Genomic DNA, 57,671 nt, shown 5'->3' with positions numbered 1-57,671 from the left:
ATAAAGATAGCCGAGTGCAGCATCCGTTAAGATGATATCACGCGCCAGCGGAGTCAGATCAGGCTGCGCCAGAGCGGTCAGCCAAAGTGCAAACTGCGGCTGAAAACCGGCAAGTGCGGCTTCTGCCAGTTGATTTTCCAGAGACCGGCGCGCTTTTTCATCTGTCCAGCGTGGCTGTAACTGATGCTCTGCATATAGTTGTGCCAGTGCGTCGCTATACACCAGTTTAGTTATCGCAGGTACTTCACTGCGGATTTTTCCGGAAACGTCACTCAATGGTAACGCCGTGATCCCGGTTCCGGTCGCCGGAGTCAGTGGCTGTGTCTCCTGTACAGAGTCAGACAGCAGCGTTTGCGTCTGCACTGCCGGTTCAGGTACGACTTTCTGTGCACCGGCGGTTGCCTGATGATTTACCGGTGCGGTTGTTGCCCACGAAATTTGCGTCAGTAACAGTGTTCCTATCATGGCGGAAATGGGAACAGCTTTTTTAACTCCCTTCACCATAACATCCCTCTCTCTCATTTTTTATTATGTTATTCTGACCAATTGTTAATACTTGTAGTCAGTATAGTAAAAACATCGTTTAAATTACTTCACAGATGATTTTACCCGTCAGAGAATAATTGGAAATAGGGTAACGAAAAAATCGTAGCAAAAAGGCGCAAAAGCGCCTTTTAAAGATGAATTAACTGCCTGGTTTACTTAGTATTCGGAATTAATAACCACTTCTTCGCCGAACTGACCGGCTTTCGGTAACGGCTGATAAGATGAGTTTGACGCACGAAGTACACGGATGCCGCGAATATTCAGCTCATGTGCCGCGGCGATATCCGCATCTGCATCGCCGTAATAAATTTTCAGTTTGTGGTCGCGCATCCAGCTGACTTTGTTATTCTGCCCTTCCTGGTCGCCTGCAAAAATAACCGGATTCATTTTATCCGCCGGAATATTCAGCCCTTCCTGCACATATTTGGTGACCGTTTCTGTTTTGGTTTTGCTGCGTCCGGTAATAAAATACACGGTATCGCCACGTTTCAGGTGCATCTGAACCAATTCAGTACCGGATTTTTTCGGCATACTGAATTTATCCCACTCATTATTCATTTTTTCCCAGAATTCCGGATTTTTCAGGTAACTGAAATCATTCGGGGAATAATCCTGCTTGCCACGGTAAAACCCCGGGCTGGAAAACAGAACGGTATCATCAATATCAAACCCGACAGCCATCGGCGGCTGACCTTTCAGGCTCTCTTCAATCTGCGCCACAGATACCCAGTGAACGGCGTGTTGCTCCGCCAGTTGTGCAACCGTCACACCTTCACTGGTTTTTTCCGGCATATAGACTTTGGCATTTGCCACGCCATTAAGGCTCAGTGCAAGTGCCAGCGCACTCAGGGTCAGAGTCAGTTTACGCATTGTGTTTCCTTAATTTTCTGTGTCGATCACATGAGCGGAAAATCTAACCACTCTCGTTTCATATTAATGTTATTCAAATCACACTATGAGGAATCTCTGCCGACTTATTCCCGCCAGAAACTGCCTTATTGTTCTGAATTCAGAACATTGTTTATCAATATCCGCACTACTCAGCCCTTCGCTTATGCATTAATTTTATTCCGTACAGCAGCGCGTTCTCGGAAAATGCACTGTTTAAACACAAATTACCACCTAATTATCATAGATAAGGGAATAAAAATGAGTAATCCTGCAAACTTTAATGGTCAGCGTCCTGTTATTAATCCTGATGATGCACTGATGTTATTAATCGATCATCAAAGCGGATTGTTCCAGACCGTTGGCGATATGCCAATGACTGAGTTACGTGCCAGAGCAGCAGTGCTGGCAAAAATGGCCACTCTGGCCGGTATTCCGGTGATCACCACTGCATCCGTGCCACAAGGCCCTAACGGTCCGCTTATCCCGGAAATTCACCAGAATGCCCCGCATGCACAATATATTGCCCGCAAAGGTGAGATTAATGCGTGGGATAACCCGGAATTTGTGGCTGCGGTCAAAGCCTCCGGTAAAAAACAACTTATTATTGCCGGAACGATTACCAGCGTATGTATGGCTTTCCCTGCTATCAGTGCTGTTGCCGACGGCTATCAGGTTTTCGCGGTGATTGACGCATCCGGTACCTATACCAAAATGGCACAGGAAATTACTCTCGCACGGGTTGTTCAGGCCGGTGTTGTTCCTGTGGATACTGCCGCTGTCGCTTCTGAGCTGCAAAAAACCTGGAATCGCCCGGATGCGGCTGAATGGGCACAAGCCTATACACAAATCTTCCCTGCATATCAGTTACTGATTGAAAGCTACAGCAAAGCGCAGGAAGTGATTATCAATAATGAAGTACCTGATTCACAGCGCTGATAAAAAAACGGATGTGCATACATTATGCGCATCCGTCTTTAGTAAAAAAATGATCAGAGAGGCTGGTTAATCCGGCACTTCCTCTTCATCATTCTCTTCATCAACCGATTCCGGTAATACAGCCGGTGCCGGTGTTTCATCCGGCTGACCAAAGCCGCGCAAACCGACAACATGCACATGTTCCTGATTATTGAAGACTTTACGCACCAGTTTGTATGTTGTCCCTTTTTCGGGGCTGATATTTTCCGGTGCTGCGATAATCAGCTGCATCTGGAGACGGTCACATAACTCAAACAGAGTGGCGATAGATTTTGCATCCAGGCGTGCTGCTTCATCGAGGAACAGCAAGCGGCACGGCACAATATCTTTGCTGCGCAGGCGGCGGGACTCTTCTTCCCAGCTCTGCACCACCATCACCAGAATCGACATCCCTGTACCAATTGCTTCACCTGTGGATAACGCGCCACTTTCCGCTTTAAGCCAGCCGTCTGAGCCACGGTTGACTTCCACATCCAGCTCCAGATAGTTGCGGTAATCCAGCAGCTCTTCACCAATGGTCTGCGGCAGTCGCTGCCCCATATCCACCTGCGGATTAAGGCGCTGATACAGTTTCGCCATCGCTTCAGAGAAGGTCAGACGCTGGCTGGCGAACAGATCCTGATGCTGTTCATGCTCTTCAGACAACACATCCAGTAAGGTGGCGTGGCTTTCGCGGATATTCACATTCAGCCGCACACCGTTCACCTGACCAAACGCCACGGCCTGAAGACCCTGGTTCAGCATACGAATGCGGTTTTGCTCGCGCTGAATGGTTTTGCGGATAATATTTGCCACGCTTTTTGAGCTGATCGCCAGTTTTTGCTCACGGGCGGTCAGTTCATCCGTCAGACGTGCCAGTTCGATTTCCATCTGTTCGATGGCATCAATCGGATCATCCGTTTTCATGATATCCTGGCGGATACGTTCACGCAGATGGCGATAGACTTCGATAAAGAACTGTACTTTACGCTCCGGCCGTTTCGGATCTTCCGACAAACGCAGCGCATCACGCAGGTGTTCATTATCCGCCACCGCCTGACGCAGAGCCCCGAGGGCTTTATCCGACATTGAACGCAGTGTGTCCGCATCTTCATACGCCAGTTCACGGCGGTGCAGACGGCGCTCAACACCGCTCTCTTTCACCATGCGCATCACCGCGCACCAACCTGCTTTCGCAGTGACAACCTGTTCGCGGATCTGCTGATAATCGCGCTCTGCTTTACGCAGGCGTTTTTGCAGATTGTCCATTTCCGACTCACCGATCCCCAGCTGTTTTTCCAGCTGATTGATACGTCCGCGGTTATGGCTGACCTGACTGTACAGCTCATCACGACGTTCACGGGCGCGCGCTTCCGCGTTGGCATCCGCCTGTACGCCGATATCCTTCATTTCGCACTCAAGTTCACGCAACATGTCGGATTTGGTTTCATACGAGCTGCGCAGAGACGCCAGTACCTGATTAAATTCAGCGCATTTCGCCTGCTGCTGACGCAGCATTTCACGGCTGCGGCTGCGGTCAGACTCTGCATGTTCCAGGCGCTGACGCAGCTTGTCATTGAGATCAGCATTTTCAGTCAGCATGCCGGCAGATTCACTGTAATTAAAGTGCTGACGACGCTGTGCGACTTCTTCCAGGGCAAATCCCTGCTGACGCGCCTGTTGCTGCGTCTGTTTTGCCTGTCCGTAATCCTGCTTCAGCGCTTCATGCAGCTCCGGGTCGCTCTGTAAAACAGAAACTATCGGCTCCAGTTTATTCAGGGCATTACCGAATTGTTGCAGATAGCGGGCAGACTCTTGTGCTTCTGATAACGAATCACGCACTTCTTCAACGCGATCCTGCAATGTTTCATCCAGCAGCAGCGCGACATTCGGGATAAGCCGGTTCAGAATACCGAGGTTCTCTTTTACCTGAACAAATTGCTGACGGGCAACTGCGGTCTGGTCTTCAAACTGTGTCAGACTCCGCTCCAGTTCATTACGGCGCTGACTCAGTGTGCGGATTTCCGCTTCCGGGTCATTTTCAAACGCAATCGAAATATTTTTCCCGACAAAGCGGCTGAATGCCTGGTGGGCACGCTGCATTTTCTGGACATCAAATGACAATGTTGCCAGACGCTCCGCCAGTTCATCACGTTCATGCTCCAGAACGGCAAGCTGATTTTCCCGCGCCGCGCGACCGAACAGCGGCACAGACGGAAAGCGGGAATAGCGCCACTGGCGATCGGTACTGCGCACCAGCACAGCACGTTCTAATTCTTCGGTGGTAAAGACGCTGTCATCAAACGACTGCGGATCCCCTTCAATCAGATAGATATCTTCCGGGCAATCTTCCAGCGCATCAAGATGCGGGCGCACCGCGTTCAGATCCGGCACCACAATCGCGTGGCGCGCAGGACCATATAATGCGGAGAAGTACGGCGCATCATCGATCGTGATATCGTCATAAATCTCGGATAACAGCATACCGCCGAAACGTTCCGCCAGCCCTAACATCCGGCTGTCATCGGCACCGCTCGGCTGGCTGAGGCGCTCAATATCTTTTTCGCGCTGCGCTTTTTTATGCGCGACATCATCACGCTCAACCGTCACTTCGCGCTCACGCTCCAGTAACTGCTGCATGTATTCCGTCACATCATTAGCGCTGCTGAATGTTTCATGTGACTGCTCGCACAGTTGAGTGAGCGCTTCCTGTGCTGCCAGCCAGGCCGGTGCTTTACCGGTCAGGGTCTGGATCTGCTGTTTCAGCTGTTCGGTCTGCTGACGCATTTCCATGCGCCGCTCACCGCTCTCGCTGACGCTGACACTAAGGGTTTCCTGCTGCGCCTCAAGGGTCATCAGCATCTCATCCAGCCCGTCAGCCTCAATCTGCTGACCAATACGTTTGCAGAAATCATCCAGCGCTTTCTGCGCATTATGCTGACTGTGCAGACGCTGTTCTAATTCAGATAACTGCTGACGCAGCGGCTGTACGCGTTCCGCCATCATCTGCTGTGACGGTAAATCACGCAGTAACTCACGCGCGGTCTGATAAGCATCACTGCGGCTGACTTCACCCACCACCGATTTTACCAGGTCGTATGCCTGCGAGAACTGACTGTGCGCGGCCTGCGACACACTCATTTTTTGTTCGAGCAGTAACAGCGCTTCTGTCGCTTCTTCTTCACGGGCGCGGAATGTTTCCAGCCATTCATCGAGTGAATCAATATCCAGTTGCGGCAACTGACATAATGTTTTAGCGCGCTCCAGTGCCTGCATCGCCTGCTGATACTGAATAGCGCGGGTCTGCTGAACATCCAGCGCCTGCTGATAATCAGCCAGTTGGCTTTTCAGCCCGTCAACTTCTTCTTCAGCGACCTGATTACGCTCTTCATACTCGCCGTGCAGCTCAGCGGCTTCTTCCGCCACTTCCGTCTGCTCTTCCAGCCGGAAGGTCAGTTCTTCCACATCAGACTGATAACGGTCGATTTTTTCCTGCTGACGCATCGCCGTCTGCACCAGTGTCAGATGATCACTGGCGGCCTGAAAATCAGTTTCCAGATCCGCAGAAGAGGCAGTTTGTTCCGCCAGTTCCCGGGACATTTCCACCTGGCGGAACTGCTCGCTAATCAGTTGTTTACGGCTGCCCAGCAGATCACGGCGTACGACCAGCGCCTGGTCAATATGTACGCGCCGTTCATTGGCGTGACGCATATAATCGGCGGAAACATATGCCGTTGATTCAGTGATCAGGTGCTTGAACAAGTCACGGTCAGATTGTGTTACACGGATAGCTTCAAGTGTGATCCGGTTTTCCCGCAGGGCGCCTTCCATATCCTGGAACGCTTTGCGCACGCCGCTGTTTTCAGGCAGTAAATAGTCACGCAGGGAACGGGTAATGGCACTGGAGATCCCGCCGTAAAGCGAGGCCTCAATCAGACGGTAGAACTTACTGCGATCACCGGCAGAACGCAGGCGTTTCGGAATCACACCCATGTCAAACAGGACAGAATGGTAGTCAATGATCGAGTTAAACTGTTTAAAATGCACGCCTTCAATATCATCAAGGCGGGCTTTCAGATCATGGAGCGGCAGAACCCGCACCTGGCGTTCGCCCAGTTGCTCACTGACAATTTGTGTCGGTGAATACTGGGTCGGTAAGCCCTGGATCATGAATGATTTGATATCAACTTTTTTATCGCGCCCGGCAATTTGTTGCAGACGCACCCCCACCAGCACACGTTGGTGACGGGAGTTCAGCACATCCAGCATGGCGTAACAGACGCCGGGACGCAGTTTTCCGTGCAACCCTTTATCGCGGGAGCCGGATGTCGCGCCCGCTTCCGTGGTGTTACGAAAGTGCAGCAGCGTCAGATCCGGGATCATGGCAGTGATAAACGCGGCCATAGTGGTGGATTTACCGGCACCGTTACCTCCGGACAGAGTTGTTACCAGCTCATCCAGATCAAAGGTGCGGGCAAAAAAGCCGTTCCAGTTGACTAACGTGAGTGAGCGGAATTTACCACGATCAATCATTCTTCATCCTCCGCTTCATCCGTCGCGTTATCATTTTCATGTTCATTATTATCATCCGGTTCTTCATCCGGGCTGTCGCCGCGCGGGGTATTTTCATCTTCGGCGAGCGATTGCGCTTCACCATCACGGATAAGACGCAACTGTGCATCACGCGGGTCATCACCGCTGCGCACATCGGCGCCGAAGCGGAAAACAGATTCTGAAATCACAAACTGGCTGTTGTCAGCCCCCACAAATGTGACCATTCCTAACCGGCGCAGGCGATAAAGCGCACCACGGGTTTTTTCCAGTAATTTTTGTTTATCGAGATCAGAGCCGGTAGAGCGGTTATTAATGACTTTCAGTAACTTCGTTTCATCCGCCAGAGAAAGCAGTTCTTCATACAGTTCGGCGGTTGAGAAAATGCCCTGATTTGCCAGACGCTCCGGGCTGAGATACAGGTAGCACAGCACTTTGCCTACCAGCATTTCCAGTTCAGACAGTACTGAGCGCGGGATAAGTGTGGTCGAACGCGGGCGCAGGTAGAAGAAACCTTCCGGGGCGCGGACTAATTCCACATTGTAGCGGGCGTAGAAACCTTCCAGTTCATCCTGAAAATCCATTAAGAACGCGTGATTATCCAGGTCATCCACACTGATATGGCGACCGGCGCGCAGTTGGCTGTCAAGCTCCGGAAAAAGGGTATTGGCAAGTGCCTGAGCCAGCTTTGCCGGCATAAATTGTTCAATATGTGTCAATGACATGTGCCTGTACCTTTGCTCCGTATTCATTAATCGCTGACCATTCTGCCGGGATGCCGGAGAAATCGGCATCGGCAATGCCGAGCCGGACAGCCTGATCCACAATAATTCTGGCCACATCAAATTGTCGCTGACGCGGGTATCTCATAAGGTAATCACGCAGAACCGCGCCCAGATCCAGTCGTTTGCCCTGCGCTTTATACACGGCCAGTGCGCTTTCCATCATAGCAGCCAGCTCTTCGTTGACCTCGCTGAACTCTTCATATTCCAGATCCGGCGGTAATTCGCCGGTGACTTCATCATCACGCAGACCCTGCTCTTCATCACGCATATCCAGCAAACGATCAGCGTTTGCCACATTAAGTGCCCACGGAGAGTCAAAATAGTGCTGAACAGAATGGCGCAGGCGTTGTGAGAAAATACGGTTTTTATCCATATCGATAGCGGTACGGATAAATTTATGGACGTGGCGGTCATAGCCAATCCACAGGTCGATAGATTGCTGACCCCAGCTGATAATGCGATCCAGCTTGGCCTGCAAATCAAAAATCAGTTTATCCACCAGTTCAGATCCGGTGGCGGTTGCCAAATTCGCATCCTGGATGCGCAGCAGATTAGCCTGTAATTTATCACCGGCGGCTTCCAGGGTATCCTGAAGCTCGCGCAGGGTCAGCGAGGTTTCTGACAATAACTGCTCACAGTTGGCAATCGCCGCCTGCCAGTCCTGATTCAGTAACTTGGCAATATCCTCTTTCACACCATTTTGCTGCTCATCCATAATGCGCTGTGACATATCAATGCTGTCAAAAATTTCCGCAACCGAATATTTCAGCGGCGCAAACACATTACGGTGCCAGTGAAACTCATCACCGCCCTCTTCCGCAGCATCACCCGCGCGGCTCAGTTCACCGGCAACAATAGAGAGCTGCATGGATAAACGCAGGGAGGAAAATTCACGCTGACGGATATAATAATCACTGATGCCGATCCCGAGCGGGGTCAGCCGGTAAATCGCATTACCCTCAAATATATCGCTGGTAAAGCGGTTAAATAATTTCTGGCGCACCATATCATTAATGGCATTGTTAGCACGTACCGCGACAGATTCCGTTGTCTGTTCAAAGCCTTTGCAAACCTCACGGAAAGCATCGACCAGTTCCCCCTCACTCATTTCGCCATCTATACGTTCACTGTTAAGCACAGCAACAGACAGTAAAAATGCCAGCCGTTCCGGCGGCAGTGAGATGGCGAAATCATTTTTTCGCGCCCATGCCACAAGCTCGGGGACTGTTTGGGTAAACTCACTCATTGTCCATCCTTCTGTTCGGGTTTCCGTGCCATAACATGAATATAGCGGCCTAAACTGATGTAAGGCTCCTCGCGGCAATAACGTTGCTCCAGCGCCAGCAGCGCCGGAAAATCACGGTTTTGTAACTGACGGCTTTGCAGATAATCATGAAAAACCCGCACGCCGGTTTTCGCCTCAATGGTGAAGCGGCAGTCATCCAGCCACTGATAAACCTGTTCAGGCATAAGGGGATTCTGCGGCGATAATGAACGCTTGCGGCGGCGCTGCATGTCCGGCGTTGCCAGATGAAAATTGCCTAATATCGCATTTCGCATGACAAGTCCGTTCGCATTGTAAAACATTAACGACAATACACCACCGCCCGTTATTATAGCGGTCAATGCTTCAATTGCACCTTTTTGATCAGTTATCCACTCCAGAACAGCATGAAACAAGACCAAATCAAACTCACCGTCAGTATGAAGTGCGATATCCTGAGCTGCGCAATGAATAAAGGACATATTTTCTGCCACGCCATCGTCCGTTGCGGCCTGCTGTGCGCGCAAAATCATCTCTTCAGACAGATCACATAAAACAACATGATGGCCCATTGCCGCAAGGCGGCGGGAAAAAAATCCGTCACCACCGCCGGCATCAAGAATACGCAGCGGCCCCGGGCGCAGGCGGGTCAGTAAGGCGGTCAGATCCTGCCAGACAACCGCTTCACGGATTTGCCCTTTTGTTGTGCCATATATATTGCGGGTGAATTTTTCCGCTATGTCGTCAAAATTACGATCAACCATGAAAACCTGTATTCAGTCCGGGAGTATTTTATCGGTAAGTTTCCGCCGGTTTCCCGCGCGGAGCGATGATATTCAATTGTATTGCAGAGCACAGCCGTGCACTATGCAGATATTGTGTCATAGCTTCGTTTAATGTCACCCGATTTGTGTAGTCAACTGTCATTAACCGGTGATAAATCAATCATATTTAAGGTGTGCTGATGCTGTTTGCCCTGAAAAAATACCTTGGTGGTTTTCTGATGCCGCTGCCGTTTCTGCTGCTGGTGATGCTTGCCGGTTTGCTGCTGCTGTGGTTTACCCCGCGGCAGAAAACCGGGAAAACCCTGATAAGCGTCAGCTGGCTGCTGCTGGTGCTGCTCAGTCTCCAGCCTGTTGCCGACTGGCTGCTGTTACCTGCTGAAAAACCGTATGACAAGCGCTATGAGATAATCACGCCTCAGGCTGTGCAGCAACAGGACATCCGCTACATCGTGGTTCTCGGCGGCGGCTTTACCTGGAATCCGGAGTGGTCACCTTCTGCCAACCTTATCAGTAACAGTTTGCCGCGTGTAGCAGAAGGTGTGCGCCTCGGGCTTGTCTATCCGAACGCCACCCTGATTTTTACCGGTGGGCCGGGTAAGAACAGTATCAGCAGTGCCGAAGTTGCGGCACAGGTCGCACAATCGCTGGGGATCGCACCTGAGCGTACATTACCGCTGATATTGCCGAAAGATACTGAAGAAGAAGCGGCAGAAGTGAAAAAAGTGGTCGGCGATGCGCCTTTCCTGCTGATCACATCTGCAAATCACATGACGCGCGCCAAAGCCTTTTTTGATGCAAAAGGATTGCACCCGATCCCAGCACCAGCTAATCAGCTGGCAGTAACCACGCCGCTGCATATCTGGGAGAAAACCATTCCGTCCGCCTATTATTTATCTCACAGTGAGCGGGTCTGGTATGAAGGACTCGGTCGTCTGTGGCAGGCGGTTAAAACCTCAGAAAAAGAGGAATAGCAGGCAATAAAAAACGCGGAAAATTCCGCGTTTTTTCTTTCTGTTCATTCCGGCTCAGCGCGACATAAATAATTTACGCACCGTATCCAGATCTTCCTGTGTATCCACACCGGTTCCCGGCGCCACCAGTGCTTGTGCCACATGGATTTTTTCGCCGTACCACAATACACGCAGTTGTTCGAGCATCTCGATTTTCTCAAGCGGGCTTGGCGCCCACTGAATATAGCGGCGGATAAATCCGGCACGGTAAGCGTATATTCCGATATGGCGCAGGAAATTATCCCCCGCCGTGTCGCGGCTTTGCATAAAGCGCTCGCGATCCCAGGGAATGGTTGCCCGGGAAAAATAGAGTGCGTAACCCTGTTTATCCATCACCACTTTAACTGCATTCGGATTAAAGGCTTCTTCCGCTGAGGTGATTTTTACCGCAAGTGTTGCCATACCCGCTTCACTGGCAGCCAGATTTTCAGCGACCTGCGCAATAATACTTTCAGGGATAAGGGGTTCATCCCCCTGCACATTCACAATAATTTCATCATCAGCAAACTGATAGTGATCAATTACTTCTGCCAGGCGTTCAGTCCCGGACTGATGATCAGCCCGCGTCATACACACTTCACCGCCTTCCGCTGTCACCGCATCAAACACAGCCTGTGTGTCGGTTGCCACAATAACCCGCGCAGCACCAGAGCGCTTTGCCTGCTCCATTACACGCACAACCATCGGTTTCCCATGGATATCTGCCAGCGGTTTTCCGGGCAGACGGGTGGATGCATAGCGCGCAGGAATGATAACTGTAAACATGGAGATTATCCTTCAGAGGCCGGTATTTCGCGGGCTTCATTCTCTAATAAGACAGGGATATCGTCGCGGATGGGATAGGCCAGACGGCAGCCTTTGCAGATGAGTTCAAGATTTTGTTTATCGTAGCTGAGTTTGCCGTGGCAAACCGGGCAGGCTACGATTTCGAGTAAACGGTGATCCATACGTCCCCCAATGAGATAAAAACGTTGGCTCAGAATAACATAAGCCTGGTCTCACCGTTAACTCTGTTGTTGCGATATCAGGGAGATAATCGCGTGTTGTACTACTTTTTGTTATTGCCTGTTTTTTGCTACAGACATTTTTGTGTTATGGACTGACCGCGCTTACAGTGCGATCACATCGTTGGCTGCAATACCGTAACTGCCGCGGGTCAGTGAAAATTCAACTTCCTGCCCTTCGCTCAGTAATTTATTACGGGAATTGGCGATCCCTTTGCGGGTAACCCAGATGTCATCACCGCCGTTTACCGGAGAGATGAAACCATAACCTTCTTTTGCATCAAACCATTTGACGCGGCCGAGCTGTAATTGTTTAGACATAGTTAACTCCTTTTATCACCGCAATGAATGATATTCACAGCGGCTATGTCCGCTCTTTTCTGAGCAGGACACTATTTTTTATTATTTTTTATATTGTTTGCGGCCACTTCCGGAAAGAAGTCAGACCACAAAACATACCGTTTTCCGCGGGATCCGGTCATCCACACCACAAGATTAGCAAGGTGGTGTGAAAAAATTATGACAGCGGAATCAAAAATAGAGTTACACGCGGATTGGTTGCACAGTGATATATGAAATACATCACAGAAATACAACTTAATGATTAAGCCACATTTACATAAAAAGCACAAGCCCCATTATTGTTTTTTTATGTGAAATATAACTTTATCCAGAATTTTATTGCCTGCTTCATCAGAGAATTTGGCGCTGACAGGTAAATACCACCAGTCAGTTTCACAAAAGGCAAAACATTTCACTGCATCCTTCTCCGTCATCAGCAGTGACTGGCCCGGTTTTACCAGTGCGGACAGCTGATCACGGCTGTACGACTGATGATCAGGAAAAGAAATACATTCAGCAGGCGTTATGCCGAGAGATGCCAGAGTACTGAAAAACCGTGGCGGATGACCGATACCCGCCATCGCCACACACTCACCAAGCTCACTGACCGGTTTGCGTGTGCCGTCAGCCAGATTGACTGCCTCGCCCGGTACCAAAAACATTGCAGCCTCACCCGTAAGGGCTGTGCCGCCGTTGGTTATCACTGCATCAACACTTTTCAGACGCCCGGCACGTTCACGCATGGGACCGGCCGGTAACCACCAGCCGTTACCAAAGCGGCGCTCACCATCAATCACCACGATTTCAACATCACGCTCCAGTGCATAATGCTGCAACCCGTCATCCGTGATAATGACATCCACCGGACTGTGCTGCAAAATCGCATCCACTGCATCTGCGCGCCGGGGTGCCACGGCAACCGGAACGCCGGTGCGCCGGGCAATCAGTACCGGTTCATCGCCTGCCTGCGCGGTTGTGGTGTCAGGCGTGATAAGCAGCGGATAGTTGTCTGACTTTCCCCCGTAACCACGGGATACCACACCGGGACGGTATCCGCGGGCAATAAGCTGTTCAGCCAGCCAGACAACCACCGGTGTTTTACCATTACCGCCTGCGGTCAGGTTTCCCACCACCACAACCGGTACCGGCATCCGCCGGGATTTTTTCAGCCCGAGACGAAATAACAGTCGCCGCAGACCGCTTACCGCACCATACAAAAAAGAGAGCGGCAAAAGCAGCAGATACAGTTTTGAGCGGCCGGACCATATTTTTTCAATCATTACTGACCAAACTGCATATTATAAAGCTGCGCATAGATACCCGGCTGTTTTACCAGTTCAGCATGTGAGCCGCGCTCCTGCACTTCGCCATCCTGCACCACCAGAATTTCATCTGCTTTCTCAATGGTTGATAAGCGGTGCGCTATCACCAGACAGGTGCGATCTTTTTGTAATTCATCAAGAGCCGCCTGAATAGCGCGCTCAGATTCAGTATCCAGCGCCGACGTTGCTTCATCCAGAATCAAAATTGGCGCGTCACGCAGCAATGCGCGGGCGATGGCAATACGCTGACGCTGTCCGCCGGAGAGCAGCACACCGTTCTCGCCGATTTCGGTATCCAGCCCTTTTTCCATTTTTTTGATAAAGTCCATGGCATATGCCATTTCTGCCGCTTTCTCTATCTGCTCGCGGCTGTATTTTCCTTCCGTTGCGTACGCAATATTATTCGCCACGGTATCATTGAACAGATGTACATTTTGCGATACCAGCGCCACCTGGCTGCGCAGGGAAGCCAGCGTATACTCACGGACATCATTACCATCAATCACAATATGCCCGCTGTCGATTTCATAGAAACGGGTAATAAGATTGGCAATTGTTGATTTTCCGGAGCCGGAACGTCCCACCAGTGCCACGGTTTTACCTTGAGGAATAGTGAATGACACGTTTTTCAGTGCGGGTTGTTCTCTTCCGGGATAGGTGAAAGTGACATCCTCAAATTTCACATCCCCTTTAACTTCTTTCAGTACTTTGGTACCGGTGTCTTTTTCCTGCTCAAGGTCCAGCAGCGCAAACAGGGTCTGACACGCAGCCATACCACGCTGGAACTGTGCGTTAACATTCGTCAGGGATTTTAACGGACGCATCAGCGCGACCATTGATGAGAACACAACTGTAATAGAACCCGCGCTCAGTGCATCTTTAATTTCAGGAAAACTGGCGGCAAACAACACAAATGCTAATGCAAAAGACGCAATTATCTGAATAATCGGATCCGCAATAGAAGATGCGGTAACCAGCTTCATTCCCTGGCGGCGCATGTCATTGCTGACTTTATCAAAGTGGTCGTTTTCGACTTTTTGCCCGCCGAAAATCAATACTTCTTTATGCCCTTTCAGCATCTGTTCCGCACTGGCACTCACCTGGCCCATTCCGCTCTGCATGGTTTTACTTATTTCACGGAAACGGACAGAGACTTTGCGGATGACCACCGCCACAATCGGGGCGATAACAATCAAAATAAGCGAAAGCTGCCAGCTGTTATAAAACATCAGTCCGAACAGCGCAATGATATAAGCACCTTCACGGACAACAGTGACCAGTGCGCCGGAAGAAGAAGAAGCAACCTGCTCAGAATCATAAGTAATACGGGATAACAGTGTCCCGGTGGATTGCTGGTCAAAGAAAGGAACCGGCATGCCCATCATATGACGGAACAGATTACGGCGCATGACCATAACCACTTTGCCTGACACCCAGGAAAGACAATATCCTGAAATAAAGCTCGATGCTCCGCGCACCAGCATCAGCGCAAGGATAATCAGGGGCATCACCCGGAGAAAATCATTGTCGGCTTTGCCGAAACCTTCATCAAGCAGCGGTTTGAGCAGCGACAGCATAAATGCATCGCCCCCCGCATTTATGACTAACGCAACAGCCGCTACGATGATACCTGATTTAAAAGGTGCAATTGTCGGCCATAACCGGCGGAATGTTTGCCGGGTTGAAATATCAATATCTTTCATTATTGCGTTTACCAATACTAAAAATTAGTTGCCTATATTACCCGTTTATCGGCTGATCACCAAACCATGCACTGAACCAGCGGGCAGACAGATGATGACGATATGTCACCAGCGTTATGTCATCATTAAGAAATTGCACAGAAATCTGACCGCTGTGCGCGGTATCGTACCAGTCCGTGCCGTGATGACGATAGCGGCGCTGTACTTTATCAGAGGGCAGACGCCATGGGCTATAGCGGGCCACAGAGACCAGTGCAAAACCGGGATTTACCGCACGAATAAAAGATTCTGTTGATGAAGTATTACTGCCGTGGTGCGGAACTTGCAATACGGTGGCTGACAGCCTCTTTTCTGACTTAACCAACTGTATTTCTGCTTGTTTTTCAATATCACCGGTCAGTAAAACCTGATGTTTTCCGTCACTGATGCGGATAACACACGAACCATCATTTTTACTTTTCTGATACTTCCCGTCCGGCCATAACACCTCGAAATATAACGACTGCCAGACCCAGCGCTCACCCCGCTCACACGGAGTATCCGCCCGCGGAATATTGCCTTTTACAGTTACAGCCGGATAATGGCGGCGCAATGTTGCCAGCCCACCGGTATGATCCTGATGGTCGTGGCTGATAATAATCCAATCCGGTATCAGGCGGTGATGCCGCAGATAAGGCAGGATCACCCGCTGAGCATCATCACTGTGCCCCATCCGGTTGCCGGTATCATACACAACCGCCCGGCCCTCTTTTTCGACAACCACCGCCAGCCCGTGCCCGATATCCAGCAAGGTCACCGACCAGTCCGGCACCGGTGTTTTCCGCAGATACAAACAGCAGCAGATAATCATTCCCGGCAGCAGTACCGGATGCTGACGCCGGAGATCCAGCCGGATAAAACAGACACTCCCCCACACAACAGCGGTCCAGAGCAGAGAGATATGTCCGGTTATCAGCCAGAACGAAGACAGAAACGGCAGCGGCCACAATGCCAGTCCGAGAGAAAAATCAACTGCCTGCCAGATAAACCCGGTCACGGTGACCGGCAGAAATAATGCCGCTGTAATAGCGGAAAAAAGCAGAGGTACCGATAGAAAAGAGATAACAGGAATAACCCACAAATTACTCAGTAATGAGAGCAGATTGATGCCGCCGAAGAAAAACGCCTGCACCGGCAGTAAAAGCAGAAATAATCCCCACTGATATGACAAAAAACCACGGATATTGCGCCAAAAGCGCTCGTGGCGCGTCATCATCCCGGTTGTTACCTGCCGCGCGCCGGTATGGTGCCAGAGCAGCAGCGCAGTAACAGCAATAAATGACAACCAGAAACTGGCAGAGAGGATGGTCAGAGGATCGATAAGCAACAACAGGGCGGCGCTGATAAATACAAACTGATAGGCAGGTAACACATAATGCTTCCATCTCATCAGGTGCCACAGCAGAAGCACGGTAAGCGCCCGGCAGGCCGGTACAGCAAAACCCGCCAGCCAGACATACACCACTGCCGCACAGACAGAAAACAGCACAGGAATAAGATGTGACATCAGCCGCTGCGGCAATACCAGTAAGATAATCCGCCCCGCCCACCAGCCCCATAACGCCGCAAGTCCTATATGCAGACCTGAAATCGCCACCACATGAGCCACACCGGTTTCCTGCACCAGCATTCGTTGTTGTGGTGTAATCCCCCTGCGCTCCCCGAAGAGCAGAGCCAGCATCAGCCCGCTCTGCGCAAAGTTATCTGTCTGCGGAAAATATTCAGCAATGACCCGCTGGCGCAGATTACATACTGACGATATTTTCTTACTGCGCCCGGGTGTCAGAGAAAATAAGACCCGCTGTGACAATGCATACTGTTGCCGGTCAGGTTGTCCTTCATTTAATTGCTTGTGAACCGGTCGTAAAACAGGCCGGAATATACGCCAGACTTCACCGGCACATTCCGGCACAAATGCGCCTTTTATTTTTATATTGATATAAATATCATCATTAATTTCTTCATCATTGATATTTATAACCTTCCCCTTTACCGAGTAAAAACCAGTTGTTTTTATAATAACGTCCTCAACTAATATATCTATATTTTTCAGTTTTTCATTATCAGATGAGAACAGTGATAATGTATTGCTTAGTTGAATATTCGCTATTAAAAAAAACACTTATTATTATTCGTATAAATATACTGCTCCGGTTACGGATAAAAAACAGAAAACCTAATACGACTGACAGATACAATAACTCAATCCGTGACAGTAACCTTGGCAGCACCAGCAGCGGAGCATGTCCGACCAGTACAGCTGCAGCTGCCAGCCAGAGCGGTAACGGATGCGGGAAAAGGTATTTCAGAACAGAAGAAATGAACATATATCTCACCAAATGTGTTATCAGTATTTATTATGATGAGAATCGTTTACTTTTTTGTTCCTAAAATAAAAAATGAGATCAATCGCGAAGTTATATTCGCGATATACATATAATAATGAATTTTATGAGACGCCAATCACAATTATTTATTTAACTATAATTCCACGAGGATTTTTAATAGAATTTTTCTGAAAAGAGAATAAGATGCTTTTTTATAAAAAAATAATATAACGTTTTCTTGCCAACACCAGAATTAATTATTTTTCAATTAATTAATACATCACTAACATTTATACAACTAAAATAATTCGGGAAGATATTTTCCTGAAAAAAAATGACGCCATCGGCGTCATTTTTATTATCTCTGTCAATAATTAAGCATAGATATTCGCGCGGTCACGCAACTCTTTACCCGGTTTGAAGTGCGGAACGTGTTTACCTTCCAATTCAACCTGTTCGCCGGTTTTCGGGTTACGACCAACCCGCGGAGCACGGTAGTGCAGAGAAAAACTGCCGAATCCACGGATTTCAATACGCTCACCGTCAGCGAGAGTATTTGCCATATGCTCAAGGATCTCTTTTACTGCTTCTTCAACAACTTTAGCCGGAAGATGAGATTGTTGGCCTGCCAGCTTCTCAATCAGTTCAGATTTGGTCATATAACCTCCTGGACTACCCTGATTATCATAAAAGCAGACCGCTTGCGCGGCCTGCCCGCTTAATTACTCGCCTTTAGCTGCTTTGAAAGCATCTGCCATAGCGTTGTTGGAGAAGCTGACTTCTTCCTGTTTGTTTACAGTAGCGACAGCGTCTTTTTTCATCCGCTTCGTCTTTTGCACGTACAGACAGGTTGATTACACGGTTTTTACGATCAACACCCGTGTATTTTGCTTCAACTTCATCACCAACGTTCAGAACCAGAGTTGCATCTTCAACGCGATCGCGTGATGCTTCTGACGCACGCAGGTAACCTTCAACGCCATCCATCAGCTCAACAGTTGCACCTTTTGCATCTACTGCAGTTACTTTACCGGTGACAATAGCACCTTTCTTAGTAACAGCGGTGTAGTTGTTGAACGGATCTTCAGCTAATTGCTTAACGCCCAGAGAGATACGCTCACGTTCTGCGTCAACCTGGAGAACAACCGCTGCGATTTCGTCGCCTTTTTTGTATTCACGGACAGCTTCTTCGCCTGTAACGTTCCAGGAGATGTCAGACAGGTGAACCAGACCATCAATGCCGCCATCTAAACCAATGAAGATACCGAAGTCAGTGATTGACTTGATTTTACCTTCAACACGGTCACCTTTATTATGGGTTTCCGCGAATAACTGCCATGGGTTAGATTTGCACTGTTTCAGGCCCAGGGAGATACGACGACGTTCTTCGTCGATGTCCAGAACCATAACTTCAACAACATCACCAACGTTAACAACTTTAGATGGGTGAATGTTTTTGTTGGTCCAATCCATTTCGGAAACGTGTACCAGACCTTCAACGCCTTCTTCGATTTCGACGAAGCAGCCGTAGTCAGTCAGGTTGGTCACGCGACCGGTCAGACGGGTACTCTCAGGATAACGCTTAGCGATTGCGACCCAAGGATCTTCGCCCAGCTGTTTCAGGCCCAGAGATACACGGGTACGTTCACGGTCGAATTTCAGCACTTTAACAGTGATTTCATCGCCGACATTCACGATTTCGCTTGGATGTTTAACACGTTTCCATGCCATATCAGTGATGTGCAGCAGACCATCAACGCCACCCAGGTCAACGAATGCACCGTAGTCAGTGAGGTTCTTAACGATACCTTTAACTTCCATGCCTTCCTGGAGGTTTTCCAGCAGCTGATCGCGCTCTGCACTGTTTTCAGATTCGATAACAGCACGACGGGAAACAACAACGTTATTGCGTTTCTGATCCAGCTTGATTACTTTGAACTCAAGCTCTTTGTTTTCCAGGTGCGTGGTATCGCGAACAGGACGCACGTCAACCAGTGAACCCGGCAGGAACGCACGAATACCGTTCAGTTCTACAGTGAAACCGCCTTTAACTTTACCGTTGATAATACCGGTAACAGTTTCAGCTTCTTCGTATGCTTTTTCCAGCGTCAGCCATGCTTCATGGCGTTTCGCTTTCTCACGGGACAGAACAGTTTCACCGAAACCGTCTTCTACTGCGTCCAGAGCAACGTCAACTTCATCGCCGACCTGAATTTCCAGTTCACCCTGAGCATTTTTGAACTGTTCTACAGGAATAGCAGATTCTGATTTCAGACCCGCGTCAACCAGTACAACGTCTTTATCGATAGCAACAACAGTACCACGGACAATAGCGCCCGGACGAGTTTCGATAACCTGCAGGGATTCTTCAAAGAGTTGAGCAAAAGATTCAGTCATGTTTGATCTTCAAGTGTTTAAGTATTAACGTCCATTTAGCATCCGGCCGAATGGGGTTGTTTCACATACCTTGCAACATTCCTTGTCACAAAGGGGTGGCAGAAAACTGCGTTTTTGCCTTGTTCTCTGCCGATAAAAAACTTCAACTTATCATTATAAACAAAAACGGATGCAGAAACCTACTAAAAAACACAGATTCAGTCAGATTTTGTTTATCATTGCGCCGCTTCAGCCAGCACAGCCCTCGTATAACGGAGAGCCTCTGCAATAACGTCATCAATGGACATTGTTGTTGAATCAAGAATAAGGGCATCTCCCGCGGCGACCAACGGAGCAACCGCACGGTTGCGGTCGCGGTAATCGCGCTCTTCTATCTCCGCCAGAAGGCGGTCAAAATTAACACTAAAGCCCTTGTCCTGCAACTGCTTCATCCGGCGGTGGGCGCGCTCCTGTGCACTGGCATCAAGGAAAATTTTCACCGGCGCATCAGGGAAAACCACCGTGCCCATATCACGTCCGTCGGCTATCAGTCCGGGTGCAACGCGGAATGCCCGCTGACGGCGCAACAGCGCTTCGCGCACACGCGGAAACGCCGCAATCTGAGACGCGGTCATACCGACATCTTCCCGGCGGATATCCCGGCTGACATCTTCACCTTCCAGAATAATCTCAAGACCGGCTTCTTCCGCCAGAAATTTTACATCCAGATTGGCGGCCAGCGGAACGAGTGCATCTTCCGAGGTGATATCAACGTGATGATGAAGTGCCGCAAGTGCCAGAACGCGGTAGATAGCACCGGAGTCCAGTAAATGCCATCCCATTTCGTTTGCCAGTGCCCGGCAAAGGGTTCCTTTACCCGCGCCGCTCGGCCCGTCAATGGTGATAACCGGAACATATACTGCCATGCACACTCTCCTGTCGCAGTCAGGCGGCCATAAAAAACGGCCACCTTAAAAAAGATGACCGTATTATACGCATGACCTGCCGCCGAAGAAACGCCGCAGAGCACATTAGTGCTTTTTTATCCGCTTATATATGGGCTGAGGCCGGTATCCATAACCATTATTTCGGTAAGAATTATTGCCCCGCCAATATGGCCAGTTCACGGAAGTAGCCCGGAAACGTTTTAGCCGTACAGCCCGGATCCAGAATCGTGACCGGTGTATCTGACAGCGCCACCAGGGAGAAACACATGGCGATGCGGTGATCGTTATAGGTTTCAATTTCCGCGTGGCGCAGTACTGCCGGTGGTGTGACCTGAATATAGTCATGCCCTTCAACAACTTCCGCGCCGACCTTACGCAGCTCGGTTGCCATCGCACTCAGGCGGTCAGTTTCTTTGACACGCCAGTTATAAATATTGCGGATGGTGGTGGTTCCCTGTGCAAACAGCGCCGTGGTGGCAATGGTCATTGCCGCATCAGGAATGGCATTCATATCCATATCGATACCATGCAGTGTATCGCGGGTACATTCTATAAAGGTGTCACCCCAGGTGATTTTTGCGCCCATTTTTTCGAGCACTGCCGCAAATTGGGTATCTCCCTGCAAACTGTCACGCCCGATTCCGGTGACCCGCACTGTGCCGCCTTTAATTGCGGCTGCCGCCAGGAAATAAGAGGCAGAGGATGCATCACCTTCCACAAGATAATCACCCGGTGAATGATATTGCTGTTTTCCTGTGACCTGAAAACGGGTGTAATTTTCATTAATTACCGTGATACCAAAACGCGCCATCATTGCCAGCGTGATATCAATATAAGGTTTGGAGACCAAATCACCGGTGATACTGATTTCAGTATCCTGTTCAGCCAGCGGCGCCGCCATCAGCAATGCCGTCAGAAACTGGCTGGAGACCGAGCCGTCGACACGGATTTTTCCGCCGGTAAATCCCCCGCGGATCCGCAACGGCGGGTAGTTTTCATTCTCAAGATAGGTTATCAAAGCCCCGCCGTCGCGCAGTGCATCTGTCAGATGACCGATCGGGCGCTCTTTCATGCGCGGTTCGCCGGTCAGAATAATGTCATTATCACCGAGACACAGTGCTGCTGCGAGCGGGCGCATAGCCGTACCGGCATTGCCTAAAAATAACTCATTGCCGTGAAAACCACTGAGTGGCCCGCCTTGTCCTTCGACAATACATTCTGTTTTGTCATCAGAGAGCTGAAAACGGATCCCCAGCTCACGCAACGCGTTGAGCATGTGGCGGATGTCATCACTGTCGAGCAGGTTAATCAGGCGGGTGGTACCTGTTGCCTGTGCCGCCAGCAGAAGAGCCCGGTTGGAGACACTTTTGGAGCCGGGCAGATTAATGGTTCCGTTAATGCGGGCGATGGGTTGTAACGTCAGGGACTCCATATAAAGTCATTCTCCGGGTGTAAACTGAAAAAAGAACAAAACGGACCCGGGCGCAAACCCGGATCCGATAAAATGTCTGCAAAAAAAATCAGCTGTGGCGGCGCTCGAACTCTGCCATAAACTCAACCAGCGCTTTAACACCCTCAAGGGACATCGCATTATAAATAGAGGCACGCATACCGCCGGAAACCCGGTGACCTTTCAGTGAGACCAGTCCCTGAGCCTGCGCTTCTTCAAGAAATTTGCTGTCGAGTGACGGATCAGACATCTGGAACGGCACATTCATCAGGGAACGATTCGCCCCGGCAACGCGGTTAATATAGAAATCACTGTGATCCACGGCTTCATAAAGCAATTTTGCTTTTTCATAGTTGCGCTGAGCAATTTCCTGTAAGCCACCCTGCTCAATCAGCCACTTAAAGACCATCCCTGAAAGGTACCAGGCAAAGGTCGGCGGCGTGTTGAACATTGAGTCGTTTTCACTCAATACGGTGTAATCAAGAATGGACGGAGTTTCTTTGCGCGCTTTACCCAGCAGATCCTCACGGATAATCACCAGGGTCAGACCCGCCGGGCCGATATTTTTCTGTGCGCCTGCATAGATAACCCCGAAGCGACTGACATCCAGCGGTTTGGAGAGGATCGCAGAGGAGTAATCAGCGATCACAATTTTGTCGCCGAAATCCGGCTCTTCATGGATGGCGATACCATCAATGGTTTCATTCGGGCAATAGTGAACATACGCGGCATCATCACTGAGCGCCCATTCACTCATCGGTTTCACACCGATGCCGTCTGCCGTTTCTGTTCTGATATCAATAATATTCGGTGTGCAATATTTTTGTGCTTCTTCTGCCGCACATTCCGCCCAGTAACCACCGACAATATAGTCTGCCTTCGTGTTCTCACCCAGCAGATTCATCGGCAATGCCGCAAAATGTCCGCGTGCGCCGCCGTGACAGAACAGGACTTTATAATTATCCGGTACAGCCAGTAACCGGCGCAGATTATTTTCCGCTTCTTTTGCTACTGCCATAAATTCTTTGCTGCGGTGACTGATTTCCATCACCGAGGTTCCCAGACCGTTCCAGTTGCACAGCTCCTGCTCAGCACGGCGCAGCACTTCAACCGGTAACATAGCCGGACCGGCACTAAAATTATAGACCTGACTCATTGACCCCACCCTATTTCGTAAATTTACACCCTTATTTATTCAAAATGCAGGTTCGTTGGCTGCATCCTGAATGACGTCGGGTATACATTGTGAATACGCCCTCTCTACCGGTTTTATCATTCCGGGGCTGTTGCTGCAATGCTTATTGCGTGACAACCGGCAAACCCTTTTTGTCATCTTTCAGCGTGATACACTGCTTTTTCATCAAAAACCAGAATATTATTCAGACCGTTACCGTAATGCCGTGACCGGCGGCAGTCATATGAGGGAATAACCCAGTGATAACTTTATATTCACAAAGGTAGTTCCCGGCTGAAAAAATCCGTATCATACCCTTATTCATTCAAACCGCAGGTTCGTTGGCCGCATCTTGAATGACGTTGGGTATATATGCACCTTTCTTTCCCCCCTATTCCGTGCATCCGCCACCGGCGGGGCACTAACGCAGATTGTGGATCCCATGACGCAAACAGAAACACATACCTTTATTCCCGGCAAAGATGCCGCGCTCGAAGACTCTATCAGCCGTTTTCAGCTGAAATTACAGCAACTCGGATTTAATATCGAAGAAGCATCCTGGCTTAATCCTGTTCCGAATGTCTGGTCAGTCCATATCCGTGATACTGACTGTCCGCTCTGTTTTACCAACGGAAAAGGTGCCACCAAAAAAGCGGCACTGGCCTCTGCACTGGGTGAATACTTTGAGCGCCTGTCCACAAACTACTTCTTTGCCGATTTCTGGCTCGGTGAGCAGATTGCCAACAGTGAATTTGTACATTATCCGAATGAAAAATGGTTTCCGCTGACAGACGACGACTCCCTGCCGGACGGTATTCTCGATACATACCTGCGTGAGTATTATGATCCGGACAGTGATTTACAGGGCAGTCAGTTGGTCGATCTGCAATCCTCCAATGACGCCCGCGGGATCTGCGCTCTGCCGTTTACCCGCCAGTCCGACGGGAAAACCATTTATATCCCGATGAATATTGTGGCAAACCTGTATGTCTCCAACGGGATGTCAGCCGGGAATACCCGTAATGAAGCACGGGTGCAGGGATTGTCTGAAATCTTTGAGCGTTATGTTAAAAACCGCATTATTACAGAGCGCATCAGTTTACCGGCTATCCCGCAAGAGGTTCTCGCGCGCTACCCGCAGGTTGTTGAGTCTGTCAGTACCCTGGAAAATGAAGGCTTCCCGATTTTCTGTTTCGACGCATCTCTCGGCGGTCAGTACCCGGTGATTTGCGTCGTTCTGTTCAATCCGGCAAACGGCACCTGTTTTGCCTCTTTCGGTGCGCATCCGGATTTTGGCGTTGCGCTGGAGCGGACCGTTACCGAGCTGTTACAGGGACGCGGACTGAAAGACCTGGATGTGTTTACCGCCCCGACCTTTGATGATGAAGAAGTTGGCGATCAGACTAACCTGGAAACGCATTTTATCGACTCCAGTGGTCTTATCAGCTGGGATCTGTTTAAGCAGGATGCAGATTACGATTTTGCTGACTGGCAGTTTTCCGGCAGCACAGAGGAAGAATTTGCCACTCTGATGGCGATTTTCCGCTCTGTCGGAAACGACGTCTATATCGCCGATTATGAACATCTGGGTGTGTATGCCTGCCGCATTCTTGTACCGGGCATGTCTGATATTTATCCGGTCGACGATTTACATATGGCAAACAATGCGATGGGTATCCATTTACGTGAAACCTTCCTGGCACTGCCGGAAAGCAACCGGCAGCCGGATGATTATCTCTCTTTACTGGCGCAGCTGGACGAAGAAGGACACGATGATTATACCCGCGTCCGTGAATTACTGGGTATTGCCACCGGTAAAGATAACGGCTGGTCAACCCTGCGTGTTGGTGAACTGAAGTCCATGCTCGCACTGGCAGGCGGAAATACCGATCTGGCGCTGGTCTGGGTTGAATGGACACAGGATTTCAACTCCGGTGGTCTGAGTGCAGCACGTGCCAATTATTACCGCTGTCTGCATACCCTGCTGCTGTTAACACAGGAGCCGGAGCGCGATACGGCACAATACTTACCGGCTTTTGCCCGGATGTATGGTCAGGAAACACTGGATGCCGCATTAAATGCCATGCACGGAAAAAATTGTTTTTATGGTTTGTGCACATCAGATAATAATTTAACCGCATTTCCGGCGCATCAATCTCTGTTAGCGGCCTATGAAAAACTGCAAAAAGCAAAATCGCATTTTTGGCTAAATAATAAAAATACGAATTAATCATCCTAAATGGAATGAATCGTAAATATTAGGTTAATTTGTTCGTTTTAAGTAACACAATCACGACAAGTTAACCTATTATTTTACTTTTATTAAAACTAAAATAAAAAATAAAAATTTATTACAAACTTTAAAATATTGTTTTCCGTTTAAATTCATATCGTTAACTATAAAATTCAACTTTTTTCAGGGAATTTGACGATTCTCTTGAATGCCTTTATGATCCACATCAAGTTTTAATATTTACCCCTTTGTTACTATCATTGCGTGCTATAATTATTGGAATCAAAGAGACAGTTAGCATAATGAAAACTGATACCCTTTTTAATTTATTATCCCCTGCCGAAATGGCACATGTTGCAGACGACGTCGGTGTCTATAAAGCAACCAAAGCACCGTCCATCACTTATTTATCTGCATTTATGGCAGGCATTTTCATCTCAGTTGGTTTCGTCTTTTATATTACTGCCACGACCGGAACAGCGGGTGTTATCCCCTTCGGTGTCGCAAAATTTCTTGGTGGTATTTGTTTCGCACTTGGTCTGATGCTGGTAGTCGTTTGTGGAGCTGATTTATTTACCTCAACCGTACTGACCATCGTCGCAAAAGCAACCGGCCGCATAACCTGGGGTCAGATGTTTGCTAACTGGACCCGTGTTTATTTCGGCAACCTGGCTGGTGCCCTCTTTTTCGTCGCGCTCATCTGGTTTGCCGGGCAGCATATGGCAGCTAACGGGCTGTGGGGATTAAATATCCTGCAAACAGCAGATCACAAGCTTCACCACACATTTATTGAAGCTGTCTGTCTCGGGATTCTGGCAAACTTAATGGTTTGTCTGGCGGTATGGATGAGCTACGCAGGCCGTAGTCTGACCGATAAAATTTTGGTACTTCTGTTCCCTATCGGTATGTTTGTTGCCAGCGGGTTTGAGCATAGTATCGCCAATATGTTTATGATCCCTTTAGGGATTGTCATCAAAAATTTTGCACCTTCTGAATTCTGGTCTATGGTTGGTTCGACACCGGAACAGTTTCCGTCACTGACTATCTCTGATTTTGTCATTGATAATCTGATTCCGGTTACTATCGGTAACATCATTGGTGGTGCAATTTTAGTAGGTCTGACTTATTGGCTGATTCATTTACGCGGTGAGCAAAAGCATTAGTCTCTGCTTATCACGACTGAATTTCTAAGTTCCATTGTTAAAAGGTAAAGTATCATGTCAGAATTAAATGAAAAATTCGCTTCAGCATGGCAAGGCTTTAATACAGGTGATTGGTCACAGGAAGTAAACGTCCGTGACTTCATCCAGAAAAACTACACCCCATTTGAAGGCGATGAGTCTTTCTTAGCTGGCGCTACAGACGCAACTACTGCTCTGTGGACTTCAGTTATGGAAGGCATCAAAATCGAAAACAGTACCCACGCTCCTGTCGATTTTGATACTGATATGCCGTCTACTATCACTTCCCACGATGCCGGTTATATCAACAAAGATTTAGAAAAAGTTGTTGGTCTGCAGACTGAGAAACCTCTGAAACGTGCAATGCTGCCGTTTGGTGGTATTCGTATGATCGAAAGTTCATGCCACGCCTATGGCCGTGAACTGAACCCACAGATCGAAACAATCTTTACTGATTACCGTAAAACGCACAACCAGGGCGTGTTCGACGTTTATACTCCGGACATCGTTCGCTGCCGTAAATCAGGTGTTCTGACCGGTCTGCCTGATGCATACGGCCGTGGTCGTATCATTGGTGACTACCGTCGTGTTGCACTGTACGGTATCGACTTCCTGCTGAAAGACAAATTCGCACAGTTCACATCACTGCAATCGCGCTTAGAAAGTGGCGAAAACCTGCGTGATACTATCCAACTGCGTGAAGAAATCGCTGAACAGCACCGTGCATTAGGCCAGATGAAAGTCATGGCTGCTAAATACGGTCTGGATATCTCCCGTCCTGCTGCTACCGCTCAGGAAGCTGCACAGTGGACTTACTTCGGCTACCTGGCTGCTGTTAAGTCTCAGAACGGTGCTGCAATGTCCTTCGGTCGTGTTTCCACATTCCTGGATGTTTACATTCAGCGTGATCTGGAACAAGGCAAAATCACTGAAGTTGAAGCTCAGGAAATCGTTGACCACCTGATCATGAAACTGCGTATGGTCCGCTTCCTGCGTACCCCTGAATACGATGAACTGTTCTCAGGTGACCCAATCTGGGCAACTGAATCATTAGCAGGTATGGGCACAGATGGCCGTACTCTGGTAACGAAAAACAGCTTCCGTTTCCTGAATACCCTGTACACCATGGGTCCTTCACCAGAGCCTAACATGACCATCCTGTGGTCAGAGCGTCTGCCGCTGAACTTCAAACGTTTCGCAGCGAAAGTGTCTATCGATACCTCTTCTGTACAGTATGAGAACGATGACCTGATGCGTCCTGACTTTGACAACGATGACTATGCTATCGCATGTTGCGTAAGCCCGATGATCGTTGGTAAACAAATGCAGTTCTTCGGCGCCCGTGCAAACATGGCTAAAACCCTGCTGTACGCAATAAATGGCGGTGTTGACGAAAAACTGAAAATCCAGGTTGGTCCTAAACACGAACCAATTCATACAGATGTTCTGGATTACGACGTTGTTATGGCACGTCTGGACGAGTTCATGGACTGGCTGGCAACTAACTATGTCACCGCTCTGAACTGCATCCACTACATGCACGACAAATACAGCTACGAAGCAGCGCTGATGGCTCTGCATGACCGTGATGTATATCGTACAATGGCATGTGGTATCGCAGGTCTGTCTGTTGCAGCTGACTCACTGTCTGCTATCAAATATGCGAAAGTAAGCCCGATTATTGACGAAAGCGGCCTGGCTGTTGACTTCAAAATTGACGGTGAATATCCGCAGTTTGGTAACAATGATTCACGCGTTGATGACATCGCATGTGACATCGTTGAACGTTTCATGAAGAAAATTCAGAAACACCACATGTACCGTAACGCGGTTCCGACTCAGTCAATTCTGACTATCACATCTAACGTTGTGTATGGTAAGAAAACCGGTAACACCCCTGATGGCCGTCGCGCTGGCGCACCATTCGGACCAGGTGCTAACCCTATGCACGGTCGTGACCAGAAAGGTGCCGTTGCCTCTCTGACTTCAGTTGCAAAACTGCCGTTTGCTTACGCGAAAGATGGTATCTCTTATACCTTCTCTATCGTACCAAACGCATTAGGTAAAGATGACGATGTTCGTCGTACTAACCTGGCCGGCCTGATGGATGGTTATTTCCACCACGAATCAAGCATCGAAGGTGGTCAGCACCTGAACGTGAACGTAATGAACCGTGAAATGCTGTTAGAAGCCATGGAAAATCCTGAGAAATATCCTCAGCTGACCATCCGTGTATCCGGTTATGCAGTTCGTTTCAACTCACTGACCAAAGAACAGCAGAAAGACGTTATTACCCGTACATTCACAAAATCCATGTAATTTGTGCGGTAACCATTTGCTGTCTTATTAAAATAACATAAACTAAAAGGCCCCTCTGTTTCGGGGCCTTTATTATAACTGGTCAGTTTTGGAGTAATCCTGTCATGTCTGTACTTGGTCGAATTCACTCTTTCGAATCCTGCGGCACCGTTGATGGTCCGGGGATCCGCTTTATCATCTTCTTTCAGGGCTGTCTGATGCGCTGCCTGTATTGCCATAACCGCGATACCTGGGACTTGCATGGTGGTCAGGAAGTGACTGTTGACGAGTTAATGAAAGAAGCTACCACTTACCGTCATTTTATGAACGCGTCCGGCGGCGGCGTAACCGCATCCGGTGGTGAAGCAATATTGCAGGCTGAATTTGTCCGTGACTGGTTCCGTGCCTGTAAAAAAGAAGGGATCCACACCTGTCTGGATACCAACGGATTTGTCCGTCGTTACGACCCTGTAATCGACGAATTAATGGAAGTGACTGATCTCGTCATGCTGGATTTAAAACAACTCGATGACAGCATCCACCAGAACTTAGTCGGCGTTTCCAACCACCGCACATTACAGTTTGCCCGTTATCTGGCTGAACGTAATCAGAAAACCTGGATCCGCTACGTTGTCGTACCGGGCTGGTCTGATGATGAACATTCTGCCCATCTTCTCGGCGATTTCACCAAAGATATGAAAAATATTGAGAAGATCGAATTATTGCCTTACCACGAATTAGGTAAGCATAAGTGGACAGCAATGAATGAAGAATACAAACTTGATGGTGTAAACCCGCCATCAAAAGAGACCATGGAAAAAGTAAAATCGATTCTCGAAAGCTATGGTCATAAAGTAATGTATTAAGTTCTTACTCTTTTTTAACAGCACACTCCGGTGTGCTGTTTTTTTTTGTGGTTGTTTTATTGATTCTTTTTTCTGCTGTTTTTTTATCCTGAAGTCTCTTTAAAAAAGGATAATAACAATGCGCATAGCCAGCCCGCAGACACTGCCCCGAACAAACCTTTCCTCCCGCAGAATTCATTCTCAGGCTAAAAATAGCACTGTAGTGAAAAAAAAGTCCGCGTCCCGGAATACCCGGTATTGAAACAGAACATGCACAGGTGATAAATCTGACAGGACTTGCAGAAGAGCATTTGCTGCCATTACAGAAACTGGCCGAAAAAGAACAACTGGTTATCAGTTTTCGTCCGGTTGAACAGGTAGCGACCGGTCTTATCAGCGCCGGTTACCCGACTAAAGATTTCAGTATTAAAGGAAAAAGTTCAAACTGGGGACCGATGGCGGGTTTCATTCCCGTTGACCAGTTTTACAGCAAATTATGCGGACAAAAACATAAAACGGAGATAATGAATAAAAAAGTAGCGGAGTGCATTGAACAGGGACATGCCGGCGCACAGCATCTGCGGCTCTCTGAAAGCCGGATAAATGAACTTGTTGTAACCGGATTACTTATCCGGCATCAACCGGATGCACAAGGTAATATGATGCTGGATGCCGTATCACCCCACGGACATCATCACCCGTTTACAGCAAGACCTGAGCCTGACGGACAATTTCTTATTTATAGTACAAAAAAAGAAATGCCGATCATGGTACTCAGCGCCCCTGACATTAATATGCCTTTAACTGCCGATTACGACCTGATGATTGTGGCACCACGCACAGAAGATTTCGGTGGTCAGGATATTGCGCATAATCCGGACGTCAGTGCCGATGCTTTTGCAAAGAAACGTCCTTATCTGCTGAGCCGGGGTTCATCAGCAGAAATAATCCGCCGGGAGCTTCTTGAGCGGGAAGATCCGAGGTTCGGTAACAGTACCCCGAGAATTACTGCACTTATACCAAAAATTAACGAGGCGCTGAACCGGACTAAAGGTACTGAAGTTGTGCATCACAGCATGGATGCCACAAATCCGGGTTCTGATATGAGTACTAATTTTCCCGTGACATTCTTCTTACCCGAACCGGTTGCCGGACTGCCGTCGATACTGCTGGCACAGGATACGGAGGGGTTACGGTTCATTATACACACTCTGGAATGTAACGGATTTATGGTGCCGCATAACCCTCTGTGGAGTGATGATGTTCCGTCAATGCGCAGAGATAGTTTTGAAGCTACAAGGCGATTATTTAATACATTATAATTATCTGTTTATAAATAAAAATCCCGCTGGTTTTCACCGGCGGGATTTTTTATGCATCTGACAACGTAACCGGACAATCAGCCGATATGAGTCAGACCTTTCATGTACGGACGCAGTGCTTCAGGAACTTCAATACGGCCATCAGCCTGCTGATAGTTTTCCATGATAGCAACCAGGGTACGACCCACTGCCAGACCGGAACCATTCAGGGTATGAACCAGCTGTGTTTTCTTATCTTCTTTACTACGGAAGCGTGCCTGCATACGGCGTGACTGGAAGTCACGGCAGTTTGAGCAGGAAGAAATTTCGCGGTATGTATTCTGTGCCGGCACCCAGACTTCCAGGTCATACGTCTTACTGGAGCCAAAACCGATATCACCGGTGCAAAGCAGTACTTTGCGGTATGGCAGGTTCAGTAACTGAAGAACTTTCTCTGCATGACCGGTTAATTCTTCCAGGGCTTCCATCGATTTTTCAGGATGGACAATCTGAACCAGCTCAACTTTATCAAACTGGTGCATACGGATAAGGCCACGGGTATCACGACCATACGAACCGGCTTCAGAGCGGAAGCAAGGAGTATGAGCAGTCATTCGCATCGGCAGATCTGCTTCATCCAGAATCTCATCACGAACCAGGTTAGTCACCGGGACTTCCGCAGTCGGGATCAATGCATAACTGCTGGTTTCAGCTTCTTCTTCCAGCGGTTTGGTATGAAATAAGTCACCGGCAAATTTCGGCAGCTGACCTGTTCCGTACAGTGTGTCCTGATTGACCAGGTACGGCACATAAATTTCCTGATAACCGTGCTCTTCAGTATGCAGATCCAGCATAAACTGAGCGATAGCACGGTGCATCCGGGCAATCTGACCTTTCATGACCACAAAACGTGCGCCGGTCAGTTTTACCGCAGCCGGGAAATCCAGTCCGCCTGTCAGTTCACCCAGGGCAACGTGATCGCGGACTTCAAAATCATACTGCTTAGGTTCACCCCAGCGGCTGACTTCGAGGTTTTCGCTGTCATCTTTACCCATCGGAACGACGTCATCCGGAATATTCGGGATATTCAGGGAAATAGTGCGTATCGCGCCCTGCACTTCATCAAGCTCAGATTTGGCGGCATCCAGCTTAGCCCCCAGCTGATTCACATCCAGCCGCAGCGACTCAATATCTTCACCGCGTGCCTTCGCCTCACCAATGGACTTCGATCGGGAGTTACGGTCAGCCTGTAAGGTTTCAGTCTCAACTTGTAAAACTTTGCGGCGCTCTTCAAGAGTGCGCAGCGTGTCCACATCCAGGGTAAAACCCCTGCGAGCCAGCTTTTCGGCAACCGCGTTCAGCTCATTACGCAGTAAATTTGGATCGAGCATGCTATTCCTGTGCTTGTTGTTATTAACGTGAGTGTTAGTAACTAAAGTGCAACTAATAAAATATAATTAAATAATCATCAGTGCAGCTGTTATTAACGCGACAATGAAATGCTTTAATACCCTCTGCCACCCGCTGAATATGCCGGATGAACATATTGTGTGTTTTAAAGCATTTACCAATTTTGACAATTAATACCTTACCGCAACCGTGGCATTAACGGTAGCGTTTTATCGGGCTATTTTGATCCTGCTCAGCAAGCCAGGTGAGTTTCTCACCAATTTTACTTTCCATTCCCCGGTTTGCCGGAAAATAGTAGCGGGTATCGCGCATTTCAGCCGGAAAATAGACCTCTCCGGCGGCATATGCATTGGTTTCATCATGGGCGTAGCGGTACTCTTTGCCCAGCCCCATCTCTTTCATCATTTTTGTCGGCGCATTGCGCAGATGTTCAGGCACATCATAATCGCGCCCCTCTTTTGCATCCCGCATTGCGGCTTTAAATGCGGTATAAACGGCATTACTTTTCGGTGCACACGCAAGATAAACTATCGCCTGTGCGATCGCCCGCTCACCTTCAGCAGGTCCGACACGGGTAAAGCAGTCCCACGCAGAAACCGCAACCTGCATTGCACGCGGATCAGCATTTCCCACATCTTCAGAGGCAATCGCCAGCAAACGCCGCGCCACATAGAGCGGGTCGCCACCGGCGGTAATAATCCGCGCGTACCAGTAAAGGGCCGCATCCGGCGCTGAGCCGCGTACAGATTTATGCAGTGCGGAGATAAGATCGTAATACCGGTCGCCGTTTTTATCAAAACGCGCACTGCGCTCACCGCTGACTTCTTTCAGCAAGTCAGTGGTCAGTATGCGCTTACCATCAGCGCTGACCTCCGCCATATCTGCCATCATTTCCAGCACATTCAGCGAACGGCGGGCATCCCCGCTGACCAGTTCCGCAAGCAGTGTCCTGGTTTCATCCGGCAGAATAATCTGTTGCCCGCCGAGACCCCGCTCAGAATCATTCAGCGCCTGAAGCAGAACAGTTTCGATATCTTCCGGTGTCAGGGATTTCAGCAGATAAACACGGGCGCGGGACAGAAGCGCAGAATTGAGTTCAAATGAGGGATTTTCAGTGGTGGCGCCGATAAAGGTAACAGTTCCGTCTTCAATATGAGGCAGAAACGCATCCTGCTGGCTTTTATTGAAGCGGTGAACCTCATCCACAAATAAAATGGTGCGCCGTCCCAGATTACGGTTCTGACGCGCACGTTCGATGGCTTCGCGGATCTCTTTCACGCCGGACGTTACCGCCGACAGGCGTTCAATATCGGCATCTGCATAGTGACCAATCACCTCTGCCAGCGTCGTTTTGCCGGTGCCGGGCGGTCCCCACAGGATCATGGAATGAAGTTGTCCGGCGCGGATAGCGCGCGGCAGAGGTTTACCCTCCGCCAGCAGATGTGTTTGCCCTATGTACTGTTCCAGCGTCTCCGGCCGCATTCTGGCGGCCAGAGGCTGATAGTCATTTTTGGAAAAATCGAGAGAAAAATTAGTCACTGACGCCTCATTATTGACGCTGATCGTCCAGTGTAACTCCCTCCGGCAGTGTAAAGGTGAATTTACTCATATTCACGTCTGTACTCTGCTGACCTTTGAGCTGATAGGTACTTTTCTGACCATCCTGCTCAACGGCAGCAAACTGCTGAATGGTGCCTTCCGGGGTTACCGTAATAGTAAACACTTTCAGATTGCCGTTATTTACTTTAGGCTTGAGTTCAAAGTTGTCACCATGCTGACTTACCATATATTGCTGCCAGTCAGCGGGGTCATTGCGGGTGATCAGCATAAACGGGGTATTCTGAGTGGCATCGTTGAGCCGGGTGGCAGTCGCCTGCTCAACAAACGGGTTATAGAACCACAGCGTTTTGCCGTCAGAAACCAGCACACTCTCATCCGGCGGACTCATCTGCCAGTTAAACAGGTTCGGGCGTTTTACCCACAGGTCGCCTGTGCCTTCCTGAACAAGCGCACCATCTGCATCAGTGACTTTCTGCGAAAAATTCGCATGGAAACTGTTCACTTTTCCTAAACGCGTCTGAAGATCACTGCGGGTATCGGCATGCGCCGCACTGACTGATAATCCTGCCAGCAGGCAGGTTGTGATAAACACCTTTTTCATGTGTGTATTCCTGATGATGCGTTTGGGTAATCAGCCGCCGCCGGTTTTGTGCCGGCGGCATGCTTATTAAAAACTGTTCGGCGGTGGTGCCAAAACTTCCCGGTTTCCGTTATGGCCCGGTTCACTGACAATCGACTGCGCTTCCATCTGTTCGACAATTCGTGCCGCGCGATTATACCCGATACGGAACTGGCGCTGCACGCCGGAAATAGAAACACGGCGTTTTTCGGTGACAAATTGTACCGCCTGATCAAACAACGGATCCAGCTCTTCATCGCTGTCTGCTCCGCCGCCCTCGCTGTCATCTCCCCCGCGGGTAATATTATCGATATATTCAGGGCGGCACGTGCTTTCCAGTCATTAACCACCGCATGCACTTCCTGGTCACGGACAAACGCGCCATGTACCCGCAGCGGTGCGTTCGCGCCCTGCGGCAGATAGAGCATGTCCCCGTTACCCAGTAATGATTCCGCGCCGCTCTGGTCAAGAATGGTACGTGAGTCAATTTTACTGGAAACCGTAAATGCAATTCGCGTCGGGATATTGGCTTTGATAAGCCCTGTGATGACATCCACAGACGGACGCTGTGTTGCCAGCACCAGGTGGATCCCCGCAGCACGCGCTTTCTGTGCCAGACGGGCAATATGTTCTTCCACTTTTTTCCCGGCAGTCATCATCAGGTCAGCAAATTCATCCACCATCACCACAATGTACGGCTCTTTTTTCAGTACCGGATGAGTGATTTCCATGCTGTCTGTCGGCTTCCAGTGCGGATCCGGAATCGGGCGTCCCATGGATTCTGCCATGAGCACTTTTTCGTTGTAACCGGCAAGGTTACGCACCCCTAACGCAGACATCAGTTTATAGCGCCGTTCCATCTCTGCCACACACCAGTTCAGGGCATTGGCAGCATCTTTCATGTCTGTCACAACCTGAGTCAGCAGGTGAGGAATGCCTTCATAAACAGAGAGTTCCAGCATTTTCGGGTCAATCATAATAAAGCGGACATCTTCCGGTTTCGCTTTATATAAAATACTGATGATCATGGCGTTGACGCCGACGGATTTACCGGAGCCTGTTGTACCGGCGACCAGTAAGTGCGGCATTTTACCGAGATCAGCCACAACCGGCTGACCGGAGATATCTTTGCCCAGCACGATGGAGAGCGGCGACGGTGTATCACGGAATTCGTCGCAGTCCAGCACTTCCCGCAGATAAACGGTTTCGCGCTTTTCATTCGGCAATTCAAGCCCGACATACGGCTTGCCCGGAATCACCTCCACCACACGCACCGCCTCCGTGGACAACGAACGGGCAAGGTCACGGGACAGGTTAGAAATACGCGAGGCTTTTACGCCGGGCGCCAGATCCAGCTCAAAGCGGGTGATAACTGGTCCCGGTTCATAACCGACAACCTGCGCCTTGATACGGAAATCATTCAGCCGTGCTTCAATCAGGCGGGCGGTTTGCTCCATGGCAAATTCATCCACCGGTTCAAAGGTATCCGGCGGAGATGCCAGTAAATCCAGTGACGGCATCGGCGTGGTTGATTTCGGCAACGGCTGATCATTACGCACCAGGAACGGATGGAACAGACTCTCTTCCATCTGCTTTTGTAATTGTGTCTGCGGCGTGTCCGGCACCGTGTCCGGCATATAGTCAGTGACCGGCGAACTGACAACCGCAGGCTGAACAGGCTGCGGTGCGCTGTAAGACGGATAAACCGGAGCCGGTTCTGCGGCAGGAGCGGTTACCGGGGTCGGGATAAACAACGGCTCTGCCGGTTCTGAATCAATCAGGTCATCGACCGGAGACAGCGCTTTCAACTGCGCCAGATCAGATAAAATAGCATTTGCCTGACCACTGTAGCGCTGTTGCTGCATTGACAGGAATTCAGCCTGAAGACGCTGCGCTTCCCGCTCATCCTGTTCATTTTCTTCAACCGGCTCTTCCCGGGCCTGTAATATGCGGTTATCCGGCACTGATGAGGTTGCTGCAAACGAATGGTGGCTGACCGGCGCCTGATAAGCAGACGGAGCCGGTATAAAGGCGGAAGATGCCCCGGACGCACTCTCCGGTGACGGATGTGCAAGTGTTGCGGCTACAGCAGGTGTGTCATCTTCATCACCATAACGGGTGCGCTGCTGAGCCATAAATTCTTCATGCAGACGTGCGGTAAACGCATTATCTTCATCCGCTTGTATTTGTTCCTGTGCATCTTCACCGTGATGCTGCTGCGCAAATTCATCCTGTTCCTGACGCAGGCGATCCATCTCCGCCTCCCGCTGAGACGGAATACGGATACCATAAAGCTCGCGGCGGGTCGGAATACGCACCGGGTTCGGGCGGGGTAATTCGGGACCGATACCCTGTTTTACCTGGGTAAAACCAGAGGCAACAGCAGTAGCGGCAGTCATTGCAGCTGCATTATACACCCCGTGATTATCGTCATCCGACGGTTCCGGAAGATCAAATGTAAAGACCGGCTCTGTACGCCCGCTTTCCGCAAAATGGCTGTAAGGTGACGTGTCTGCCGGCTGATGCCATGACGGACGGACTGGTTCAGGCTCAGGTTCCGGTTCAATTTCCGGCAGCGAAATCGGTGCATTCAGATCCAGTGTTGTCCGGTACGCATCCGGCACGTCAAAATGATAGTGTACCGGTGTTTCAGGTTCAGGCTCTGCAGGCGCTATCTCTGTTTCAGTATCTGCAATGGTATTCATCAGTTCCGGTGTGGCTTGTACCGGGATTGTCAGTGCATCAGCCGGTTCAGAACGTACCAGTCGGCGGCAGTCGGCGCAGAAAACAGAACATCATCTTCATCTGCAATATCATTGTCGTAATAAACCGGTTCCTGTGCATTGCTTTGTGACGTAAATGCCGCCTCTGCTGTCAGCGCAGGCATTCCGGCTGATGGTAATTCCCGGCGGGATGTATCCGCGGTATTGTCGTCAACGTCATCAATATCGTCGTCATACTCATCATCATAAGCATCATCATCATCTTCATACTCATCATAACCGTCCTCATAGCGCTCACGGGATCGGTTGGTGATAAAGGTGACGGGAGACAGCACCGCCGCGCCGAGCTTTTCGGCGATGGTGACCCACGACCAGCCGGTCAGCAGCATCAGCCCGACAGACCACAGACACAGCAGAGCAAGCGTTGCGCCCAGTGCATTAAACCACGGCACCAGTGCCGTACTGAACAGACTGCCGATAACCCCGCCTGCCGCGAAGTTTTTCATGTCGTCCACATTCAGGGACGCCAGGGCGCAGGAGGAGAGAATTAACGCAAGCCCCCCGATGATACGCATCGAGAGTGAAAAGAAATCAACGTAGTCTTTGTTTTCGTTACTGCGAAAAGCCGACCAGCACCCCAGAACCATCAGCGGGGGAACGGTGTAGGCTAAAATGCCAAAGGCGGAAAAAAGAATATCAGCGAACCATGCCCCGATACTGCCGGCAAGGTTTTGCACCGGCTCATGCCAGGTGGTTTGTGACCAGCTCGGGTCTGACGGACTGAAGGATAAGAGAGCGACCAGCAAAAAGACGGCGCACAACCCGGTGACAATCAGAACGGCTTCCAGCAGCCAGCGGCCACTGCTGATTTTTTTAAATTTGATGTGTTTGTCTTCTGTATATTCCTGGCTCATGTCCATTCCGGCCCGCAAGGTCCGGTTTCCCTGTCAGTAAAACGGAACAACGCTGAGTATAGCTCAGCGTTGAAACTGTATGCATAAACAGGAGTGTACCTAATTTTATCCCGTTTTGCACATGACACAGGAAACAAATTAACGTGTCTTAATGACCAGACGGTTACTTTGTTTGACCTCTTCCATCACAACATAGGTGCGGGTATCGTTAACACCGGGCAGACGCAGAAGCGTTTCACCCAGAAGTTTACGATAAGCGGACATGTCCGGCACACGTGTTTTGAGCAGGTAATCGAAATCACCTGATACCAGATGGCACTCCTGAATCTCTTCCAGTTTCTGCACGGCGGTGTTGAACTGTTCAAACACATCCGGCGCACCACGGTTGAGGGTGATTTCCACGAAAACCAGCAGAGACGCATCTAAGTAGTGCGGATTCAGCAGCGCGGTATAGCCGGTGATAAATCCCTGACGCTCCAGACGGCGGACACGTTCCAGGCACGGGGTTGGTGATAAACCCACACGCTTGGAAAGTTCGACGTTAGAAATACGGCCATCTTTCTGCAATTCGTTCAGAATATTCCTGTCGATTCTGTCAAGATCTTTACCCGGACGCTTTTTGTTATCAATCATCTCGTTATCTCTCTTATTTTACTATTTTCCTACACCCATAACACTTCCCTTACCTGACGTAACAAAATCAGAACCGGAAAATATGCTCTCAGGCCAAGTCTTTGCATATCTAATTATGAAAAATGCGCAGCTGGCGCCAGCTACCAGGACATTCAGATTATTATCGCTATAGTCGTAAGCTGAAATTATCATGCTTCGTCATCAGTACAAATACATCATCAGTGTAATAATATGGATTAACCTGACGGATAAAAATCTCTTACATAGATGTTTTCGCAAATGCGCAGCCGATTGTCAAAGCAAATGAACAAAAATCAGAACAACCTGTCGATTAAAATTACAGAAAAACGTTTCGCTGACAAACAGGGCGTGCTTTTGGTGTGATATTCAAACAACTTAGGAATCTTCTGAATAATCACTTTCGCGTACAATCCCCTAAATAGCGACTCATTTACGGACAGTTTCAATTTTGTGCTCTGTTATTTTTATTCCTTCTTTATTGCTTTTTTTACCTTCCCGTTTCTCCTACAATCCTGTGCATGCTTTTTTGCCATTCTGTTAATGAGGTGTTCATGAGCGCGACCAGACACAGTAAGTTAATTATTCTGGGTTCCGGCCCTGCCGGTTATACCGCCGCCGTTTATGCGGCGCGTGCCAATTTAAACCCGGTACTTATCACCGGTGTGGAAGTCGGTGGTCAGTTGACCACCACCACTGAAGTGGAAAACTGGCCGGGTGACCCGGAAGGTTTAACCGGACCGGGTCTGATGGAACGCATGCAGGCGCACGCAGAAAAATTTGAAACTGAAATTATCAACGATTATATCAATTCTGTTGATTTCAGTCAGCGCCCGTTTACCCTGCGGGGCGACAGCGTAACTTACACCTGTGACGCGTTAATCATCGCCACAGGCGCATCTGCCCGTTATATCGGTCTGCCGTCCGAAGAGGCTTTTAAAGGCCGCGGCGTCTCCGCCTGTGCGACCTGTGACGGTTTTTTCTATCGCAATCAGAAAGTTGCAGTGGTCGGCGGCGGAAATACCGCTGTTGAGGAAGCGCTTTATCTCTCCAATATTGCCTCCGAAGTGCACCTGATTCACCGCCGCGACAGCTTCCGCGCAGAGAAAATTCTGATCAACCGTCTGATGGATAAAGTGAAAAACGGCAATATCGTTCTTCACACTGACAGCACCCTGGACGAAGTTCTGGGCGATAACTCAGGTGTGACCGGGGTTCGTCTGCGTGATACCGAAACCAATGCGACAGAAGATCTGACTGTGATGGGCTGCTTTATCGCGATTGGTCACAGCCCGAACACAGCGATTTTTGATGGTCAGCTGGATCTGGAAAACGGCTATATCCGTGTTCAGTCCGGTACTCATGGCAACGCAACCCAGACCTCTGTCGCCGGTATTTTTGCCGCCGGTGATGTGATGGATCATATCTACCGTCAGGCGATTACCTCTGCGGGAACCGGTTGCATGGCAGCACTGGATGCAGAGCGGTTTATTGACAGCCTCGCTGACAAATAATCCTGTTTTTTCAAGGCGCTATATCTGTAGCGCCTTTTCGTGTACCATGACATTACCCTGCTGATTTCAGCCTTTGTTTTACTTATCACCTGCATACAGACAAAATGGATAAATCAAGACAGTCAGAACTCGTCCGCTGGTTAAAATTACAGGCGGCTCCTGCACGGAAATGGTTACGCCTCTCTATGCTGCTGGGCGTATTCAGCGGCTTACTGATTATCGCTCAGGCCTGGTGTCTCGCGATCCTCCTTCAGTCACTCATTATGGAGCATGTTCCGCGTGAACAATTGCTCACCCCCTTTGCTATCCTGATCGCATTATTTGTTGTCCGCGCCATTGTCGCGGCAGTCCGTGAACGGGTCGGGTTTATCTGCGGGCAACTGGTGCGCCGCGATATCCGCCGGACAGTGCTGGATAAACTGGAGCAGCTCGGGCCGGTACGGGTGAAAGGCAAGCCTGCCGGAAGCTGGGCAACCATCATTCTTGAGCAGATTGATGATATGCAGGAGTATTATTCGCGTTACCTGCCACAGATGACCCTGTCAGCGACAATCCCGCTGCTTATCCTGATAACGCTCTTCCCGATCAACTGGGTGGCGGCGCTTATCCTGCTGGTCACCGCACCACTGATCCCGGTTTTTATGGCGCTGGTCGGATTGGGTGCGGCGGATGCCAACCGCCGTAACTTTCAGGCGCTGAGCCGTCTGAGCGGAGATTTTCTCGATCGCCTGCGCGGGCTGGAAACTATCCGCTTTTTCCATCGCGGACGCGAGGAAGTCAGACAGATTGACAATGCAACCGAAGATTTCCGTTCGCGCACCATGGAAGTGCTGCGCATGGCATTTCTCTCCTCCGCGGTTCTCGAATTTTTTGCTGCCATTTCAATTGCGGTGGTTGCCGTTTATTTCGGTTTCTCCTACCTCGGCGAATTGAATTTCGGCAGTTACGGTCTGCCGGTCACCCTGTTCGCCGGGTTTATCGCCCTGATTCTGGCGCCTGAATTTTTCCAGCCTCTGCGTGACCTCGGCACCTATTATCACGCCAAAGCGCAGGCTGTCGGTGCGGCCGAATCGCTGGTCACACTGCTGAGTGCCGGTGATGAACCGGAAGATGCGCCCGGTGCGGTCCCGCTGACACCCGCGGAACAGATTGCGGTTACCGCAACCGATCTGGTCATTTATGCCCCGTCAGGGGTAAAACTGGCCGGTCCGCTCAATTTCACCCTGAATGCCGGGCAGCGTATCGCACTGGTCGGACAGAGCGGCGCGGGGAAAAGCTCCCTGCTTAATCTGCTGCTGGGATTTCTGCCTTATGACGGCAGCATAAAAATAAATCAGCAGGAACTGCGGGATATTTTACCGGAGAGCTGGCGCGCGCAGCTCAGTTGGGTCGGGCAAAATCCGCACTTGCCGGAGCAGACTATCCTGGACAATATCCGCCTGAGCCGCCCGTCGGCATCACGCGCAGAAATTGAATCGGTGATGGAAAAAGCCTATGTCAGCGATTTTATCCATTTGCTGCCCGATGGTGTTGATACCGTCGTCGGTGACAGCGCCGCACGGCTGTCTGTGGGACAGGCTCAGCGTATTGCCGTTGCCCGCGCCCTGCTGAACCCGTGCCATCTGCTGCTGCTCGATGAACCTTCAGCCAGCCTGGATGCACACAGTGAAGAGCGGGTGATGAGCGCACTGAATGATGCCGCCCGCCATCAGAGCACGCTGCTGGTCACTCACCTGCTGGAAGAAACGCGCGATTACGATGAGATCTGGGTGATGGAAAAAGGATTGATTATTGAGCAGGGAACCTATGCCTCCCTGCAACAGCAACAGGGCACCTTTGCGCAGTTGCTGTCACACCGGACGGGGGATCTGTAATATGCGTGTTTTACTGCCGTATTTAGCCCTTTACCGCCGCCACTGGTTTTTACTGTCTCTCGGTATTGTGCTGGCGATTGCCACGCTGCTTGCCAGTATCGGGCTGCTGACACTCTCCGGTTGGTTCCTGGCGGGCACTGCCATCGCCGGTATCCCCGGGATCACCTTTTTCAACTACATGTTACCGGCAGCCGGTGTGCGCGGTGCCGCGATTTCCCGTACTGCCGGGCGCTATGCCGAGCGGCTGGTCAGTCACAGCGCGACGTTCCGTGTTCTCAAACATCTGCGCGTATTTGCCTTTGAAAAAATTCTGCCGCTGACACCGGGCGGAATAGCCCGTTTCCGTCAGGGCGAACTGCTCAACCGGCTGGTCGGCGATGTTGAAACGCTCGATCACCTCTATCTGCGCGTCATTTCGCCGATCGTCTCCGCGCTGGTGGTCATTGCTGTTCTGACATTCGGGCTCGGGTTTCTGGATCAGAACCTCGCATATGTGCTGGGCGGGTTTATGACCTTCCTGCTGTTTGCACTGCCGGTGGTGTTTTACCGCGCCGGAAAGCCTATCGGTATTCAACTGACCAATTTACGGGCGCAATATCGCACCCTGCTTACCAGCGCCTTACAGGGCCAGGCGGAACTGACTGTTTTTGGTGCACAGCACCGTTTCCGTGACCAGCTTGCAGAAATTGAACAGCGCTGGCTGATACAGCAACAGCGCCAGGCCGGTCTTACCGGGATGTCACAGGCGGTTATTATTTTAGCCACCGGATTTGCGGTTGCGCTGATGCTGTGGCTTGCCTCCGGTATTCAGTGGCCGTACCGCGAAAGCGGTGCCATTATCGCGCTGTTTGTTTTCTGTGCCCTTGCGGCATTTGAAGCCCTCGGTCCGGTTGCGGTGGCATTCCAGCATCTGGGTCAGGTGATGACCTCGGCTGAACGGGTTTCGCAGATTGTGGATACCAAGCCGGAAGTGACCTTCCCGGACAGCGGACCGGCTGCGGCAGATAACGTCAGTCTGACACTCAGCGGCATCGGATTTACCTATCCGGGACAGCCGTTGCCGGTATTGCAGAATGTCTCTCTGACACTGCGTGCGGGTGAACATATTGCGCTGCTGGGAAAAACCGGCTGCGGGAAATCCACGTTATTACAGTTAATTACCCGCGCATGGGATGTCTCTGAGGGCGAAATCCGCATCAACGATAAGCCGGTTGCGGAGTATGATGAGCAGACACTGCGCTCACTGATGGCAGTCGTACCGCAACGTATTCATGTGTTCAATAATACGCTGCGGGCAAACCTGCATATCGGTGATAACCGGGCAACAGACACGCAACTGAATGCGGTACTGTCACAGGTCGGGCTGGATAATCTGCTGGAAAATGACCAGGGACTGAACGGCTGGTTAGGTGAAGGCGGTCGTCAGTTGTCCGGTGGTGAACAGCGCCGTCTGGGCATTGCCCGGGCATTGCTGCATAATGCGCCGTTCCTGCTGCTCGATGAACCGACTGAAGGGCTGGATGCTGATACCGAACAACATATCCTCGCCTTATTACGGGAAGTCGGACGTAACCGGACGATGTTAATCATCACCCACCGTTTACAGGGCCTGGAACACATGGACACGCTCTGTGTGATGGACGATGGGCAAATAGCCGAACAAGGTACCCACGACGCGCTGCTGGCGCGCAGAGGGCGTTATTACCAGTTTGTGAACCGTCTGCCGGCTGTCACCGGGGCAATCTGATGGCGTTTTATCAGTCAGAGGATGATAATCTGGTGTTTCCACCGGTAAGCAGTGCGCTGACAGATCCGAACGGATTGCTGGCAAGCGGCGGGACACTCTCTCCCGCCCGGTTGTTGCTGGCATACCGGGAAGGTATCTTTCCCTGGTACTCCCCGGGTGAGCCGGTTCTGTGGTGGTCACCGGATCCGCGGGCAGTATTGTTCCCGGAAGATCTGCATGTCAGTCATTCTTTGCGAAAAATTCTGAAAAAACATCCTTACCGGGTGACACTGAATCAGGCGTTCGATCAGGTCATCAGCGCTTGTACCGTGCGGGATGAGGGCACCTGGATAGGACCTGATATTATTGCCGCCTATAACCGGCTGCATCAGGCAGGACGTGCTCATTCTGTCGAAGTGTGGGATGATAGCGCGCTGGTCGGCGGGCTGTATGGTCTGAATGTCGGATCTGTCTTTTGTGGCGAGTCAATGTTCAGCCGTGTCAGTAACGGATCCAAGATTGCGTTTATGACATTCTCTGCCCATTTTACCGGCTATGGCGGTACGTTATTTGATTGTCAGGTACTGAATGATTACACAAAATCGTTCGGTGCCTGTGAAATTGAGCGCCGTGAATTTATCCGGTTGCTTTATCAGCGGCGTGACATGCATTTACCACAAGAATGCTGGCAGCCACAGACTTTACACAGGAAATGATAGGATTTCGCCTGTTTTGCGTCTTAAAAACAGTGCTTAAAAAATATCATTCCTTTACATAATCCCGGTTTTTCGGCATTATCTTGCCGTTTAGAAATACTGGTTATTAACATTAGAGGATTAGATGGCCAAAGAAGATAATATTGAAATGCAAGGCACCGTGTTAGATACACTGCCAAACACAATGTTCCGGGTGGAACTGGAAAACGGACACGTTGTGACTGCACATATCTCCGGGAAAATGCGTAAAAACTATATCCGCATCCTGACAGGCGACAAGGTTACAGTAGAACTGACCCCATATGACCTGACCAAAGGCCGTATCATCTTCCGTAGCCGCTAGTATCCCTGCAGACCAAGCCTCATAAAAAGACACCACAGGCAACGCACTGAATGTGCGCGTCCTGTGGTGATCATTTTTATAGCTGTTGTCCGGCTGTCAGGCGACCGGATCGCCGGAGCGCTCTTTCTGTGCGCTGAAGCGGTATGTCAGATCGTCTTTCTTCGTATCAAGATCGATAATCACTGATCCGCCACTGACCAGCTCACCAAACAAGAGCTCGTTCGCCAGCGGCTTTTTCAGTTTATCCTGAATAAGACGCGCCATCGGACGTGCACCCATTGCCGGATCATACCCTTTCTCTGCAAGCCAGCTACGGGCGCGGGCTGAGACTTCAATCGAAACCCCTTTCGCATCCAGCTGTGCCTGCAACTCAACAATAAACTTATCCACCACCTGAGCAATTACCGGTTTAGACAGTGCGTTAAACCAGATAATACCGTCAAGACGGTTACGGAACTCCGGTGTGAATACCCGTTTAATTTCCGCCATGGCGTCAGTGCTGTTGTCCTGCTCGGTAAACCCGATGGATTTACGCTGCGTTTCACGCACACCTGCGTTGGTGGTCATCACGAGGATAACATTGCGGAAATCCGCTTTGCGTCCGTTGTTGTCTGTCAGTGTTCCGTTGTCCATCACCTGCAATAACAGGTTAAAGACATCCGGGTGCGCTTTTTCGATTTCATCAAGCAACACAACAGAGTGCGGATTTTTGATAACCGAGTCAGTCAGCAACCCGCCCTGATCAAAACCGACATAGCCCGGAGGCGCACCGATCAGACGGCTGACCGTGTGACGCTCCATATATTCGGACATATCAAAGCGCAGCAGCTTAATGCCCATGGCTTTTGATAACTGAACAGTTACCTCAGTTTTACCGACACCTGTCGGTCCCGCCAGCAAAAATGCCCCGATAGGTTTCTGTTCGCTGCCCAGACCCGCACGGCTCATTTTGATGGACTCCGCAAGCGCATCAACCGCATCATCCTGCCCGAAGACCAGCATTTTCAGGCGGCTGTCGAGCTGGCGCAGCAGATCTTTATCACTACTGGAAACCGTTTTTTCCGGAATACGGGCAATACGCGCCACAATCGCTTCAATTTCACCGACACCGATGGTTTTCTTGCGACGACTTTGCGGCATCAGGCGGGTGCGGGCACCGGCCTCATCAATCACATCAATGGCTTTGTCCGGAAGATGACGGTCAGTGATATATTTCACCGACAGATCAACCGCTGCCTGAACCGCTTTCGCCGTGTAACGGACATCATGGTGCTCTTCGTATTTCGCTTTCAGCCCGTTGATAATCCGCACCGTTTCATCGGCAGTGGGTTCATTAATATCAATTTTCTGGAAGCGACGGGTCAGCGCTTTATCTTTATCAAAGATATTGCTGAACTCCTGATACGTCGTGGAGCCTATTACCCTGATTTTTCCGCCGGATAACAGCGGTTTAATCAGATTTGCAGCATCCACCTGCCCGCCGGACGCCGCACCTGCGCCGATGATAGTGTGAATTTCATCGATAAACAGAATGCTTTTGTCATTCTTTTCCAGCTCTTTGAGCAGGGCTTTAAACCGCTTTTCAAAATCACCGCGGTATTTGGTGCCCGCCAGCAGTGAGCCGATATCCAGCGAATAAATGGTATAGCCGCTGATAACGTCCGGCACATCATTTTGCTCAATACGCCACGCCAGACCTTCCGCAATGGCCGTTTTACCGACACCGGATTCCCCGACAAACAGCGGGTTATTTTTACGGCGGCGGCACAATACCTGAATAGTGCGCTCCAGTTCAGCCTGACGACCAATCAGCGGGTCAATCTGCCCTTTACGCGCAAGCTCATTAAGATTGGCAGTGAAATTATCCAGATTATCATCACCGCTGCTGCTCTCTTCGCTCTGAGATTGTGAAGAGCCGTCAAATGACGGTCCGGGTTCATTATCTTCTTCGCCTTTGGCGGTGCCGTGGGAAATGAAATTCACTATGTCCAGACGGCTTACATCATGTTTTCGCAGCAGATAGGCGCCCTGAGACTCCTGTTCACTGAATATCGCGACCAGAACATTTGCGCCATTGACTTCATTACGTCCGGATGACTGAACATGAAAAACAGCCCGCTGTAAAACACGCTGAAAGCTCAGCGTCGGCTGGGTTTCGCGCTCATCCCCTTCCGGCAGCAGCGGCGTGGTTTGTTCAATGAAATGCTCAAGTTCCTGACGCAGGACGGCCAGGTTCACGCGACAGGCTTCGAGTGCCTCGCGGGCTGATTTGTTACCTAATAATGCCAGCAGCAGGTGCTCTACGGTCATAAATTCATGCCGGTTGTCCCTTGCTTTGGCAAAGGCGATATTCAGACTAAGCTCTAATTCTTGATTGAGCATAAGCACCTCCATTTTGAGAAATAAATTGTGTCTTTACACCTTCTCTGACGTACACAATAACGGATGATCGTTATCTTTTGCATAGGTATTAACAAGCAATGTTTTCATCTCTGCAATTTCCGCAGTGAATACCCCGCAGATCCCTTTTCCCTGATAATGGATGTCCAACATGATCTGCGTAGCCCGGTCTACATTATAAGAGAAGAATTTTTGCAAAACTTCAACCACAAAGTCCATAGGGGTATAGTCATCGTTATTTAACACCACCTGATACATTGCCGGTGGCTGTACCTTTTGCAGCTCTTTCTCCCTGAGCGTGACATCCGTTTGTGACTCTGATTGATAGTGACTCATTATTATTCCAGTTATAAAAGCGTACGCCTATTGAGCGTATTTATACTTGCCGTTGTCTGTATCAAATTTTACTGATCAAGCCGGTCTGTCGTTAACAAAGACTTGACGTTACCGTTAAATCCAATAGAGTATAAATAATGTACAATGTTATTAGTGAATCCACTTACTATTAATGTAGTGTTAATGGCTATTATGGATCATATTGTGCATTGTGCAGCATTTTTCAATCGTTTGACAGATGAGGGTTATAACAGTATGGAAACGGGTACTGTTAAGTGGTTCAACAACACCAAGGGTTTCGGGTTTGTTTGTCCGTCAGGGGGCGGTGATGATATTTTTGTTCACTACTCGACAATACAGATGGATGGCTACCGCACGCTGAAAGCCGGTCAGAAAGTGAATTATACCACCACACCCGGACCGAAAGGTCTTCACGTCAGTGTGATTACCCCGGTCACAGAAGATGATGATACTTCTGCGTAACAGCCCGGAAATCTATACCCGACGTCATTCAGGATGCAGGCAGGCGGCGGCTAACGCACCTGCAGTTTGAATGAATAAGGGTATACCGGATATGTAACCGGAACGCCGCGCCCATGTCAATCGTCATTGCGCGACGTATCCTGTGGTTTTCCTGATACTGTGCCGCTATTCGCGCGCCAGTGCGTCTATCGGGTCCAGTTTTGCCGCATTTCGTGCAGGTAAAAAGCCAAACACGATGCCGATGGCGGTAGAACACAGTACCGCACTGATAATCGCCAGCGGGCGGAAGACAAATTCCCAGTCCGGCAGTGCCATTTTGGCCGCGAATGCAATGGAGTAAGATAATCCCAGCCCGATTGCCCCGCCCATCAGGCAGACCAATACCGCTTCAATCAGAAACTGCTGCATCACATCCCCCGCCCGCGCACCGACCGCCATACGTATCCCGATTTCACGCGTGCGCTCTGTGACACTGACCAGCATGATATTCATCACACCTATCCCGCCGACAACCAGCGAAATCACTGCCACCAGCGTCAGAAAGAGCTGCATGGTGGTCGTGGTTTTATCCACGGTTTTCACAATACTGTCCAGATTATAGGTAAATGTGTCTTTTTTACCGTGGCGCAGCGTCATCAGACGAACCAGTTGCTCTTCCGCATTTTTGGTGTTGTAACCGTCACGGATACGCACGGAGATCATATCAAGATAACTGCGCTGCATCAGCCGGCTGGTCAGTGTGGTGTACGGCATCCAGACCTGTAAGGTTTTGGAGTTACCAAACATGGACTTGCGATCAGCAACGACCCCGACAATGGTCGCGGGCATATTTCCCGCAAGCAGCGTTTCACCAATCACATTTTTCTGGTGCGGAAACAGTTTGCGTTTGGTATTCATGTCAATGATGACAACCTGTGAGCGCCGCTCATACATATCCGGCGAAAATGCACGACCTTCGCCGAAACGCATATCATAAACAGTGAAAAAGTCAGGTCCGATCCCCGTCACCCGTGCGGCTGAGTCCAGATTCCCGCGGCGCAGACGCGCACCATTCTCAATTTCGGCTGATGCCGCATAAACATAGGGCTGGCGGCGGATAACATCCACATCAGCCGCTTTAAGGGATTGCTGATCCTGACCCGGATCACTGCCGAAATCTTTCCCCGGATAGACAAAGATCGTATTGGTACCGATGGATTTAATGTCTGACAGCACCAGCGCTTTGGCCGCATCACCAATTACCAGGATTGTCACAACCGAGGCGATGCCGATAATAATGCCCAGCATAGTAAGCAGCGTGCGCATTTTGTTCACAACCATCGCCCGCCACGCCATCAGCAGCGCTTCATTAAAGCGCCCGAAAAAACGGCTGATTGCACTGCTTTTGTGCGGCGGTTTTGCATTCAGATTTTTTGCACCCGGATTGATTACCGATCCGCTGTCGCTGAGTATATGCCCGTCTTTGATTTCAACAATTCTTGCCGCCTGTGCGGCTATCAGCGGATCGTGAGTCACAATAATAACCGTATGCCCCCGGTCACAGAGCTGACGCAAAATAGCCATCACTTCTTTGCCTGACTGGCTGTCAAGTGCGCCGGTGGGTTCATCGGCAAGGATAACTTCCCCGCCGTTCATCAGCGCACGGGCAATACTGACGCGCTGCTGCTGCCCGCCGGAGAGCTGTCCCGGACGATAAATCAGCCGGTCACCCAGTCCGAGACGCTGTAACAGCTCTGCGGCACGGCTGCGCCGCTCACGGGCACTCAGCCCGGCATACACCGCCGGCATTTCCACATTTTGCTCAGCACTGAGGTGAGATAACAGGTGGTAGCGCTGAAAGATAAAGCCGAAGTGCTCACGGCGCAGTGCCGCCAGTTCATCCCCGCTCAGTTCCGCCGTGTTTTTTCCCGCAACATAATACTGTCCGTCACTCGGCGTATCCAGACAGCCGAGAATATTCATCAGGGTGGATTTGCCCGAGCCGGACTGCCCGATAATCGCCACCATTTCGCCTGCGTTGATCGTCAGGGATACATCATCCAGCACCGTAACACTGCTGTCACCGGACGGATAACGGCGGAAAATATTCCGCAGTTCTAATAGCGCGCTCATGAATTATTCCGACCCGCCGTCATCAATACCGGTGATAACCTGATCCTGTTCTGTCAGCCCTTTGGTTACCTCCGCTTCCACATCATTACGGGTACCGAGTGTTACCTGCCGGGTTTGTGGCTGACCATCAACCAGCACTTCAACCTCATACTCTGTCGCCGAGATATCTTTGCCGAGTGCCGCCAGCGGAATTTTCAGCACATTTTCACGGTTTTCCAGTGCGATAGTGACCTGTGCTGTCATATCCAGCTTCAGGATATGTTGCGGATTAGGAACTTCAAAGCGGGCATAATAGAAAATAGCATCATTGATTTTTTGTGGCTTGGGCAGGATATCGGTAATGGTGCCGCTGAATGATTTATCCGGCGCACCCAGCACGCTGAACGTGGCTTTCTGCCCGGTTTTCAGATACACCACATCCGCTTCAGAGACTTCTGCGTTCACCAGCATGGTATCAAGATCGGCCAGTGACAAAATAGTCGGCGCCTGCTGCATGGCGATCACGGTCTGCCCCTGAAGGGTTTTCAGCTCAGTGACCACACCGTCCATCGGGGCGCGGATATTGGTATACTGCAAATCATTACGGGCGCTATCCAGTGTTGCCTGATTGCGGGCGACCTGTGCTTTACCTGTATCGATCGCTGCAAGCTGCACATCCATATTGCGCCGCGCCTCATCCACATCCTGCTTTGAGATAACCTGGGTTTTTGACAGTGCCAGGCGCCGCTCATAAGTGGCTTTAGCAAATACATACTCCGCCTGAGCCTGTTTCAGTCTTGCCCTGTTTTCATTGACTGTCTGTTCGGCCTCAATGACCACGTTCTGCGCTTTGACGGGGTCAATCACCGCCAGAAGTTCGCCTTTCTTAACAACATCCCCTTCTTTCACATTAAGGGTCTGTAACTGTCCGTTGACCTGCGCACCCACATCCACCTTTTGCAATGCATCCAGCTTGCCGGTCGCCATGACTTTTTTTTCTAACGTGCCGCGCTGTACCTGAGTGGTCATGTATCTGACCGGCGCATCTTCACGGGTAAAAAACCAGAAACCGCCGGCGATCACAAGGATCAGAAAACCGGCGGTCATTATTCTTTTTTTTGACACTATACGCATTTAACCTTTTATCCTTAGTTAGCACGCCCCCGGGCAAGCCACGCCACGCGGGAAAACATCTGACGCAACAGCAGAGGGATTGATTCCACTCCCCGCCCGGCGGCATTATTCGCCACCGCAATTGCAAGATCCGGTTTAGAGGCGCGATGAATCGCTTTGATGATTATCCGCCGCACCGGCATTCTGACATCTTCCGGAACGCCTGCAACCTGATGATATAAGCCGCTGAATCCGTTACGATATAAGAAATGCTCCATATCCGGTGCAGGCAGGCGGGTCAGTCTGTCCTGCTCCACATCATTAAGTTCGGATGAAAAATGCGTGGCTGTTGCCGCGTATTTCTTTCCGGCCTCATCACCGTCTACCAGCGTGTGCCATTCTATACCCATTTTGTTGGCAAACTTTAACAAAGGTTTAAGACCGCACTGGGCAAACTCAACGACTTTTATTCCTTCGGTCTCAAAATAGTAATGGCACTGTTTTGCCAGGTCGTTCATCAGCCAGATTTCGGTTTCCCCTTCCACCAGCAGCCAGCAGCGGGCAAACAGGGCAGACGGGCGGTTTATCCGGATATGAAAGGAGATACGGCGCAACTCTTCAGGCGAAAGATGATTCTCTCCGAGGCGATAAGCGGCAACCCGGTTGGACTTACGCACCAGGCGGCAGATATCGTGGATAGGCACAAGCGACAACAGCTCGCCGGAGTTGGTTGTGGTTATCCGTTGTAATGAGAACAGACTCAGCAGCCCCCACGCCACAGAGAGCATGATAGGGTGCAGCCGGGTTTCCGGATCTTCCACAATAATAATCGGTCTTGCATACGGGTCGAGTGTCAGCCCGCTGTTGGATTGCAGCAAAGCGGCAAACATCGCCAGAATAATCAGCCGCACATTGCGCTGATTCGGTCCGGCCACAACGCGGTTTATTCCTTCCAGCGCATGCCAGGCGCGCTGACGTGGCTCGATATTCAGCCGCTTCGCTTTACGGCGATCCAGCAGATATTCCCCTTCTTCGGCAAAATAGTGGCTGAGCAATTGTTTCATTGCCTCAAGTCCGTCCTGCAAGTCGTCATCGGATAATGCATGCGGATTATTGACCAGCGCCTGTGTCAGTTCCGCCATCTGCTCATTAAAAGCCTCAGCTCTGTCCTGAGTATCGCATTCACCTTCCCCGCAGGCAGGTACATTACATGTATCGTGTTTATGCATAAAACGGGCGTCACGCAGGCGCAACACAGGATAGAGCCGGATAATTTCGCGTATAAACGTATCCGCATTATCCAGCGGTAAAGGTTCGCCCTGCTCATCCAGAAAAGTCCGCTGACTGATGATCGTATTGTCATCCGCCAAATCAGCACTGACACGGTAATTTATCCGCTGGTATTCATCCCCGTTAGAGCGCCACAGCGGTGCCAAATCACGGAAACGGCGGGAGCGGGAACGGCCCGGGCGGTTTTCGCGGAAAACCAGGACTATCTGAAGATGGCGCACCGGCCCGTCTTCGCTGTCCGGTGAATGATAAAAATCCCCCGGTATAAATTGTGCGGCGGGTGCCTGCGGCGAGAGGGTCAATGTCAGCGCATCCAGTAAACTGGATTTGCCCCATGCATTTTCACCAATCAACACCGTGTTATTCGTCAGTGACAGTGACAGGCGGTTAATACCGCGAAAACCCAGAATTTCCACTCTTTCCAGAATCATTTCCCTTCTCCGTTTGTCTGATGCCGCCTGTATACCCTGATGAAACACGATTAATTAACGTGATACCATCAATGTAATAAAAAAAATTGGTTTTGACTTATACTAAACATGAAAACAGGGGGATACATAGCAATTATGGTGATAATAACGCTATAATCGCCCGATTTTTAAGCACTGTTTTTTAACGGAAGTGATACACATGTATTCTGGGTTATTAATTATTCTTGCTCCTCTTATCATCGGCTATCTCATCCCGGTCAGTAGTCAGCCACTTAAAAAGCTGATTAACCGCGGGCTGAGCGCAATGGTGTATGTGATTTTATTTCTGATGGGTATCAGTCTTGCGCTGGTTGAAAACCTGGGCTCAAATTTGCTGGTGATCGTGCAATATACCGCTGTTTTTACTGTATTTGTTCTGGGATTCAACCTGGCCGGTTTATTTTTATACGGCAAACAATACCCCTGGCAGGTGCCGGCACACAAGCAGCAAAAACCGCCTTCCCGCCTGCATATGGTACTGGAATCCCTGCAATTGTGCGGTGTGTTACTGGTTGGCTTTGCCGTAGGGTTATTCGGCTGGTCATTTCTCTCTTTTGCCGGTCAGGCCAGTGAATATGCGCTGATTTTCCTGCTGTTTCTGGTCGGGATCCAGCTTCGTAACAGCGGTATGACATTAAAGCAGATCCTGATAAACCGCCGCGGCATGCTGGTGTCCCTGATAGTTGCAGCAACATCTCTGGCGGGTGGCGCACTGGCGGCACTGCTTATTGGTCTGCCGCTGAAAACAGGCATGGCGCTCGCATCCGGCTTCGGCTGGTATTCGCTCTCCGGTATTTTACTGACCGATGCGTTTGGTCCGGTGCTCGGCAGTGTCGGCTTCTTTAACGACCTCGCGCGGGAAATTGCGGCGATCATGCTTATTCCGCTGCTGATTAACCGCCATCGTGCCGCTGCTCTCGGACTGGGCGGAGCCACAACCATGGACTTTACCCTGCCGGTGTTACAGCGCAGCGGCGGCGTGTCGATAGTCCCGGCGGCCATTGTTCACGGGTTTGTACTCAGTCTGTTTGCACCGGTGCTTATCGCACTGTTTACCTGATTAGCTGAAAAAGAGAGACTGCATGTCACAACAACGTATTTTAGTGCTCGGTGCCAGTGGTTATGTCGGGCAACATCTTGTCCCGCAACTGATTGCCGCCGGACATCAGATAACCGCTGCGGCACGCCGTGTTGAATGGATGCAGGCGCAGGGCTGGAAAAACACCCGCTGCTGTTATGCCGACCTGTATGATAAATCCACTCTTGAGCCGCTTTTTCAGGATATTGATGTGGTTTACTACCTCGTCCACAGCATGACGGACGAGGAAAATCTGCTGGAGCGCGAGCGCCTGGCGGCACAGAATGTGCAGGATATACTGAATAATTCCTCCGTGCGTGAGGTGATTTTCCTGAGCGCCATGCAGCACGGACACACAGACTCACCGCATCTTGCCGCCCGCAAACTGACCGGGGAGATCCTCGCAGACAGCCGGGTGCCGGTCACGGAAATCCGCGCCGCCATTATTGTCGGGCCGGGCTCCGCTGCATTCGAAATCATGCGTGACATGGTATATAACCTGCCGGTTCTGACCCCGCCGCGCTGGGCGCGATCCAAATCCTCCCCGATTGCACTGGAAAATCTGCTGGCGTACCTGACCGGTCTGCTCGCGCATCCTGCCGCTGATAACCGCCGCTTTGATGCCACCGGGCCACAATTCCTCAGTTATCTGGAGATGTTCCGCCATTTTATTGCCATCAGCGGTAAACGCCGGCTGATGATCCCGCTGCCTATTCCGCTGCGTCTTATTTCTGTTCATTTCCTGCGCCTGATAACCACGGTTCCTGAAGGCATAGCCAAAGAACTGATTATGGGGCTGAAATATGATTTACCGGGAGACGGACGCCCGCTGGAAGCGCTTATCCCGCAGACACTGCTCAGTTTTGATGATGCCGTGCGCAAAACCCTGAAAGATGAAGCCGATGCCGTGGATAATGAGGACTGGGGATATGACCCCGATGCCCGCGCCCGCTGGCGTCCCGGGTTTGGTTTTTATCCCAAACAGGCCGGTTTTACCCTGAATACACCGGCATCCGCAGAAGCACTGTGGCATGTTATTCAGCAAATCGGCGGCAAAGACGGCTATTTTTACGCCAATTTTTTATGGTCAGTCCGCGCCCGGCTCGATGATTTATGCGCAAATAAAGTGATTTACGGACGCCCGGCACGCGATACTCTGGAATTAGGGGATAAAATCGACGGCTGGAAAGTGATCACCCTGAAACCCGGTAAGCAACTCTCCCTGCTGTTCGGCATGAAAGCCCCCGGGCTGGGACGCCTGACCTTTACTATCCGCGACCACGGACACCAGCGCGAGCTGGATGTGCGCGCCTGGTGGCATCCGGCAGGGTTCAGCGGGCTGCTGTACTGGTTTGCCATGATGCCCGCGCATTTATTCATCTTTAAAGGAATGGCGAAATCTGTCATTAAACACTCGCAGGAGTATGCTCAGTCATGCTCTGCGGAGAAATGAGTTGTCCGGATAAGTATATTCACTTTCTTTTTAGTAATTTTTTATGCATAAATAATTGCATATTTATTCTTATGGCGTTAGTATCGTCTCATCATCACTGAGTATGCAGATTTATAGCATGAGTATTCAATTAAAAAACATAAATTGCTTTTACGGACAGCATCAGGCGCTGTTTGACATCAACCTGGAATGCCAACAGGGTGAAACCATGGTACTGCTCGGGCCGAGCGGTGCGGGCAAAAGTTCCCTGTTGCGGGTACTCAACCTGCTGGAAATGCCGCGTTCCGGTCAGCTGACCATTGCCGATCATCATTTTGATTTTGCCAAAGCACCGGCGGCAAAAGAGATCCGCGCCCTGCGCCAGAATGTCGGTATGGTCTTTCAGCAATATAATCTGTGGCCGCACCTGAGTGTCATGGATAACCTGACTGAAGCCCCGATCCGCGTGCTGGGTCTGACAAAAGAAGCGGCTCTTGCGAAAGCAGAAAAACTGCTCGCCCGTCTGCGTCTGACTGACTTTGCGATGCGTTTTCCGCTGCATTTATCCGGCGGACAGCAGCAGCGTGTGGCGATTGCCCGCGCCCTGATGATGGAGCCTCAGGTTTTGCTGTTTGATGAACCGACAGCAGCACTGGACCCGGAAATCACCTCGCAGGTGGTGGATATTATTAAAGAGCTTTCACAGACCGGGATTACCCAGGTCATTGTTACACACGAAGTGGATATCGCCCGTAAAACCGCGAGCAAAGTGGTGTATATGGAAAACGGCCGCATCGTGGAACAAGGCGGCGCACAGTGCTTCAGTGCACCGCAGACAGAGGCTTTTGCCGGTTATCTGTCACACTGATTTATTTTCTGCCACTGAATAATAAAATGGGATGTTGCTATGAAAAAACTGGTTATTGCTGCATTAATCGGCGCGTTTGCTTTTTCCGCCTCGGCGGCAGAAAAACAAAAAATCCGTTTCGCCACGGAAGCAAGCTATGCACCGTTTGAAACCGTAAATGAAAAAAATGAAATTGTCGGTTTTGATGTGGATCTGGCACAGGCCATGTGTGCGAAAATCAATGCGGAATGCACATTCACCAACCAGGCATTTGACAGCCTGATCCCGAGCCTGAAATACAAGCGTTTTGATGCGCTGATGGCGGGTATTGATGTCACCCCTGAGCGTCAGAAGCAGGTTGATTTCACTAATACCTACTATGATAACTCTGCGGTTTTCGTTGCAGTTGCAGGTAAATTTGATAGCATTGACGCCCTCAAAGGGAAACAGATTGGTATTCAGAACGGCACCACACATCAGAAATACCTGATGGAGCAGTTTAAGGACATGAAAATTGTACCTTATGACAGCTATCAGAATGCCGTGCTGGATATGAAAAATGGCCGTATCGATGCCGTCTTCGGTGATACTGCGGTTATCAATGAATGGCTGAAAAGCAACGATAATCTGAAAACTGTGGGTGAGCGCGTCACTGATCCGGAATACTTCGGAACGGGTCTTGCCATTGCTGTCCGTAAAGGCAACAGTGAGCTGAAAGACAGCCTCAACAAGGCACTTGGCGAGGTTAAAGCG

42 protein-coding genes and 3 pseudogenes (2 of these 45 only partly in view) are annotated in these 57,671 nt (G+C 50.2%); 17 read left to right on the top strand and 28 right to left on the bottom strand.

The window, feature by feature from the left end; translation table 11 throughout:
- Positions 1-504: the beginning of a L,D-transpeptidase gene (ldtD, locus tag AYY17_RS09805; RefSeq protein ID WP_067423331.1), read on the bottom strand. Its footprint begins 1,251 nt before the window's first position; only the first 504 of its 1,755 coding nucleotides appear in the window; the start codon lies at positions 502-504; the stop codon falls past the left edge of the window.
- A gap of 198 nt (positions 505-702) precedes the next feature.
- Positions 703-1,416 (bottom strand): acid phosphatase AphA, encoded by a 714-nt coding sequence (aphA, locus tag AYY17_RS09800; protein WP_067423328.1) that lies wholly within the window; start codon positions 1,414-1,416, stop codon positions 703-705.
- 279 nt (positions 1,417-1,695) lie between these two features.
- On the opposite strand from aphA, the gene AYY17_RS09795 reads away from it, so the two are divergent.
- Positions 1,696-2,373 carry a hydrolase gene (locus AYY17_RS09795; protein ID WP_067423545.1) on the top strand — a complete coding sequence of 226 codons (678 nt, stop codon included), beginning with the start codon at positions 1,696-1,698 and terminating at the stop codon, positions 2,371-2,373.
- Positions 2,374-2,439: 66 nt separating this feature from the next.
- Here AYY17_RS09795 and mukB read toward each other — a convergent pair whose 3' ends face one another.
- Genes mukB through cmoM form a run of 4 tightly spaced genes read right to left on the bottom strand, consistent with a single transcriptional unit; the run spans position 2,440 to position 9,755 of the window.
- Positions 2,440-6,924, bottom strand: coding sequence for a chromosome partition protein MukB (gene mukB / locus AYY17_RS09790; protein ID WP_067423326.1), 4,485 nt, complete (start codon positions 6,922-6,924; stop codon positions 2,440-2,442).
- Positions 6,921-7,667: a chromosome partition protein MukE gene (mukE, locus tag AYY17_RS09785; protein WP_067423324.1), complete on the bottom strand. Its 747-nt coding sequence runs from the start codon at positions 7,665-7,667 to the stop codon at positions 6,921-6,923. The genes mukB and mukE overlap by 4 nt, the downstream gene beginning before the upstream one ends.
- Positions 7,648-8,973, bottom strand: coding sequence for a chromosome partition protein MukF (gene mukF / locus AYY17_RS09780; RefSeq protein WP_067423322.1), 1,326 nt, complete (start codon positions 8,971-8,973; stop codon positions 7,648-7,650). The genes mukE and mukF overlap by 20 nt, the downstream gene beginning before the upstream one ends.
- A complete protein-coding gene (cmoM, locus tag AYY17_RS09775) occupies positions 8,970-9,755 on the bottom strand; it encodes a tRNA uridine 5-oxyacetic acid(34) methyltransferase CmoM (protein ID WP_067423320.1) in 786 nt (261 codons plus the stop codon). The genes mukF and cmoM overlap by 4 nt, the downstream gene beginning before the upstream one ends.
- Positions 9,756-9,955: 200 nt before the next feature.
- On the opposite strand from cmoM, the gene elyC reads away from it, so the two are divergent.
- On the top strand, positions 9,956-10,747 hold the full coding sequence (elyC, locus tag AYY17_RS09770; protein ID WP_067423319.1) for an envelope biogenesis factor ElyC: 792 nt from the start codon (positions 9,956-9,958) through the stop codon (positions 10,745-10,747).
- Between the two features lie 54 nt (positions 10,748-10,801).
- Here the strand turns inward: elyC and kdsB are convergent, their stop codons facing one another.
- The 11 genes and pseudogenes from kdsB to serC form a co-directional block, all read right to left on the bottom strand.
- Positions 10,802-11,551: a 3-deoxy-manno-octulosonate cytidylyltransferase gene (gene kdsB / locus AYY17_RS09765; RefSeq protein WP_067423317.1), complete on the bottom strand. Its 750-nt coding sequence runs from the start codon at positions 11,549-11,551 to the stop codon at positions 10,802-10,804.
- A gap of 5 nt (positions 11,552-11,556) precedes the next feature.
- Positions 11,557-11,733: a Trm112 family protein gene (locus AYY17_RS21200; protein ID WP_082981347.1), complete on the bottom strand. Its 177-nt coding sequence runs from the start codon at positions 11,731-11,733 to the stop codon at positions 11,557-11,559.
- Between the two features lie 162 nt (positions 11,734-11,895).
- Positions 11,896-12,111, bottom strand: a complete 216-nt coding sequence (locus AYY17_RS09760) for a cold-shock protein (RefSeq protein WP_067364129.1) — start codon at positions 12,109-12,111, stop codon at positions 11,896-11,898.
- Between the two features lie 317 nt (positions 12,112-12,428).
- Positions 12,429-13,412 (bottom strand): tetraacyldisaccharide 4'-kinase, encoded by a 984-nt coding sequence (lpxK, locus tag AYY17_RS09755; RefSeq protein WP_067423315.1) that lies wholly within the window; start codon positions 13,410-13,412, stop codon positions 12,429-12,431.
- The gene (msbA, locus tag AYY17_RS09750; RefSeq protein WP_067423313.1) at positions 13,412-15,157 is read right to left on the bottom strand and encodes a lipid A ABC transporter ATP-binding protein/permease MsbA; all 1,746 of its coding nucleotides are present in this window, start codon (positions 15,155-15,157) and stop codon (positions 13,412-13,414) included. The genes lpxK and msbA overlap by 1 nt, the downstream gene beginning before the upstream one ends.
- 37 nt (positions 15,158-15,194) lie before the next feature.
- The gene (locus tag AYY17_RS09745) at positions 15,195-17,318 is read right to left on the bottom strand and encodes a DNA internalization-related competence protein ComEC/Rec2 (protein ID WP_235845334.1); all 2,124 of its coding nucleotides are present in this window, start codon (positions 17,316-17,318) and stop codon (positions 15,195-15,197) included.
- Between the two features lie 579 nt (positions 17,319-17,897).
- Positions 17,898-18,182: an integration host factor subunit beta gene (gene ihfB, locus AYY17_RS09740; protein ID WP_004235823.1), complete on the bottom strand. Its 285-nt coding sequence runs from the start codon at positions 18,180-18,182 to the stop codon at positions 17,898-17,900.
- Between the two features lie 63 nt (positions 18,183-18,245).
- A pseudogene (gene rpsA, locus AYY17_RS09735) lies at positions 18,246-19,920 on the bottom strand (30S ribosomal protein S1).
- A gap of 215 nt (positions 19,921-20,135) precedes the next feature.
- Positions 20,136-20,825 carry a (d)CMP kinase gene (gene cmk / locus AYY17_RS09730; RefSeq protein WP_067405144.1) on the bottom strand — a complete coding sequence of 230 codons (690 nt, stop codon included), beginning with the start codon at positions 20,823-20,825 and terminating at the stop codon, positions 20,136-20,138.
- Positions 20,826-20,997: 172 nt separating this feature from the next.
- The gene (gene aroA / locus AYY17_RS09725; protein ID WP_067423311.1) at positions 20,998-22,278 is read right to left on the bottom strand and encodes a 3-phosphoshikimate 1-carboxyvinyltransferase; all 1,281 of its coding nucleotides are present in this window, start codon (positions 22,276-22,278) and stop codon (positions 20,998-21,000) included.
- 88 nt (positions 22,279-22,366) lie between these two features.
- On the bottom strand, positions 22,367-23,452 hold the full coding sequence (serC, locus tag AYY17_RS09720) for a 3-phosphoserine/phosphohydroxythreonine transaminase (protein ID WP_067423309.1): 1,086 nt from the start codon (positions 23,450-23,452) through the stop codon (positions 22,367-22,369).
- Positions 23,453-23,912: 460 nt separating this feature from the next.
- Here serC and ycaO point away from each other — a divergent pair, with 460 nt between their 5' ends.
- From ycaO to AYY17_RS09690, 5 genes are all read left to right on the top strand, one after another.
- Positions 23,913-25,700 carry a 30S ribosomal protein S12 methylthiotransferase accessory factor YcaO gene (gene ycaO / locus AYY17_RS09710; RefSeq protein ID WP_067423306.1) on the top strand — a complete coding sequence of 596 codons (1,788 nt, stop codon included), beginning with the start codon at positions 23,913-23,915 and terminating at the stop codon, positions 25,698-25,700.
- A 305-nt stretch (positions 25,701-26,005) separates the two neighbouring features.
- Positions 26,006-26,866, top strand: coding sequence for a formate transporter FocA (gene focA / locus AYY17_RS09705; protein ID WP_067423304.1), 861 nt, complete (start codon positions 26,006-26,008; stop codon positions 26,864-26,866).
- A gap of 54 nt (positions 26,867-26,920) precedes the next feature.
- Positions 26,921-29,203: a formate C-acetyltransferase gene (pflB, locus tag AYY17_RS09700; protein ID WP_067423302.1), complete on the top strand. Its 2,283-nt coding sequence runs from the start codon at positions 26,921-26,923 to the stop codon at positions 29,201-29,203.
- Positions 29,204-29,307: 104 nt separating this feature from the next.
- Positions 29,308-30,048, top strand: a complete 741-nt coding sequence (gene pflA / locus AYY17_RS09695) for a pyruvate formate lyase 1-activating protein (RefSeq protein ID WP_067364152.1) — start codon at positions 29,308-29,310, stop codon at positions 30,046-30,048.
- A 257-nt stretch (positions 30,049-30,305) separates the two neighbouring features.
- On the top strand, positions 30,306-31,349 hold the full coding sequence (locus AYY17_RS09690) for a CyaA/EF/ExoY family adenylyl cyclase toxin (protein WP_235845333.1): 1,044 nt from the start codon (positions 30,306-30,308) through the stop codon (positions 31,347-31,349).
- Positions 31,350-31,426: 77 nt separating this feature from the next.
- Here AYY17_RS09690 and serS read toward each other — a convergent pair whose 3' ends face one another.
- The 6 genes and pseudogenes from serS to lrp form a co-directional block, all read right to left on the bottom strand.
- On the bottom strand, positions 31,427-32,719 hold the full coding sequence (gene serS / locus AYY17_RS09685) for a serine--tRNA ligase (RefSeq protein WP_067405162.1): 1,293 nt from the start codon (positions 32,717-32,719) through the stop codon (positions 31,427-31,429).
- Between the two features lie 214 nt (positions 32,720-32,933).
- Positions 32,934-34,277 (bottom strand): replication-associated recombination protein A, encoded by a 1,344-nt coding sequence (locus tag AYY17_RS09680; RefSeq protein ID WP_067423300.1) that lies wholly within the window; start codon positions 34,275-34,277, stop codon positions 32,934-32,936.
- Between the two features lie 10 nt (positions 34,278-34,287).
- Positions 34,288-34,899, bottom strand: a complete 612-nt coding sequence (gene lolA, locus AYY17_RS09675; RefSeq protein ID WP_067423298.1) for an outer membrane lipoprotein chaperone LolA — start codon at positions 34,897-34,899, stop codon at positions 34,288-34,290.
- Between the two features lie 66 nt (positions 34,900-34,965).
- Positions 34,966-36,611, bottom strand: a pseudogene (locus tag AYY17_RS22715) (DNA translocase FtsK); the annotation flags it as partial.
- A gap of 527 nt (positions 36,612-37,138) precedes the next feature.
- Positions 37,139-38,509: pseudogene (locus tag AYY17_RS22710) on the bottom strand (DNA translocase FtsK 4TM domain-containing protein); the annotation flags it as partial.
- 183 nt (positions 38,510-38,692) lie between these two features.
- Complete coding sequence (lrp, locus tag AYY17_RS09665; RefSeq protein WP_004235807.1) at positions 38,693-39,187, bottom strand: leucine-responsive transcriptional regulator Lrp; 495 nt, start codon at positions 39,185-39,187, stop codon at positions 38,693-38,695.
- Between the two features lie 572 nt (positions 39,188-39,759).
- On the opposite strand from lrp, the gene trxB reads away from it, so the two are divergent.
- The 5 genes from trxB (at position 39,760) to infA (ending at position 45,378) form a co-directional block, all read left to right on the top strand.
- Positions 39,760-40,719 carry a thioredoxin-disulfide reductase gene (gene trxB / locus AYY17_RS09660; RefSeq protein ID WP_067423296.1) on the top strand — a complete coding sequence of 320 codons (960 nt, stop codon included), beginning with the start codon at positions 39,760-39,762 and terminating at the stop codon, positions 40,717-40,719.
- Positions 40,720-40,823: 104 nt separating this feature from the next.
- Entirely contained in the window at positions 40,824-42,593 is a 1,770-nt protein-coding gene (gene cydD, locus AYY17_RS09655) for a heme ABC transporter permease/ATP-binding protein CydD (protein WP_067423294.1), read from the top strand.
- Position 42,594: 1 nt separating this feature from the next.
- Positions 42,595-44,340 (top strand): heme ABC transporter ATP-binding protein/permease CydC, encoded by a 1,746-nt coding sequence (gene cydC / locus AYY17_RS09650; RefSeq protein WP_067423291.1) that lies wholly within the window; start codon positions 42,595-42,597, stop codon positions 44,338-44,340.
- The gene (aat, locus tag AYY17_RS09645; protein WP_067423290.1) at positions 44,340-45,035 is read left to right on the top strand and encodes a leucyl/phenylalanyl-tRNA--protein transferase; all 696 of its coding nucleotides are present in this window, start codon (positions 44,340-44,342) and stop codon (positions 45,033-45,035) included. Before cydC ends, aat begins: the two co-directional genes overlap by 1 nt.
- A gap of 124 nt (positions 45,036-45,159) precedes the next feature.
- A complete protein-coding gene (gene infA / locus AYY17_RS09640) occupies positions 45,160-45,378 on the top strand; it encodes a translation initiation factor IF-1 (protein WP_006813614.1) in 219 nt (72 codons plus the stop codon).
- 96 nt (positions 45,379-45,474) lie between these two features.
- Here infA and clpA read toward each other — a convergent pair whose 3' ends face one another.
- Complete coding sequence (clpA, locus tag AYY17_RS09635) at positions 45,475-47,760, bottom strand: ATP-dependent Clp protease ATP-binding subunit ClpA (protein WP_067423543.1); 2,286 nt, start codon at positions 47,758-47,760, stop codon at positions 45,475-45,477.
- A 33-nt stretch (positions 47,761-47,793) separates the two neighbouring features.
- Positions 47,794-48,114, bottom strand: coding sequence for an ATP-dependent Clp protease adapter ClpS (clpS, locus tag AYY17_RS09630; RefSeq protein ID WP_067405187.1), 321 nt, complete (start codon positions 48,112-48,114; stop codon positions 47,794-47,796).
- Between the two features lie 255 nt (positions 48,115-48,369).
- On the opposite strand from clpS, the gene cspD reads away from it, so the two are divergent.
- Positions 48,370-48,597 carry a cold shock domain-containing protein CspD gene (gene cspD / locus AYY17_RS09625; protein ID WP_067423541.1) on the top strand — a complete coding sequence of 76 codons (228 nt, stop codon included), beginning with the start codon at positions 48,370-48,372 and terminating at the stop codon, positions 48,595-48,597.
- A 165-nt stretch (positions 48,598-48,762) separates the two neighbouring features.
- On the opposite strand, the gene macB is transcribed toward cspD, so the two are convergent.
- The 3 genes from macB to AYY17_RS09610 are packed head-to-tail and all read right to left on the bottom strand — an operon-like array spanning position 48,763 to position 53,522.
- Positions 48,763-50,709, bottom strand: coding sequence for a macrolide ABC transporter ATP-binding protein/permease MacB (gene macB, locus AYY17_RS09620; RefSeq protein WP_067423288.1), 1,947 nt, complete (start codon positions 50,707-50,709; stop codon positions 48,763-48,765).
- 3 nt (positions 50,710-50,712) lie between these two features.
- Positions 50,713-51,822 (bottom strand): macrolide transporter subunit MacA, encoded by a 1,110-nt coding sequence (gene macA / locus AYY17_RS09615; RefSeq protein WP_067423286.1) that lies wholly within the window; start codon positions 51,820-51,822, stop codon positions 50,713-50,715.
- Positions 51,823-51,836: 14 nt separating this feature from the next.
- Positions 51,837-53,522 (bottom strand): ATP-dependent nuclease, encoded by a 1,686-nt coding sequence (locus tag AYY17_RS09610; protein WP_067423284.1) that lies wholly within the window; start codon positions 53,520-53,522, stop codon positions 51,837-51,839.
- Positions 53,523-53,721: 199 nt separating this feature from the next.
- On the opposite strand from AYY17_RS09610, the gene AYY17_RS09605 reads away from it, so the two are divergent.
- The 4 genes from AYY17_RS09605 to artJ all read left to right on the top strand — a co-directional run.
- A complete protein-coding gene (locus tag AYY17_RS09605) occupies positions 53,722-54,621 on the top strand; it encodes a LysO family transporter (protein ID WP_067423281.1) in 900 nt (299 codons plus the stop codon).
- A 22-nt stretch (positions 54,622-54,643) separates the two neighbouring features.
- On the top strand, positions 54,644-56,092 hold the full coding sequence (locus AYY17_RS09600) for a DUF2867 domain-containing protein (protein ID WP_067423279.1): 1,449 nt from the start codon (positions 54,644-54,646) through the stop codon (positions 56,090-56,092).
- 118 nt (positions 56,093-56,210) lie between these two features.
- Positions 56,211-56,939, top strand: coding sequence for an arginine ABC transporter ATP-binding protein ArtP (gene artP, locus AYY17_RS09595; RefSeq protein ID WP_067423277.1), 729 nt, complete (start codon positions 56,211-56,213; stop codon positions 56,937-56,939).
- A gap of 39 nt (positions 56,940-56,978) precedes the next feature.
- A protein-coding gene (gene artJ / locus AYY17_RS09590) for an arginine ABC transporter substrate-binding protein (RefSeq protein ID WP_067423275.1) crosses the window boundary here: on the top strand, positions 56,979-57,671 show its 5' portion. The gene runs 42 nt beyond the window's last position; only the first 693 of its 735 coding nucleotides appear in the window; it begins with the start codon at positions 56,979-56,981; its stop codon lies off the right edge, out of view.

The sequence above is a fragment of the Morganella psychrotolerans genome (genome assembly GCF_001676055.1).
GTDB classification, from domain to species: Bacteria; Pseudomonadota; Gammaproteobacteria; order Enterobacterales; family Enterobacteriaceae; genus Morganella; species Morganella psychrotolerans_B.
Note: the sequence above shows the minus strand (reverse complement) of the source record. Positions and strands in the feature narration are given on the sequence as shown.

Bases quoted from the DNA above. Each gene is read 5' to 3' on its own strand.
- lrp (WP_004235807.1), bottom strand. From the start codon at position 39,187: ATGATTGATAACAAAAAGCGTCCGGGTAAAGATCTTGACAGAATCGAC.
- kdsB (WP_067423317.1), bottom strand. From the start codon at position 11,551: ATGTTTACAGTTATCATTCCTGCGCGCTATGCATCCACCCGTCTGCCC.
- AYY17_RS09600 (WP_067423279.1), top strand. From the start codon at position 54,644: ATGTCACAACAACGTATTTTAGTGCTCGGTGCCAGTGGTTATGTCGGG.
- AYY17_RS09795 (WP_067423545.1), top strand. From the start codon at position 1,696: ATGAGTAATCCTGCAAACTTTAATGGTCAGCGTCCTGTTATTAATCCT.
- focA (WP_067423304.1), top strand. From the start codon at position 26,006: ATGAAAACTGATACCCTTTTTAATTTATTATCCCCTGCCGAAATGGCA.
- aroA (WP_067423311.1), bottom strand. From the start codon at position 22,278: ATGGAGTCCCTGACGTTACAACCCATCGCCCGCATTAACGGAACCATT.
- pflA (WP_067364152.1), top strand. From the start codon at position 29,308: ATGTCTGTACTTGGTCGAATTCACTCTTTCGAATCCTGCGGCACCGTT.
- ihfB (WP_004235823.1), bottom strand. From the start codon at position 18,182: ATGACCAAATCTGAACTGATTGAGAAGCTGGCAGGCCAACAATCTCAT.
- AYY17_RS21200 (WP_082981347.1), bottom strand. From the start codon at position 11,733: ATGGATCACCGTTTACTCGAAATCGTAGCCTGCCCGGTTTGCCACGGC.
- mukE (WP_067423324.1), bottom strand. From the start codon at position 7,667: ATGTCATTGACACATATTGAACAATTTATGCCGGCAAAGCTGGCTCAG.
- artP (WP_067423277.1), top strand. From the start codon at position 56,211: ATGAGTATTCAATTAAAAAACATAAATTGCTTTTACGGACAGCATCAG.
- pflB (WP_067423302.1), top strand. From the start codon at position 26,921: ATGTCAGAATTAAATGAAAAATTCGCTTCAGCATGGCAAGGCTTTAAT.
- trxB (WP_067423296.1), top strand. From the start codon at position 39,760: ATGAGCGCGACCAGACACAGTAAGTTAATTATTCTGGGTTCCGGCCCT.
- mukB (WP_067423326.1), bottom strand. From the start codon at position 6,924: ATGATTGATCGTGGTAAATTCCGCTCACTCACGTTAGTCAACTGGAAC.
- elyC (WP_067423319.1), top strand. From the start codon at position 9,956: ATGCTGTTTGCCCTGAAAAAATACCTTGGTGGTTTTCTGATGCCGCTG.
- macB (WP_067423288.1), bottom strand. From the start codon at position 50,709: ATGAGCGCGCTATTAGAACTGCGGAATATTTTCCGCCGTTATCCGTCC.
- ycaO (WP_067423306.1), top strand. From the start codon at position 23,913: ATGACGCAAACAGAAACACATACCTTTATTCCCGGCAAAGATGCCGCG.
- aphA (WP_067423328.1), bottom strand. From the start codon at position 1,416: ATGCGTAAACTGACTCTGACCCTGAGTGCGCTGGCACTTGCACTGAGC.
- lpxK (WP_067423315.1), bottom strand. From the start codon at position 13,412: ATGATTGAAAAAATATGGTCCGGCCGCTCAAAACTGTATCTGCTGCTT.
- macA (WP_067423286.1), bottom strand. From the start codon at position 51,822: ATGCGTATAGTGTCAAAAAAAAGAATAATGACCGCCGGTTTTCTGATC.
- AYY17_RS09610 (WP_067423284.1), bottom strand. From the start codon at position 53,522: ATGATTCTGGAAAGAGTGGAAATTCTGGGTTTTCGCGGTATTAACCGC.
- lolA (WP_067423298.1), bottom strand. From the start codon at position 34,899: ATGAAAAAGGTGTTTATCACAACCTGCCTGCTGGCAGGATTATCAGTC.
- msbA (WP_067423313.1), bottom strand. From the start codon at position 15,157: ATGAAAGATATTGATATTTCAACCCGGCAAACATTCCGCCGGTTATGG.
- AYY17_RS09605 (WP_067423281.1), top strand. From the start codon at position 53,722: ATGTATTCTGGGTTATTAATTATTCTTGCTCCTCTTATCATCGGCTAT.
- cspD (WP_067423541.1), top strand. From the start codon at position 48,370: ATGGAAACGGGTACTGTTAAGTGGTTCAACAACACCAAGGGTTTCGGG.
- serS (WP_067405162.1), bottom strand. From the start codon at position 32,719: ATGCTCGATCCAAATTTACTGCGTAATGAGCTGAACGCGGTTGCCGAA.
- infA (WP_006813614.1), top strand. From the start codon at position 45,160: ATGGCCAAAGAAGATAATATTGAAATGCAAGGCACCGTGTTAGATACA.
- clpA (WP_067423543.1), bottom strand. From the start codon at position 47,760: ATGCTCAATCAAGAATTAGAGCTTAGTCTGAATATCGCCTTTGCCAAA.
- aat (WP_067423290.1), top strand. From the start codon at position 44,340: ATGGCGTTTTATCAGTCAGAGGATGATAATCTGGTGTTTCCACCGGTA.
- cydD (WP_067423294.1), top strand. From the start codon at position 40,824: ATGGATAAATCAAGACAGTCAGAACTCGTCCGCTGGTTAAAATTACAG.
- AYY17_RS09760 (WP_067364129.1), bottom strand. From the start codon at position 12,111: ATGTCTAAACAATTACAGCTCGGCCGCGTCAAATGGTTTGATGCAAAA.
- mukF (WP_067423322.1), bottom strand. From the start codon at position 8,973: ATGAGTGAGTTTACCCAAACAGTCCCCGAGCTTGTGGCATGGGCGCGA.
- clpS (WP_067405187.1), bottom strand. From the start codon at position 48,114: ATGAGTCACTATCAATCAGAGTCACAAACGGATGTCACGCTCAGGGAG.
- cydC (WP_067423291.1), top strand. From the start codon at position 42,595: ATGCGTGTTTTACTGCCGTATTTAGCCCTTTACCGCCGCCACTGGTTT.
- cmoM (WP_067423320.1), bottom strand. From the start codon at position 9,755: ATGGTTGATCGTAATTTTGACGACATAGCGGAAAAATTCACCCGCAAT.
- serC (WP_067423309.1), bottom strand. From the start codon at position 23,452: ATGAGTCAGGTCTATAATTTTAGTGCCGGTCCGGCTATGTTACCGGTT.
- cmk (WP_067405144.1), bottom strand. From the start codon at position 20,825: ATGGCAGTATATGTTCCGGTTATCACCATTGACGGGCCGAGCGGCGCG.